This window comes from Kribbella sp. NPDC050241 (genome assembly GCF_044459685.1).
In the GTDB taxonomy this organism is placed as follows: domain Bacteria; phylum Actinomycetota; class Actinomycetes; order Propionibacteriales; family Kribbellaceae; genus Kribbella.
Genome location: NZ_JBITJE010000009.1, coordinates 1 through 55,412, shown reverse-complemented (window position 1 = coordinate 55,412; position 55,412 = coordinate 1). Strand labels below are relative to the sequence as shown.

55 protein-coding genes and 1 tRNA gene (1 of these 56 running past the window's edge) are annotated in these 55,412 nt (G+C 68.7%); 28 read left to right on the top strand and 28 right to left on the bottom strand.

The window, feature by feature from the left end:
* Nucleotides 1-261 carry the 5' portion of a hypothetical protein gene (locus ACIBG5_RS32960; protein WP_396395431.1) on the bottom strand. Its footprint begins 87 nt before the window's first position, so 261 of the gene's 348 nt are visible here — the first part of the coding sequence; it begins with the start codon at nucleotides 259-261; the stop codon falls past the left edge of the window.
* Between the two features lie 167 nt (nucleotides 262-428).
* Here ACIBG5_RS32960 and murI point away from each other — a divergent pair, with 167 nt between their 5' ends.
* From murI to ACIBG5_RS32935, 5 genes are all read left to right on the top strand, one after another.
* A complete protein-coding gene (gene murI / locus ACIBG5_RS32955; RefSeq protein ID WP_396395430.1) occupies nucleotides 429-1,232 on the top strand; it encodes a glutamate racemase in 804 nt (267 codons plus the stop codon).
* A gap of 131 nt (nucleotides 1,233-1,363) precedes the next feature.
* Complete coding sequence (locus ACIBG5_RS32950) at nucleotides 1,364-2,110, top strand: MBL fold metallo-hydrolase (protein ID WP_396395429.1); 747 nt, start codon at nucleotides 1,364-1,366, stop codon at nucleotides 2,108-2,110.
* Nucleotides 2,091-2,930 carry an alpha/beta fold hydrolase gene (locus tag ACIBG5_RS32945; protein WP_396395428.1) on the top strand — a complete coding sequence of 280 codons (840 nt, stop codon included), beginning with the start codon at nucleotides 2,091-2,093 and terminating at the stop codon, nucleotides 2,928-2,930. Before ACIBG5_RS32950 ends, ACIBG5_RS32945 begins: the two co-directional genes overlap by 20 nt.
* Before the next feature lie 54 nt (nucleotides 2,931-2,984).
* Entirely contained in the window at nucleotides 2,985-4,514 is a 1,530-nt protein-coding gene (locus tag ACIBG5_RS32940; RefSeq protein WP_396395427.1) for a DHA2 family efflux MFS transporter permease subunit, read from the top strand.
* A complete protein-coding gene (locus tag ACIBG5_RS32935) occupies nucleotides 4,511-5,110 on the top strand; it encodes a TetR family transcriptional regulator (protein WP_396395426.1) in 600 nt (199 codons plus the stop codon). The genes ACIBG5_RS32940 and ACIBG5_RS32935 overlap by 4 nt, the downstream gene beginning before the upstream one ends.
* Before the next feature lie 4 nt (nucleotides 5,111-5,114).
* On the opposite strand, the gene ACIBG5_RS32930 is transcribed toward ACIBG5_RS32935, so the two are convergent.
* Genes ACIBG5_RS32930 through ACIBG5_RS32910 form a run of 5 tightly spaced genes read right to left on the bottom strand, consistent with a single transcriptional unit; the run spans nucleotide 5,115 to nucleotide 8,900 of the window.
* Nucleotides 5,115-6,098: a DNA glycosylase AlkZ-like family protein gene (locus ACIBG5_RS32930; protein WP_396395425.1), complete on the bottom strand. Its 984-nt coding sequence runs from the start codon at nucleotides 6,096-6,098 to the stop codon at nucleotides 5,115-5,117.
* A gap of 8 nt (nucleotides 6,099-6,106) precedes the next feature.
* The gene (locus ACIBG5_RS32925) at nucleotides 6,107-6,694 is read right to left on the bottom strand and encodes a hypothetical protein (RefSeq protein WP_396395423.1); all 588 of its coding nucleotides are present in this window, start codon (nucleotides 6,692-6,694) and stop codon (nucleotides 6,107-6,109) included.
* 4 nt (nucleotides 6,695-6,698) lie between these two features.
* Nucleotides 6,699-7,304 (bottom strand): RdgB/HAM1 family non-canonical purine NTP pyrophosphatase, encoded by a 606-nt coding sequence (gene rdgB / locus ACIBG5_RS32920; protein WP_360453244.1) that lies wholly within the window; start codon nucleotides 7,302-7,304, stop codon nucleotides 6,699-6,701.
* A complete protein-coding gene (gene rph / locus ACIBG5_RS32915; RefSeq protein WP_396395422.1) occupies nucleotides 7,301-8,017 on the bottom strand; it encodes a ribonuclease PH in 717 nt (238 codons plus the stop codon). Before rph ends, rdgB begins: the two co-directional genes overlap by 4 nt.
* 10 nt (nucleotides 8,018-8,027) lie before the next feature.
* Nucleotides 8,028-8,900: an SGNH/GDSL hydrolase family protein gene (locus ACIBG5_RS32910; RefSeq protein ID WP_396395421.1), complete on the bottom strand. Its 873-nt coding sequence runs from the start codon at nucleotides 8,898-8,900 to the stop codon at nucleotides 8,028-8,030.
* Nucleotides 8,901-9,047: 147 nt separating this feature from the next.
* Between ACIBG5_RS32910 and ACIBG5_RS32905 the strand changes: the two genes are divergently transcribed.
* Nucleotides 9,048-10,220 carry a Gfo/Idh/MocA family protein gene (locus ACIBG5_RS32905; protein WP_396395420.1) on the top strand — a complete coding sequence of 391 codons (1,173 nt, stop codon included), beginning with the start codon at nucleotides 9,048-9,050 and terminating at the stop codon, nucleotides 10,218-10,220.
* Nucleotides 10,221-10,381: 161 nt separating this feature from the next.
* Nucleotides 10,382-11,230, top strand: coding sequence for an SAM hydroxide adenosyltransferase (locus ACIBG5_RS32900; protein WP_396395419.1), 849 nt, complete (start codon nucleotides 10,382-10,384; stop codon nucleotides 11,228-11,230).
* Between the two features lie 2 nt (nucleotides 11,231-11,232).
* On the opposite strand, the gene ACIBG5_RS32895 is transcribed toward ACIBG5_RS32900, so the two are convergent.
* The 3 genes from ACIBG5_RS32895 to bcp all read right to left on the bottom strand — a co-directional run bounded on the left by ACIBG5_RS32895 (nucleotide 11,233) and on the right by bcp (nucleotide 13,798).
* Nucleotides 11,233-11,313, bottom strand: a tRNA-Leu gene (locus ACIBG5_RS32895).
* A gap of 53 nt (nucleotides 11,314-11,366) precedes the next feature.
* Nucleotides 11,367-12,965, bottom strand: a complete 1,599-nt coding sequence (locus ACIBG5_RS32890) for a substrate-binding domain-containing protein (RefSeq protein ID WP_396395418.1) — start codon at nucleotides 12,963-12,965, stop codon at nucleotides 11,367-11,369.
* Between the two features lie 365 nt (nucleotides 12,966-13,330).
* Nucleotides 13,331-13,798: a thioredoxin-dependent thiol peroxidase gene (bcp, locus tag ACIBG5_RS32885; protein ID WP_131361816.1), complete on the bottom strand. Its 468-nt coding sequence runs from the start codon at nucleotides 13,796-13,798 to the stop codon at nucleotides 13,331-13,333.
* Nucleotides 13,799-13,900: 102 nt separating this feature from the next.
* On the opposite strand from bcp, the gene ACIBG5_RS32880 reads away from it, so the two are divergent.
* The 3 genes from ACIBG5_RS32880 (at nucleotide 13,901) to ACIBG5_RS32870 (ending at nucleotide 15,626) form a co-directional block, all read left to right on the top strand.
* Nucleotides 13,901-14,944, top strand: a complete 1,044-nt coding sequence (locus tag ACIBG5_RS32880; protein WP_396395417.1) for a glucose 1-dehydrogenase — start codon at nucleotides 13,901-13,903, stop codon at nucleotides 14,942-14,944.
* A gap of 77 nt (nucleotides 14,945-15,021) precedes the next feature.
* Nucleotides 15,022-15,291 (top strand): DUF3618 domain-containing protein, encoded by a 270-nt coding sequence (locus ACIBG5_RS32875; protein ID WP_396395416.1) that lies wholly within the window; start codon nucleotides 15,022-15,024, stop codon nucleotides 15,289-15,291.
* Nucleotides 15,292-15,332: 41 nt separating this feature from the next.
* Nucleotides 15,333-15,626, top strand: coding sequence for a co-chaperone GroES (locus ACIBG5_RS32870; RefSeq protein ID WP_360453437.1), 294 nt, complete (start codon nucleotides 15,333-15,335; stop codon nucleotides 15,624-15,626).
* Here the strand turns inward: ACIBG5_RS32870 and ACIBG5_RS32865 are convergent.
* Genes ACIBG5_RS32865 through ACIBG5_RS32855 form a run of 3 tightly spaced genes read right to left on the bottom strand, consistent with a single transcriptional unit; the run spans nucleotide 15,623 to nucleotide 18,224 of the window.
* Complete coding sequence (locus tag ACIBG5_RS32865) at nucleotides 15,623-16,732, bottom strand: amidohydrolase family protein (RefSeq protein WP_396395415.1); 1,110 nt, start codon at nucleotides 16,730-16,732, stop codon at nucleotides 15,623-15,625. The two genes, ACIBG5_RS32870 and ACIBG5_RS32865, sit on opposite strands and share 4 nt — an antisense overlap.
* Complete coding sequence (locus ACIBG5_RS32860; RefSeq protein ID WP_396395414.1) at nucleotides 16,719-17,798, bottom strand: FAD-dependent oxidoreductase; 1,080 nt, start codon at nucleotides 17,796-17,798, stop codon at nucleotides 16,719-16,721. The genes ACIBG5_RS32865 and ACIBG5_RS32860 overlap by 14 nt, the downstream gene beginning before the upstream one ends.
* Nucleotides 17,799-17,846: 48 nt before the next feature.
* On the bottom strand, nucleotides 17,847-18,224 hold the full coding sequence (locus ACIBG5_RS32855) for a DoxX family protein (RefSeq protein WP_396395413.1): 378 nt from the start codon (nucleotides 18,222-18,224) through the stop codon (nucleotides 17,847-17,849).
* A gap of 86 nt (nucleotides 18,225-18,310) precedes the next feature.
* Between ACIBG5_RS32855 and ACIBG5_RS32850 the strand changes: the two genes are divergently transcribed.
* The 9 genes from ACIBG5_RS32850 to ACIBG5_RS32810 all read left to right on the top strand — a co-directional run bounded on the left by ACIBG5_RS32850 (nucleotide 18,311) and on the right by ACIBG5_RS32810 (nucleotide 26,972).
* Complete coding sequence (locus ACIBG5_RS32850) at nucleotides 18,311-18,781, top strand: MarR family winged helix-turn-helix transcriptional regulator (RefSeq protein WP_396395412.1); 471 nt, start codon at nucleotides 18,311-18,313, stop codon at nucleotides 18,779-18,781.
* Between the two features lie 43 nt (nucleotides 18,782-18,824).
* A complete protein-coding gene (locus ACIBG5_RS32845) occupies nucleotides 18,825-19,433 on the top strand; it encodes a TetR/AcrR family transcriptional regulator (RefSeq protein WP_396395411.1) in 609 nt (202 codons plus the stop codon).
* Between the two features lie 6 nt (nucleotides 19,434-19,439).
* Nucleotides 19,440-20,339: an alpha/beta fold hydrolase gene (locus tag ACIBG5_RS32840; protein WP_396395410.1), complete on the top strand. Its 900-nt coding sequence runs from the start codon at nucleotides 19,440-19,442 to the stop codon at nucleotides 20,337-20,339.
* Complete coding sequence (gene dapC / locus ACIBG5_RS32835) at nucleotides 20,339-21,439, top strand: succinyldiaminopimelate transaminase (RefSeq protein WP_396395671.1); 1,101 nt, start codon at nucleotides 20,339-20,341, stop codon at nucleotides 21,437-21,439. The genes ACIBG5_RS32840 and dapC overlap by 1 nt, the downstream gene beginning before the upstream one ends.
* Before the next feature lie 69 nt (nucleotides 21,440-21,508).
* A complete protein-coding gene (locus ACIBG5_RS32830; protein WP_396395409.1) occupies nucleotides 21,509-22,885 on the top strand; it encodes a M15 family metallopeptidase in 1,377 nt (458 codons plus the stop codon).
* 149 nt (nucleotides 22,886-23,034) lie between these two features.
* Entirely contained in the window at nucleotides 23,035-23,682 is a 648-nt protein-coding gene (locus ACIBG5_RS32825) for a hypothetical protein (protein ID WP_396395408.1), read from the top strand.
* 61 nt (nucleotides 23,683-23,743) lie between these two features.
* The gene (locus ACIBG5_RS32820; protein ID WP_396395407.1) at nucleotides 23,744-24,898 is read left to right on the top strand and encodes an amino acid deaminase/aldolase; all 1,155 of its coding nucleotides are present in this window, start codon (nucleotides 23,744-23,746) and stop codon (nucleotides 24,896-24,898) included.
* Nucleotides 24,895-26,193: a D-arabinono-1,4-lactone oxidase gene (locus tag ACIBG5_RS32815; RefSeq protein WP_396395406.1), complete on the top strand. Its 1,299-nt coding sequence runs from the start codon at nucleotides 24,895-24,897 to the stop codon at nucleotides 26,191-26,193. The genes ACIBG5_RS32820 and ACIBG5_RS32815 overlap by 4 nt, the downstream gene beginning before the upstream one ends.
* Before the next feature lie 56 nt (nucleotides 26,194-26,249).
* Nucleotides 26,250-26,972, top strand: coding sequence for a PIG-L deacetylase family protein (locus tag ACIBG5_RS32810; protein WP_396395404.1), 723 nt, complete (start codon nucleotides 26,250-26,252; stop codon nucleotides 26,970-26,972).
* On the opposite strand, the gene ACIBG5_RS32805 is transcribed toward ACIBG5_RS32810, so the two are convergent.
* From ACIBG5_RS32805 to gndA, 5 genes are all read right to left on the bottom strand, one after another.
* Nucleotides 26,928-27,560 carry an endonuclease domain-containing protein gene (locus ACIBG5_RS32805; protein ID WP_396395403.1) on the bottom strand — a complete coding sequence of 211 codons (633 nt, stop codon included), beginning with the start codon at nucleotides 27,558-27,560 and terminating at the stop codon, nucleotides 26,928-26,930. The two genes, ACIBG5_RS32810 and ACIBG5_RS32805, sit on opposite strands and share 45 nt — an antisense overlap.
* A 481-nt stretch (nucleotides 27,561-28,041) precedes the next feature.
* On the bottom strand, nucleotides 28,042-28,452 hold the full coding sequence (locus tag ACIBG5_RS32800) for a hypothetical protein (protein WP_396395402.1): 411 nt from the start codon (nucleotides 28,450-28,452) through the stop codon (nucleotides 28,042-28,044).
* Between the two features lie 75 nt (nucleotides 28,453-28,527).
* Entirely contained in the window at nucleotides 28,528-29,064 is a 537-nt protein-coding gene (locus ACIBG5_RS32795) for a DUF6817 domain-containing protein (protein WP_396395401.1), read from the bottom strand.
* Between the two features lie 326 nt (nucleotides 29,065-29,390).
* Complete coding sequence (locus ACIBG5_RS32790) at nucleotides 29,391-29,822, bottom strand: DUF6319 family protein (protein ID WP_396395400.1); 432 nt, start codon at nucleotides 29,820-29,822, stop codon at nucleotides 29,391-29,393.
* Nucleotides 29,823-30,072: 250 nt separating this feature from the next.
* Nucleotides 30,073-31,512, bottom strand: a complete 1,440-nt coding sequence (gene gndA, locus ACIBG5_RS32785; RefSeq protein ID WP_396395399.1) for an NADP-dependent phosphogluconate dehydrogenase — start codon at nucleotides 31,510-31,512, stop codon at nucleotides 30,073-30,075.
* 179 nt (nucleotides 31,513-31,691) lie between these two features.
* Here gndA and ACIBG5_RS32780 point away from each other — a divergent pair, with 179 nt between their 5' ends.
* From ACIBG5_RS32780 to ACIBG5_RS32770, 3 genes are read left to right on the top strand one after another with little or no spacing between them, the layout of a single operon-like run.
* Nucleotides 31,692-34,808, top strand: a complete 3,117-nt coding sequence (locus tag ACIBG5_RS32780) for a DUF2961 domain-containing protein (protein ID WP_396395398.1) — start codon at nucleotides 31,692-31,694, stop codon at nucleotides 34,806-34,808.
* The gene (locus ACIBG5_RS32775; RefSeq protein WP_396395397.1) at nucleotides 34,805-36,451 is read left to right on the top strand and encodes a family 43 glycosylhydrolase; all 1,647 of its coding nucleotides are present in this window, start codon (nucleotides 34,805-34,807) and stop codon (nucleotides 36,449-36,451) included. The genes ACIBG5_RS32780 and ACIBG5_RS32775 overlap by 4 nt, the downstream gene beginning before the upstream one ends.
* Nucleotides 36,448-36,981, top strand: a complete 534-nt coding sequence (locus ACIBG5_RS32770) for an isochorismatase family protein (RefSeq protein WP_396395396.1) — start codon at nucleotides 36,448-36,450, stop codon at nucleotides 36,979-36,981. The genes ACIBG5_RS32775 and ACIBG5_RS32770 overlap by 4 nt, the downstream gene beginning before the upstream one ends.
* Here the strand turns inward: ACIBG5_RS32770 and ACIBG5_RS32765 are convergent.
* Together ACIBG5_RS32765 and ACIBG5_RS32760 are read right to left on the bottom strand one after the other, a co-directional pair.
* Nucleotides 36,968-37,324, bottom strand: a complete 357-nt coding sequence (locus ACIBG5_RS32765; protein ID WP_396395395.1) for a hypothetical protein — start codon at nucleotides 37,322-37,324, stop codon at nucleotides 36,968-36,970. The genes ACIBG5_RS32770 and ACIBG5_RS32765 overlap by 14 nt on opposite strands.
* A 41-nt stretch (nucleotides 37,325-37,365) precedes the next feature.
* Nucleotides 37,366-38,193 carry an NAD(P)H-binding protein gene (locus ACIBG5_RS32760; RefSeq protein WP_396395394.1) on the bottom strand — a complete coding sequence of 276 codons (828 nt, stop codon included), beginning with the start codon at nucleotides 38,191-38,193 and terminating at the stop codon, nucleotides 37,366-37,368.
* Between the two features lie 345 nt (nucleotides 38,194-38,538).
* Here ACIBG5_RS32760 and ACIBG5_RS32755 point away from each other — a divergent pair, with 345 nt between their 5' ends.
* Nucleotides 38,539-39,183, top strand: a complete 645-nt coding sequence (locus ACIBG5_RS32755; RefSeq protein ID WP_396395393.1) for a class I SAM-dependent methyltransferase — start codon at nucleotides 38,539-38,541, stop codon at nucleotides 39,181-39,183.
* Here the strand turns inward: ACIBG5_RS32755 and ACIBG5_RS32750 are convergent.
* Together ACIBG5_RS32750 and tyrS are read right to left on the bottom strand one after the other, a co-directional pair.
* Nucleotides 39,161-40,348, bottom strand: a complete 1,188-nt coding sequence (locus tag ACIBG5_RS32750; protein ID WP_396395391.1) for an aminoglycoside phosphotransferase family protein — start codon at nucleotides 40,346-40,348, stop codon at nucleotides 39,161-39,163. The two genes, ACIBG5_RS32755 and ACIBG5_RS32750, sit on opposite strands and share 23 nt — an antisense overlap.
* A 4-nt stretch (nucleotides 40,349-40,352) precedes the next feature.
* On the bottom strand, nucleotides 40,353-41,555 hold the full coding sequence (gene tyrS / locus ACIBG5_RS32745) for a tyrosine--tRNA ligase (RefSeq protein WP_396395390.1): 1,203 nt from the start codon (nucleotides 41,553-41,555) through the stop codon (nucleotides 40,353-40,355).
* 237 nt (nucleotides 41,556-41,792) lie between these two features.
* On the opposite strand from tyrS, the gene idi reads away from it, so the two are divergent.
* Nucleotides 41,793-42,350 (top strand): isopentenyl-diphosphate Delta-isomerase, encoded by a 558-nt coding sequence (gene idi / locus ACIBG5_RS32740; protein ID WP_396395389.1) that lies wholly within the window; start codon nucleotides 41,793-41,795, stop codon nucleotides 42,348-42,350.
* On the opposite strand, the gene ACIBG5_RS32735 is transcribed toward idi, so the two are convergent.
* Entirely contained in the window at nucleotides 42,345-43,226 is an 882-nt protein-coding gene (locus tag ACIBG5_RS32735) for an NAD(P)/FAD-dependent oxidoreductase (protein ID WP_396395388.1), read from the bottom strand. The two genes, idi and ACIBG5_RS32735, sit on opposite strands and share 6 nt — an antisense overlap.
* Before the next feature lie 103 nt (nucleotides 43,227-43,329).
* On the opposite strand from ACIBG5_RS32735, the gene ACIBG5_RS32730 reads away from it, so the two are divergent.
* Entirely contained in the window at nucleotides 43,330-44,232 is a 903-nt protein-coding gene (locus tag ACIBG5_RS32730; protein ID WP_396395387.1) for a GNAT family N-acetyltransferase, read from the top strand.
* Here the strand turns inward: ACIBG5_RS32730 and ACIBG5_RS32725 are convergent.
* The 6 genes from ACIBG5_RS32725 to ACIBG5_RS32700 all read right to left on the bottom strand — a co-directional run bounded on the left by ACIBG5_RS32725 (nucleotide 44,209) and on the right by ACIBG5_RS32700 (nucleotide 50,991).
* On the bottom strand, nucleotides 44,209-45,201 hold the full coding sequence (locus ACIBG5_RS32725) for a 2-dehydropantoate 2-reductase (RefSeq protein WP_396395386.1): 993 nt from the start codon (nucleotides 45,199-45,201) through the stop codon (nucleotides 44,209-44,211). The genes ACIBG5_RS32730 and ACIBG5_RS32725 overlap by 24 nt on opposite strands.
* A 112-nt stretch (nucleotides 45,202-45,313) precedes the next feature.
* A complete protein-coding gene (locus ACIBG5_RS32720) occupies nucleotides 45,314-46,273 on the bottom strand; it encodes an ABC transporter permease (protein WP_396395385.1) in 960 nt (319 codons plus the stop codon).
* A gap of 2 nt (nucleotides 46,274-46,275) precedes the next feature.
* A complete protein-coding gene (locus tag ACIBG5_RS32715; RefSeq protein ID WP_396395384.1) occupies nucleotides 46,276-47,202 on the bottom strand; it encodes an ABC transporter permease in 927 nt (308 codons plus the stop codon).
* The gene (locus ACIBG5_RS32710) at nucleotides 47,199-48,212 is read right to left on the bottom strand and encodes an ABC transporter ATP-binding protein (RefSeq protein WP_396395383.1); all 1,014 of its coding nucleotides are present in this window, start codon (nucleotides 48,210-48,212) and stop codon (nucleotides 47,199-47,201) included. Before ACIBG5_RS32710 ends, ACIBG5_RS32715 begins: the two co-directional genes overlap by 4 nt.
* Nucleotides 48,209-49,189, bottom strand: coding sequence for an ABC transporter ATP-binding protein (locus tag ACIBG5_RS32705; RefSeq protein ID WP_396395382.1), 981 nt, complete (start codon nucleotides 49,187-49,189; stop codon nucleotides 48,209-48,211). Before ACIBG5_RS32705 ends, ACIBG5_RS32710 begins: the two co-directional genes overlap by 4 nt.
* 5 nt (nucleotides 49,190-49,194) lie before the next feature.
* Nucleotides 49,195-50,991, bottom strand: a complete 1,797-nt coding sequence (locus tag ACIBG5_RS32700; protein WP_396395381.1) for an ABC transporter substrate-binding protein — start codon at nucleotides 50,989-50,991, stop codon at nucleotides 49,195-49,197.
* Nucleotides 50,992-51,157: 166 nt separating this feature from the next.
* Here ACIBG5_RS32700 and ACIBG5_RS32695 point away from each other — a divergent pair, with 166 nt between their 5' ends.
* The 3 genes from ACIBG5_RS32695 (at nucleotide 51,158) to ACIBG5_RS32685 (ending at nucleotide 55,029) form a co-directional block, all read left to right on the top strand.
* Nucleotides 51,158-51,841: a response regulator transcription factor gene (locus ACIBG5_RS32695; protein ID WP_131517438.1), complete on the top strand. Its 684-nt coding sequence runs from the start codon at nucleotides 51,158-51,160 to the stop codon at nucleotides 51,839-51,841.
* A gap of 71 nt (nucleotides 51,842-51,912) precedes the next feature.
* A complete protein-coding gene (locus ACIBG5_RS32690) occupies nucleotides 51,913-53,277 on the top strand; it encodes an ATP-binding protein (protein ID WP_396395379.1) in 1,365 nt (454 codons plus the stop codon).
* Between the two features lie 156 nt (nucleotides 53,278-53,433).
* Complete coding sequence (locus ACIBG5_RS32685) at nucleotides 53,434-55,029, top strand: ABC-F family ATP-binding cassette domain-containing protein (protein ID WP_396395377.1); 1,596 nt, start codon at nucleotides 53,434-53,436, stop codon at nucleotides 55,027-55,029.
* Nucleotides 55,030-55,412 lie beyond the last annotated feature (383 nt).

Here is a 55,412-nt window from a genome sequence, read left to right as displayed (position 1 = left end):
GAAGAGTGCGCCGCGGTGCCGTCCGGCGCCTTTGCAACGGTTGCATTTGGCGTTCGGGTGCAGCGACAGCGAGACGACGTACAAGGCGAACGCCGCCATGGCCAGCACCACCAGCATCCCGGTCGGCCCGAGGGCCGCCACGATGTCCGCGGTAGTGCTGTGCGTGTCCGCAGCCTGGCCCGCCGCCGTCGCGTCGTTGGGTTGCGGATTCGGTGCGGCGGTGGTGCCCAGCACCACCGCGATCTGGTGCGCCAGTGTCATGGCATCACGAAGGGCGGTCGAGCAAACATCGCTCCAGAGTGGCGCCCATCACGTGAAAAGGCAATTCCGCAGAGTAAAGATGTGGACAACTCCGGCGTGTCGGATCGCTCGGTTAGGTAAGGCTGGCTTCGGAACTGCCCGCGATCAGACCTGTATAAGCTCTGCCTGTGGCTGACGCACCGGTGGGGATCTTCGATTCAGGCTTCGGCGGACTCACCGTCGCCCGCGCGGTGCTCGATCAGTTGCCGCACGAGCCGATCCTGTACCTCGGCGACACCGCCCGGCAGCCGTACGGCCCGAAGCCGATCGCCGAGGTGCGCGAGTACGCGCTGGAGTGCCTCGACCATCTCGTGGAGGCCGGCGTGAAGATGCTCGTCATCGCCTGCAACTCGGCCAGTGCGGCGATGCTCCGCGACGCCCGCGAACGGTACGACGTACCGGTCGTCGAAGTGATCCTGCCGGCCGCGCGCCGGGCCGTGGCCGCGACCCGGAACCAGCGCGTCGGCGTGATCTGCACCCGGGCGACGGCGGCGTCGCTCGCCTACGAGGACGGGTTCACGGCCGCGCCGCAGGTGGAGCTGTTCACCCGTGCCTGCCCGGATTTCGTCGACTTCGTCGAGTCCGGCGTGACGTCCGGGCCCGAGCTTCTCGAGGCCGCGCACGAGTACCTCGATCCGCTGGTCGAGGCCGGCGTCGACACGCTGATCCTCGGCTGCACGCACTATCCGTTGCTCACGGGCGTCATCTCGTACGTGATGGGCGACAACGTCACGCTGGTGAGCAGCGCCGAGGAGTGCGCCAAGGACGTGTACGGCGTACTCACCAAGACCGGGCTGCTCCGCGCGGACAACCTGCCGGAGCCGCGGCACCGCTTCGTCACCACCGGCAGCCCGGACGAGTTCGCCGCCATCGGCTCTCGCTTCCTCGGGCCGGTGCTGTCCGCGGTCGACCAGTTCGCCTGGGTCCGCTAGCCGGTCTGTTGTCCAGGGCACCGGATCCCGTCGTGATGTGCGCGAAATCACCGCCAGGCAACCGGATCCGATGATCCGCGACGCGACCCGCGGTCCTGCGAAGCCGGCAACCCGCCGGTAATGTTCCGGCTATGAAGCTCACCGTGATCGGCTGCTCCGGGTCCGTACCCGGCCCGGACTCGGCCGCCTCGAGCTATCTGATCACCGCCGAGGGTTTCCACCTGATCCTCGACCTCGGCAGTGGCGCGCTCGGCTCGCTCCAGCGGCATGTCGCGGTCCCGGAGATCGGCGCGATAGGCCTGTCCCACCTGCATCCTGACCACTGCATGGACCTGTGCGGGTTGTACGTCGCGGCGAAATACGGACCGGGTACGCCGATCCCGCGGATCCCGGTCTACGGGCCGCCCGGGACCTCCGGCCGGATGGCGTCGGCCTACGACCTGCCGATCGATCCTGGGATGGAGGAGGAGATCGAATTCCACACCTGGCAGGCGGTTCAGCGGATCGGCCCGTTCACGGTGCGCACCGCGCGGATGGTGCACCCGGTGCCGGCGTACGCGATCCGGGTCGAGCACGGCGACAAGTCACTCGTCTACACCGGCGACACCGGGCCCAACGACGCGCTGATCGAGCTCGCCCGTGGTGCTGACGTCCTGCTGTCCGAGGCCGCCTTGCAGGACAACGATCCGCACAACCCGACCGACCTTCACCTGACGCCCGCCGACGCCGGCGAACACGCCAAGAAGGCCGGTGTCAAACGCCTGATCATCACCCACGTCCCACCTTGGTACAGCCGCGAGACCCAGGCCGAGGCCGCCGCCCGCACGTACCCAGGCCCGATCGAGATTGCGACCCCCCATGCCGTTTTCGACATCTGACGGCGTCCCGCTGTGGACGATCACCAGCGGTACCGCCAGCTCGTTGCCGCCTGTGGTCATCGTCCACGGTGGCCCAGGCTTGTGGGACGACTACGCCGTACTCGCGGAGATGCTGGACGATCTGACCGTCGTCCACCGGTTCGACCAGCGCGGCTGCGGGCGGTCGGGACCGTCGGAGCTGCAGTCGGTCCGGCGGACGGCGCAGGACATCGACGAACTTCGCGAGCACTGGGGGTATGACCGGATCGTCGTACTCGGGCATTCGTTCGGGGCAACGCTCGCGCTGGCCTACGCCGGGTGGTACGGCGACCGCGTCGCCGGAGTCGTGTACGTCGGCGGCGTCGGGATCGGCGACTGGCGTACGCCGGAACGGGAAGAGCGCGCGCGGCGGATGACCCCGGCCCAGGCCGAACGGCTGGACGAACTGGGGGAGAAACGCGACCGGACACCGGAGGAGGAGCTCGAGTTCCGCGTGCTGGCGTGGTTCCCCGATTATGCCGACCGGTCGATGGCGATGACGTGGGCGCGGAAGAGCGCGGCGGTGGATCTGCCGATCAACTTCGCCGCCAATCGAGAGCTCGGCCTGGACGTCAACCGTTGGCCCGAGGGCTACCTGGTCAGGCTCGCGGCCGGGCTGCGCGCGCCGGTCACGTTCGTCCACGGCGCCGGTGATCCCCGGTCGGCGGCCAATGTCCGTGACCTGGCGTCGCACACTCCGCGCCACACCTTCCACCTCGTCCCCGACGCCGGTCACTCCCCGTGGCTGGAGCAACCCGAGCTCTTCCGGAAGGTTCTGCGGGAGGCAGTGCAGGGTTGCTGAAACGAATTCTGAGATCTACTCTCAAATTAGAGTCGATCTCAGGAGGCGTGTGTGATGGGTGCTGTGAGCCGTGACTCGCGGCGGTGGTGGGCGTTGGGCGCCATGTCGGTCAGCCTGATCGTGGTCGGGCTGGATCTGACCGTGCTGAACGTCGCGCTGCCGACGCTGGCGACCGAGCTGGGGGCGTCGACCAGTCAGCTGCAGTGGTTCGCGAACTCGTACACCTTGGTGCTCGCGGCGCTGCTGCTGCCCGCCGGGCTGCTGGGTGACAGATTCGGCCAGAAGCATCTGCTGATCGGGGCCCTCGTGGTGTTCGGCGGGGCGTCGGCGGCCTGTGCATTCGCCTCGTCGGCGGGGCAGTTGATCGCGGCTCGCGCGGTGCTCGGGGTCGGGGCGGCCTTCCTGATCCCGCTGTCGATGTCCTTGCTCAACGTGCTGTTCGAGCCGGGGGAGCGGGTCCGGGCGATGACGATCTGGGTGATGGCCAACTCGCTCGGCATCCCGCTCGGGCCGGTGCTCGGCGGCTGGCTGCTGGACCACTACCGCTGGGGATCGGTCTTCCTGATCAACCTGCCGCTGGTCGCCGTCGGCCTGGTCGCGGTCGCTCTGCTGATCCCGGCGACGCGCGGTCACCGGTCCGGACGGATCGACGTACCCGGGATTCTGCTGTCGGGATTGGGGCTGGTGGCGGTGACGTACGGGTTCGTCGCGGCCGGCGAGCGCGGGTGGGGTGACGGGGTGACGCTGACCAGTCTGGCCGTTGGCGTCGTACTGCTGGCGGTGTTCTGGTCGTGGCAGCGGCGTACGGCGGATGCGCTGGTCGACCTGGCGTTGTTCCGGTCACCGCGATTCACCTGGGGCACGGTGCTCGCGACGCTGGCGTCGTTCGCGTTGATGGGTCTGCTGTTCGTGCTGCCGCAGCTCTTCCAGGCTGTGCAGGGCGCGGACGCGTTGAACACCGGCCTGCGGCTGCTGCCGATCATCGGTGGACTCCTGATCGGTGCCAAGGTCGCCGAGCGCCTCGCCGCCACCGCCGGGCCGCGGCTGACCGTCGCGTTCGGCTTCGTGCTGATGCTGGCCGGCTTGGTGATGGGCGCGTTCACCAGCGTCGACGCCGGCTACGGGTTCACAGCGATCTGGGTCAGCCTCGTCGGTGTGAGCATCGGATTCACGCTGCCGCCGGTGATGGACCTGGCGATCGGTGCGTTGACCGTCGAGCGCAGCGGATCCGGATCGGGCCTGATCCAGGCGCTCCGCCAGGTCGGCGGCACGATCGGTGTCGCGATCCTCGGTACGGTGCTCAACTCGGCGTACCGTGACCACCTGAACGTCGGCGGCCTGCCGCCCGCTGTCGCCGGCGCGGCCCGCGACAGCGCGTCAGGGGCGGTCGCGATCGCGGCCCACACCAACGCGCCGGCCCTGGCCGAATCGGCCCGTGAGGCGTTCGTCCACGGCATGAGCGCGACCCTGTGGACGTGCAGCGGGATCGCAGCTCTGGGCTTCGTGCTCGCGCTGGCCTTCCTGCCCGGCACCCGTGCGTCAGTCGAGCCGGAGCCCGCGGAAGTTGTCACAATCGAGGTATGACGACGGAGAAGCCGCCCGGGCTGCGCGAGCGCAAGAAGGCGAAGACCCGGGCGGCGATCCAGGAGCACGCGCTGCGGCTGTTCCGCGACCAGGGGTACGCCGAGACGACCGTGCAGGAGATCGCGGCCGCGGCGGAGGTGTCGCCGGCCACCTTCTTCCGGTACTTCGCGACCAAGGAGGACACCGTCGTCTTCGACCGGCTCGACCCGGTGATGATCGACGTGTTCCGCGCGCAGCCGGCCGAGCTGAACCCGACCGACGCGCTGCGTGCGACGCTCAAGGACAGCATGCGGACGCTGACCGAGGCGGAGTGGGAGTTGGAGTCCCAGCGCCAGCAGCTCGTCCTCAACGCCCCCGAGCTGCGTGCGCGGATGCTCGACCAGCTGTACGCCGGCATCGACCTGCTGGCCGCCCTGGCGGCCGAGCGGGTCGGCCGCTCCGCCGACGACTTCGCCATCCGGGCCTGGGCCGGCGCGGTCGTCGGCGTGGTGATGGCGACGTACCAGATCACCGGCCACGCCAACATGCAGGACTACTTCGAGATCATCGACCGCGCGTTCGCCCACCTCCAGGCCGGCCTTCCGCTCGGCAAGTAGTTGCCTACGGCTCCATTTCGGTGATGGTGAGGGTCATCGTCGCGCCCGGGATCGGCATCGACAGTGCCTCGGCCTCGATCGCGGCCCGGTCCTGATCGGACAGCGGGCCGGCGGTGCGGAGGTCGACCTTCCCGCCCTTGCGTCCCCAGGCGCCGCGGATCTCGCCGTTCAGCATGAGTCCGTGCGGGTGGTACCAGTCGTGCAGGTGGATCCGCGGCTTCTGCCCCGGTGCGGCGAACAGTCCGTGCCGGTCCTGCCCGAACAGCCTCAGATCCGAAGCCACCAGGAACCGTGCGCCGGTCGGTGCCGGCGCTGACCGGACGACCTGCTCGTCCGCCGCGAGGATCCACCCCTCGCGACCTTCCAACTCAACCGGGAGAAGCTCACCGTCCAGCAGCTTCCAGACTTCTCTCGCATCAGGTCTCGACAGCCCGGACCACCAACTGAAGGCCTCCACGGTGGTCGGCCCGAACGCCTCCACGTGTCGCCGGCACAGCTCCAGATGCGCGTCCTGGAAGTCGATCTCCGGCGCCGGAACCTCACGCACGTAGAGCGCACTGGTCGTCCACCGCAACGCCAGCCGCCCACTCCAGCAGGCACTCCGCAGCTCATTGCCCCGGCCGCCGCGATGCTCGGCGCCGCCCAGTTCCCGGCAGATCCGGTCGGCCTGACGTGCGATCTCCCGCTGGTTCTCCTCACCAAGCGGCATCCGCCCGACCGTGAACACCCCGAAGTCCCGCTCCGGCAACACATACACCGCCGCCCGCGGACTGTACGTCTGCACCAACCCCGGCGCCTCCCACGCCGACGGCTCACACCCCTCCACCCGCGCGTGCAACCCGATCAACGCATCCCGAGGAGCCGTATCCTGCAACCCGAACCGAGCCGCCCCCACATACTCCCCAGCCCCCAACCGCTCACCCAGCCGGTTGACGTCCAGCCGATACCGCACAGCCTCCGCATAGCTGACCGGCACTGCGTGACTCATACCTCGGGTCAGTCCAGGGCGTTCAGGTACGCCGTGCCGCGGGGGCTCAGTTCGTAGCCGACTTCGAGGCTGTGGGTGAGGCCCAGGTTCTTGAGTTTGCGGACATCGAGTTTGAAGGGGGCCGTCTCGCGATTGAGGGAGGCGGCCAGGTCGGCGGCTCGGGTGGCGGGCTTGGACTGGATCAGCCGCAGCGTCTGGGTGGTCCACGCGCCGTGGTGGCTGAGCTCGTCGAAGCGGGCCAGCCGGTTCGTGAGATCGGCGAGGTCGTCGGCGGTCAGCTCGGACTGGGCCGCGAGCTCCTCGCGCGGGTCCGGCCCCTCGACCAGGTGGAACTTGATCAGGAACGTCGGCCAGTCCTCGTTACCGCGCAGCCGCCGGCGGACGTCCTTCGCGTTGCGCCGGTCCGCGTCCGCCACGTCGGCGTCGCTGTCGGCGATCAGCTCCGGGTTCACCTGGCGGACGCTGTCGATCTCGATCCGGCCGGCGTTGGTGCGGTAGATCCGCCCCTCCACCACCCGGGGCTCGGCCCACCGCCGGTACGCCGCGGTGATCTTCCCGTCCGCGACCCCGTCCCGGTCCGATCCGGCGAACAACATGGTCCTACCCTCCCAACGCCTTCGCGACGATCGGGGCCAAGGCACGCAACGCCTTGCCCCGATGGCTGATCGCGTCCTTCTCCTCGATCGACAGTTCCGCCGTCGTCCGGTCGTACCCCTCGGCCTGGAACAGAACGTCGTACCCGAAGCCGCCGGTGCCGCGCAGCTCGCGGATGACCGACCCGCGCATCTCACCGAGCACCAGCTCGTCCGCCTCGTCCGGCCGGACGAACGCGACCGCGGCGATGAACGACGCGCCACGCCGCTCGTCCGGGACGTCCTCCAGTTGGCCGAGCAGCAGCAGGTTGTTCGCGTGGTTGTCCTTGGCCGGTCCCGACCAGCGCGCCGACAGTACGCCGGGCATGCCGTTCAGTGCGTCGACGCAGATGCCGCTGTCGTCCGCGATCGACGGCAGCCCGGTCGCGGCCAGCGCGGCGTGCGCCTTCAGCAGCGCGTTGCCCTCGAACGTCGGCTCGGTCTCGGCCGGCTCGTCGTACGCCGGTACGTCGCCCAGCCCGAGCACCTCGATCCCGGGCACGATCGGGGTCAGGATGCGACGCAGTTCCTCGAGCTTCTTCTTGTTGTTAGAGGCCAACAGCACCTTCGTCACGCGAGTGCCTCCAGCTGCAGCTTGGTCAGCTCCGCGCATCCCGCCGTACCGAGCTCCAGCAGGCTGTCCAGCTCGGCGCGGTCGAACGGCGCACCCTCGGCCGTGCCCTGCACCTCGATGAACTTGCCGTCGCCGGTCAGCACCAGGTTCATGTCCGTCTCGGCCCGGACGTCCTCCTCGTAGCAGAGGTCGAGCATCGGAGCGCCGTCGATGATGCCGACCGAGACCGCGGACACCGAACCGGTCAGCGGCTCGCTCTTCAGCAGCTTGCGCTCGCGCAGGTACGACACCGCGTCCGCGAGGGCGACGTACGCGCCGGTGATCGCCGCGGTCCGGGTGCCGCCGTCGGCCTGCAGTACGTCGCAGTCGAGCAGGATCGTGTTCTCGCCGAGCGCCTTGTAGTCGATCACGGCCCGCAGCGAACGCCCGATCAGGCGGGAGATCTCGTGGGTCCGGCCGCCGATCCTGCCCTTGACCGACTCGCGGTCCGAGCGGGTGTTGGTCGCCCGCGGCAGCATCGCGTACTCCGCGCTGACCCAGCCGAGACCAGAACCCTTGCGCCAGCGCGGCACACCCTCGGTCACACTCGCAGCACACAGCACCCGGGTCCGGCCGAACTCGACCAGCACGGAGCCCTCGGCGTGGTCGAGCCACTTCCGGGTCAGGGTGACGGGCCGTAGTTGATCCGGGGTACGTCCATCGATACGCGCCATGCGTCCGACCCTATGCCTCCAGGCGCTGGACCTCCGCATTGGACGGGCGCAGGGCACTGGACGAACCGGACGGACGCAGGCCACTGGACGGGCGAACCTGGGTGACGGCCATCCGGGCAGCCCACGGCACCAGGTCGTTGGCCCGGCGGCCGAGCCACGGAACGCCTTCCTTGACCATCCAGAGCGTGTCCGCCCACCGGCTCGGTGCGACCCCGGCACAGTCCAGATCCGGTGGTACGTCGATCGGCAGCCCGCGCCGAGCCAGCTCGTCGGCGAACGCCCGGGCCAGCCGCCGGTGACCGCGCTCGCCCGGGTGCAGCCGGTCGATGCTCCAGAAGTCCCGGCGGTACACCTCCGGGTAGTCGGCCATGTCCAGCCGGATCCCGCCGAACTTCGCGTGCAGGTCGTCGTACACCTGGTTGACCTGCTCGATCCGCTGCCACAGTGGGCGGCGCAGCCACGCCGGCAGACCGAACACCTGGCCGTGGTCGTGGAACCTGACCGTGAGCAGCAGTGCGCCACGGGCGGTGAGTTGCTCGGCGCAGTGATCCAGGCAGGCACGGATCCGGCCGGAGTCGAAGTTGGATCGCAGAGTGTCATTGACCCCGACGATGAGCGAGGCGATGTCGATCGGACTGGTCGTTACGGCTTCGGGCAGCTGCTCGGTCGCGACCAGGTGCACGGTGGCCCCGCTGGTCGCGAAGTTGGAGAACGTCACACGGTGGGAACTGGCCAGGGAGTCGGCAAGCAACGAGGCCCAGCCTCGCCACCCTTCACCCGGGCGCGCACCGGCACCGGACAGGTCGGTCGTACTGCTGCCGTTCATCGGGTCCCCGACACCTACGGTGGTCGAGTCCCCCAGTGCCACGTAGTGGAGGCTCACATTCCGCCATGGTGACGGCACGGAGCGAGACTTCGGTGTTTCCTGGATGACCAACGCGTCAATTCCAGCTGGAGGACGGGTGATTGAAGGACGCAACTGCTCGGAGTTACTGTGCTTCAAACAACTATGTGCAGGAGCTGCTTGCTGATGACTGATCTTCGGTTTGGCTTGGTGGGACTCGGGGCCCGTAGCCGGCTCGCGCAGTACGCGCACACCCCGGGCGAGGGTTCGGCGATCGTGGCAGTGGCCGATCCGGCCGCCGCGCAGCGAGACATCGCACTGGAGCGGTTCGCCGGCGCGACGGCGTACGCGGACCACCACGAGCTGCTCGACCAGAAGCTCGACGGCGTCTTCCTGACGACGCCCGACGACCTGCACGAGGGTCCGGCGATCGACTTCCTGCGGGCCGGCGTCTCGGTGTTCGTGGAGAAGCCGCTGGCCATCACGACCGAGGGCTGCGACCGGGTCCTGCAGGCGGCGTACGAGAGCGGCGCGCGGCTGTACGTCGGGCACAACATGCGGCACATGCCCGTCGTACTGACGATGCGGGAACTGATCCAGTCCGGCGCGATCGGTGACGTGAAGGCGATCTGGTGCCGGCACTTCGTCGGCCACGGCGGTGACTTCTACTTCAAGGACTGGCACGCGGACCGCCGTCGTTCCACCGGCCTGCTGCTGCAGAAGGGTGCCCACGACATCGACGTGATGCACTGGCTGGCCGGCGGCTACACCACGCGCGTGAACGCGATGGGTGCGCTGACCGTGTATGGCGGTATTGAGGACCGGCAGGACCGATCGGAGCAGCGATTCGGCGACTTCGTCAGCGACGACAACTGGCCGCCGCTGGAGCAGAAGGGCCTGGCGCCGGTGATGGACGTCGAGGACCTCTCCATGGTCAACCTGGCGCTCGACAACGGGGTCCTGATGACCTACGAGCAGTGCCACTTCACGCCGGACTATTGGCGCAACTACACCGTGATCGGTACGCACGGCCGGCTGGAGAACTTCGGTGACACCTACGGCGGCGTGGTGAAGGTCTGGAACAGCCGCCGGTCCGGGTACCGCGAGGACGCCGACCAGGTCGTCGAGATCCCGGGCAGCTCGGACCACCACGGTGGCGCCGATCCCCTGCTGGTGGGCGAGTTCATCCGCTTCGTCCGCGACGGCGGCGAGACGCTCACGTCACCGGTCGCCGCGCGGGCCGCGGTCGCTGCCGGGTACGCCGCCACCACGTCACTGCGTTCGGACGGCACCCCGATCGACGTCCCGCCGCTGGACCCGACCCTGGTCAGGTATTTCGACAACGGCCAAACGCGGTGAGCTAAGATCCTGGTCGTGACCTGGTACGCCGCACTGCGAATGCTGAGCCCTCGATGCGGAGGACTCTAGCGGCGTAGGCGCATGTGCTTGCAGCGAGAGGCCCCCTGTGTCGGGGGCCTCTCTCTTTTTCCCAGCTGCCTGCACATCCTTGGAGAGATTCGATGTACCCGATCACCTATGTCACCGACTGTTTCGGCGGCAACGCCCGCGCCAGACTCAGCACCCGGATCGGCGCCCTGTTCGGCCAGTCGCCGACGATCGTGGCCGCCGACGGGCCCGATCCGGAGTCGTTCGCCGCACTCACCCTGCTCGACTGCCTGAGATCGACCGAGTCCTTGGGGGAGGACGGCCATCCGACCATCACGCTGGTCAACATCGCGCCCCGCGACGGCGAGTGGCCCAACGGCGCCCCGTTCTGCTTCTTCACCTACGGCCGGCATCTGGTCGCGAGCACGTTCGACGCGCGCACCCTGTCCTTGGTACGCCGTGAGCTCGGCATCGATCGGGTCGCCGTGACGGACATCCGCGAGGTCGTCGAGGCGGCGCGCGACTGGGCCGAGTTCAGTGCCGAGGAGCTCGAGAGGATCGCCGACACCCAGTTCCGCAGCCTGTGGTACCTGCCGCTGCTCGCCAAGTGGCTCACCGACGGCCACGCCGTCCCGTCGACACCGACCGCCGTACCCGTGCTGGACGACGCCGAGCCGACCGTGAGCGTCGTCGACAACTTCGGCAACTGCAAGCTCGACTGCGGCGCCGCCGCGATCGGGTTCTCCATCGGGGCGTCCATCCCGGTCGCCGGCCGGACTCAGGACGGCTCGATCACCCTGACCGAGGTCGGCTGCTACCGCCACCTGACCGACGTACCTCTCGGCGCCGCGGGTCTGATCCTCGGCAGCTCGGGCACGGACTTCGTCGAACTCGTCATCCGTGGCGGCTCGGCGGCGTCCGCCTTCAACCTCCGCCCGGGCGACTCACCACTGCGCAGTACGCCGGCCGAGTACGCCGCCTGAAGTGCCAGAGGCGGGACTCGAACCCGCACGCCCGGGGGCACCGGCACCTAAAGCCGGCGTGTCTGCCGTTCCACCACTCTGGCTGGGGCGCAGCGCTGCTCCCCTCGGAAAGACATCCTAGGGGAGCAGCGTCCGGTCAGCGGCTTTGCAGGGCGTCGATGAACACCGTGCGCAGGTCGCCGGGGTTGCGGGCGACGTACGACTGGCCGCCGGTGGCCTGGGCGAGTTTGCGGAGCTCCTCGGCGTCCGCGTCCGGGCCCATACCGAGTGCGATGATGCGGACCGGGCGGGCCGGGTCGCGGAGGCCTTCCAGGGTCTGGATGGTCTTCTCCAGGGTCGGGCTGCCCGGGTCGTCGTTCTTGCCGTCGGTGAACAGCAGGATCGAGTTGACCGCGCTCGAGTCGTACTGGTTCCGGACCGCGCGGACCGCCGCGATCGCGGTGTCGTACAGACCAGTGCCGCCGTTGGCGACCGCGTGCTGGATCTTCAGGTTGGCCAGGATCTTGCCCCGCTGGCCGGACGACAGCGGCGCGATCGGGACGAGTTCCTTGTAGTCGCCGCCGTCCGAGCCGATCCGGGTCGAGAACGTCCACAGCCCCAGCGAGGCGCTGTCTGGGAACAGCGACAGACCGCCGCTCGCCGCCTCGATGGTCAGCTGCATCCGGGACTTGCCGCCGACCTGCTCCGCCATCGAGCCGGAGACGTCGATGACCGCCAGCGAGTGGGTGGACAGCGACAGCCGGGTCCAGTTCTGCAGCGCCTTCTCGATCGCCTCGCCGGTCGGCTTGGTCAGCTGGGTCAGGTCGCCGACCCCGCGGCCACCGCTGAGCGGGCTGAACAGTGCGTCCCGGAAACCGGCCTGGTCGCGGGCCTGGCTCGACGCGTCGGACAGCAGCTCCGCCGCGAGCGCCTTGCCGGCGTCGGTGATCGTCTCGGCGTCGTCCTTGGCGGTGACCACCATCGGGTAGTCCAGCGCCAGCGTGCCGGTGGCCGGCATGATCGCCTTCAGCTGGGCGTCCGGGTGCTCCTCCTGGTACTTCACGAAGCTCTGCTCCGACGCCGGTACGACGACCTTGCTGCCGTCCTGGTCCGCCCGGCCGAACAGTGCGTTCACGTCGGAGTACGGCTTGGCCATCGAACCGAGTCGTTGCGCGAGCGGCACGATCACCTGCGACACCTGGGTGTCGGAGGCGGAGGTCTTCTGCCGCTCGGACTGCACTGCGAGCAGCGCGAGCGCACCGGGCGACGTGTTCAGCGGGTCCAGCAGGGCCGGATCCGAGGCGCCGAGGGCGCGCAGCCAGGACGAGGTGTCGGCGAAGTTGGCGCCCCGCCCGACCAGCACCAGCGGCGAGGTCGCGACGGACGGTACGGCGATGCTCGGGACGCTCTGGCCGTCGTCGGCCTGGGCCACCCACAGAGACGAGTCCGGCACCCACAGGTCGGGCCGGTTGTCGCTGCCGCTGGCGATGTCCCGGGCCACCTTGGCCGAGGGAGCCCCGCTGATGGTGAACTGCAGACACGGAGTTCCGTCGTCGCCCCCCTTGCCGGCCAGCGACTTGGCCGCGGCCTCCAGCGAGGGCTGCATCTCGGGTGTGGTGCTCAACGAGACCTGCGTCGGGTCGTCACACGACTGCCCGCCGAGGAACCCGTCGGCGCCGGACTGCGATCCGAAGGAGCGGACCACAAAGACGGCGCCCAACGACACCACCAATAGCCCGACCGCAGTGATGTACACCGAACGACGGTTGTTGTTACTTCGCGTCACCGCAGAGGAATGTTTTCCCATCGCGGCAGGTCCCTCCCTCCCAGAGGCTGACTGCGCGCGCAGATTACCCGCTTTCGGCTGGTCAGGGCCAAGGTCGGAGTACTTCTTGACACACCCGGGGGTAGACCGCAACCGAACGCCGGTGGTCCTGGGAGTACCGCTCTTTCGCAAGAACACTCAAAAAGTCACCGACGGTAGTCCCATCACTCCGATCCGGTGAGATCGGGGTGTGATCCAAATCACACCGGAGACTTTCCTCAAACGACCGTTCCATGGACCATCGCCGTGAAACGGTCGAAGGTTTCCCTGCGCGGAGTGGTCTGGACCGGCCCGAATCAGAGGCCGAGATCGCGGCGGAGCTTGGCGACGTGACCGGTGGCCTTGACGTTGTACTGCGCCACGGAGACCTTGCCCTCGGGGTCCACCACGAAGGTGGAGCGGATCACGCCGGTGACCTTCTTGCCGTACATGGTCTTCTCGCCGAAGGCGCCGTACGCGGTCAGCACCTGCTTGTCCGGGTCGCTCAGCAGCGGGAACGTCACGCCGTCGCGCTCGCGGAACTTGGCCAGCTTCGCGGGCTTGTCCGGTGAGATGCCGAGTACGGCGTACCCCGCGGCCTGCAGCGAGTCCAGCGAGTCGCGGAAGTCGCAGGCCTGCTTGGTGCAGCCGGGCGTCATCGCGGCCGGGTAGAAGTAGACGATCACGTTCTTCCCGCGCAGGTCCTTCAGTGCGACCTCGTTGCCATCGGCATCGGGCAGGGTGAAGTCAGGTGCGACATCGCCGACGGACAGACGTTCGGACATCAGGCCCTCCAGGGGAACGGGGTGAACTGCTCGCAATCGTACGTGGGCGGGGAGCCTGAGTGGCGACTTGCGCGGGCAGGGGCCGCAGGGTGGAGTTGGCGCATGCGGGCCATGACAGTCATACCGGGGAAAGCCGACTCTGCGAAGCTCGGAGAGGTCGCGGACCCGCCCACCTCCGACGGTTCCGTGCTGGTCGAGGGGTTGCTGACCGGCATCTGCGGGACGGACATCGAGCTGGTCTCCGGAGCGTTCGGTAGCGGGCGGCCGGGCTCGGATCACCTGGTGATCGGACATGAATCGCTGGGGCGGGTGCTGGAGGCTCCGGCGGGTTCTGGCTTCGCCACAGGCGATCTGGTGGCCGGTGTGGTCCGCCGCCCGGACCCGGAGCCCTGTGCGGCGTGCGAACGCGGTGAGTGGGACTTCTGCCGCAACGGCTTGTACACCGAGCGCGGCATCAAGGAGATGGACGGGTACGGCGCCGAGCGGTGGCGGGTCGACCCGTTCTTCGCCGTACCGATCCCGGCAGAGCTCGGGCGCCTCGGCGTACTCGTGGAGCCGGCCAGTGTGATCACCAAGGCCTGGGAGCAGGTCGATCTGGCCGGCCGGCGGTCCTGGTTCGGGCCGCAGCACGTGCTCGTCACCGGGGCTGGGCCGATCGGACTGCTGTCCGCCCTGATCGCGACACAGCGCGGGTACGACGTCCATGTCCTGGACCGGGTGCCGGACGGGCCGAAGCCGGAGCTGGTGCGAGCGCTCGGTGGCACCTATCTGACCGACCTCGCCGAGCTGAGCGTCGTACCGGATGTGGTGATCGAGGCGACCGGGGCCGGGCAGGTGGTGTTCGACTGCGCGAAGCTGCTCGCGCCGGCCGGGGTGATGTGCCTGATCGGGATCTCGCCCGGTCCCGCGTCGATCGACGTACAGCTGGATGCCCTGATCCGGCAGTTGGTGGTCCGCAATGCCGCGCTGGTGGGTTCGGTGAACGCGGGCAAGCGGCACTACGCCGATGCCGTCGACGTGCTGCTCGCCGCGGACCGGACCTGGCTGGAGCGGCTGATCACCCGGACCGTGCCGCTGTCCGACTGGCCGAGCGCGCTGGTCCGCGAACCGGATGACATCAAGGTGGTCGTGGACTTGCAGGCCTGACCTGCGAGGATGGGATGTACGCAGGGCAGGCCCGGCCATCCCGGGGCTGGCCCGTCGAATGAAGGGAGCGCCGACAGGTGTCGGACACGAAGGCGAAGGCTCGGACTGCCGAGCAGATCGAGGCGGACATCGCCGCCACTCGGGCACGGCTGGCCTCCACGGTGGACGAGCTGGTCGACCGGGCGCACCCGAAAAACCTGGCCAAGCGCCAGGTCGAGCACGCGAAGGCGCAGGTCTTCGACGAGCGTGGCCAGTTGCGGACCCAGAAGATCGTCGCGGTCGGTGGTGCCGCGGTCGGCGTACTCGCCGTCCTGCTGCTGATCCGGCGGCTGGTGGGTCGCCGGTGACTCCTCGCAAGAAGCTCTCCGACGACAAGCTGCCTATCCGGATGCTGCACGACCGCGTCCTGGTCTCCCTCGAGCAGGAGGGCGAGCGCAAGTCGTCGGCCGGCATCCTGATCCCGGCCACCGCGCAGATGGGCCGCCGGCTCGCCTGGGCGAAGGTGGTCGCCATCGGGGCCAATGTCCGCACCGTCGAGGTCGCCGACCGGGTCCTGTTCGACCCGGAGGACCGAGCCGAGGTCGAGGTCCGCGGTGACGACTACATCCTGCTCCGCGAGCGCGATCTGCACGCGGTCGCGGCCGGCCGTCTGGAGGACGGCCAGACCGGCCTCTATCTCTAAGGCAGCCGGTAGAGCCGCCGGGCGTTGTCACGGCCCCACAGAGCGGCTACGCGTACGGCGTCCTCGGCGGACCAGTCGTCCTGCTCGACGAAGCCGCTGAGCACTGACGTGACGGCCCGCCGCCACAGGACAGCGCCGAGGTAGTGCAGCTCTGCCGGGCCGAACGCGTCCGAGGAGTAGAGCAGCTTGCCGAACGGCGCCAGCTCCAGACCTTCCGCGACCACGGCCGCCGCCCGCGCGCCGACGTACATGGTGGTCAGGCCCAGGTCGAAGTACACGTGGGGGAAGACGTGTGCGAGGTATCCGGCCTCGCGGTGGAACGGATAGCAGTGCAGCAGGGCGACCTGCGTGCCGAGTGGCTCCACCTGGCGCAACCACTCGGTCAGCAGCAGTGGGTCGGCGGTCCGCAGGCTCAGGTCGGTGTCGCCGAAGCCGACGTGGAGCTGCAGCGGTAGGCCGCGGCGTGCACCGATCCACAGCAGCCAGCGCAGAAGCACTGGGTCAGTGACGCGGTCAGCGCCGGCGGCGTACCAGCGGTCGAGTGCGGCCAACACCTCTTTGGTGTTTGGCTCGGCCGGGTCGAAGTCGAACCCATGCCGATACGCGACGATGCTCTTCAGCCCGACAGCACCGGCAGTCCGTTTCTCCAGCCGCCGTAGAAACGCATCCGGTACGGCGGCAGCGGTGGACTCGTGCGCGGCGACGTACTCGAGCTCGGACTCCAGCCGGACCACCTCATGTGCACGCGAGCCGCTTGACGCCGCCAACTCGTCCACACCGGTCACCGCGTCGGCTTGGTAGCCCGTGTCGACGAGGTAGTCGCTGACACCTGCGGCGTTGAGGAGCAGAGAGTTCGGGTCCTGCTGCGCGCGGGCCGCGAGGTAGTCGTCGGGTGTGGCGTGCGGCTCCAGTCCGAGCAGCGGAGCGCAGTACCGGCGGATCGCCAGGCCCAGTTGGGAATCGAACGTCGACAGCCACGCCGGGACCGGCCGGTCCGACTCGGTGATCAGCTGCTCGAAGGCGGTCCGGTCGAGCGGGCCTTTGACCGCGCCGTGGACATGGTGGTCCACCAGCGACAGCTCGGCGATGTGGTCAGCGAGGGACATTGTGGCTCGCCATCCGGAATCGCGACGGTACGGCGGCCGCACCGGTGACCAGGCCACGCACGAACTCACCGACCAGCGGTACGAACTTGAAGCCCTGCCCGCTGAACCCGACGGCGACCGTGATCGGTCCGGCCCGGTCGATGACGAAGGTGTCCGACGGGGTGTTGTCGTAGAGGCAGCTGATCGTCGTGGACCGTGCTGTGTCGAGTCCCGGGTACCACTGCTCGACGTGGCGGATCAGCTTGGCGTCCCGCCCCGGTTCCGGCGCGAAGTCCCGCGTGTCGGGGTCGACTTCCGGACCGGAGCCGTGCAGTCCGACCTTCACTCCGGTTCCGGGCTCGAACAACCCGTAGCTGTTGCCGTTGTGGTTCAGGAAGCTCGGCCAGTCCAGGCCATCCGATGTCGGTGCGAAGAACCGCGGCTGCTCCTGCGTACAGATGATCGGTGGCAGCGGCGCGAGTCCTGTCAGCAACCTCGGAGCCCACGGACCGGCCGTCACCACGACGTGCTGCGCCCGCACCGCCCCACCTGGTACGTCGAGCTCCACGAAGCCGTCGTGGACGCGCAGAGCGTGCACCGGCGACTGCACGCGGAACTCTGCGCCGTGCCGGCTTGCGACCGTCTGCAGTGCCTTGACGGTGCGGTCGGCGTACAGGCGTCCGGAGCCCGGCTGATGGAGGACCGGTGTCTCGAAGCGGAACCCCGGCCACCGTTCGGTCGCCGCCTCGGCCGTCAGCACCTCGCCGGTTGCCGCATGCAACGACCGGAACGCCTCGACGGTCGTGTCGTTCACGCCGAAGTCGATCCCACCGGTGACCTCGAACAGCGTCTCGCCGGACTCCGCCTCCAACTCATGCCAGAGCGGCCGCGCCTGCTCGGTCAGCCGCGCGAGGTCGGCGTTGTCGGCAGCCGGCCGGAACAGCCGCGTGCCACCGTGCGATCCACCGCGGTCGTGCCCGAGCGTGAACTGCTCCAGTACGACGACTTCCCGCCCGTCAGCCGCCAACGCGCGAGCCGCCGCCGACCCCATCGCCCCGGCCCCCACCACTGCCACGTCGTACGTCATTGCCCACCCCTCCAACCGGCGTCCTTCGTCCGGTTGGGTCCTATCTTCCTAGAAGCTGTTGGGGCCGAAGCGGAAGACGGCGAGCAGGACGGCCAGGATCAGCACGACCGCGTTGAGCGGGAGCACCTTCCACTCCTTGCGGCGGGCGTGGGTGACGATCGCGCCGGCCATGATCACGGCCAGCCCGACCGCGGCCAGCGGGACCAGGATCGGTGCGATGTCGAGGGCACCGGGCAGGATCAGGCCGAGTGCTCCGAGCACCTCGGCGGTGCCGATGAGCTTCACCGTGCCGGCCGAGAAGTCCTCGACCCACTGCATGTTCGGGTTCGCGAGCAGCTTGCGGCGCGACTGGCTCAATTTGGTCGCGCCGGCGGCCAGGAAGAAGGCGGCCAGGACCCCCGCGACGATCCACAGAAAGACGTTCATGTCCCACTCTCAGTGATGAGTTGACGTTTCAACCTAAAGCTAGCGCGGGTGACTTGAAGCGTCAACTAAGGCCGTAGACTGGTGTCATGGGGAGTGAGACGCGGTGGCTGGAGGCCGACGAGCTGGCGGCGTGGAAGTCGCTGTCCACGCTGCTGTTCACATTGCCGGGCGTGCTCGACTATCAGCTCCAGCGGGACTCGGCACTGAGCCATTTCGAGTACCTCGTACTCGCCGGGTTGTCGGAGTCGCCGGAGCGCTCGCTGCGGATGAGTGATCTGGCCGGGTTCGCCAACGGATCGCTATCCCGGCTGTCGCATGTGGTGAAGCGCCTGCAGCAGCGGGGCTTCGTGACCCGTCGACCGGCCGAGGACGACGGCCGGATCACGGTGGCGACCATCACCGACGCCGGCTACGACGTCCTCGTCGCGGCGGCTCCCGGTCATGTCGCGACGGTCCGCGAGTACGTCGTCGACACGCTCACGCCGGCCCAGCTCGCCGAGCTCAAGACGATCGCCGACCAGATCCTCGCGAAGGTGGACCCGGACAAGGCCTGCTGAAAACCCCTTGCCGGGAAGTGAACGGTCGTGCTTTTATCGTCGAGTGGGCAAGGGTGAGGAGACCCGCGCCGCGGTGCTGGACGAGGCTGCGCGTGTGGTCAGTGCAAGCGGCTTGAGCGGTCTGACGATCGGCCTGCTGGCCGATCGGATGCAGCTGTCCAAGAGCGGCCTGTTCGCCCACTTCCGGTCCAAGGAGCAGTTGCAGGTCGCGGTCGTCGAACGAGCAGTGGAGCTGTACGCCGAGCGCGTCGTCCGGCCGGCGCTCAAGGCTCCGCGCGGTGAGCCGCGGCTGCGGGCGTTGTTCGACCGCAAGCTCCGCTGGGACGACGGTGATCTCGCCCTGCCGGGCGGCTGCTTCTTCGCCAGCGTCTCCGCCGAGCTGGACGACGCACCGGCCGGCCCGGTCCGCGATCTGGTGGTCAGCGCCGAGCGCGATCATGCCGAGCTGATCGCGAACGTCTTCCGGACCGGCATCACCGAGGGACACTTCCGCGAGGATGCGGACCCCGAGCAGTACGCGTACGACATCAGAGGTGTGCTGCTGTCGTACCACCACGCCAGCCGGCTCCTGGCCGACCCCAAGGCCGAGGACCGAGCGCGCACCGCCTTCGAGGCGCTCCTCCGGGCCGCCCGATCCGACCGTGTGGAGTGACTTGTCGTGGCCAAGAAAAGCACGAACGTTCGGTTGCTGAATCTCGTCTTCGGGCTGTCCGAGCGCCTCGCACCACCGGTCGGCACGGCCTTGCTCAACCGGCTGTGGTTCCGCATCCCCGCCGTACCGGAGAAGGCGCGGCGGCCGCGGGGTGAGCTGCCCACACCAACGCCGTTCGAGGTTGGGACGCTGCGCGGACTGTCGTACGGCGAAGGTCCGGCGGTCTATCTCGTCCACGGTTGGGGTGGGTGGGGGTTGCAGTTGGCGGCGTACATCCAGCCGCTGGTCGACCAGGGCTTTCGAGTCGTCACGTACGACGCTCCGAGCCACGGCGATTCGGCTCCCGGGCCAGAAGGCAGCTCCGCGTCGACCCTCCTCGAGATCGCCGACGCGCTCACCGCGGTGGTTGCCGCGCAGGGACCGGCGTACGGCGTGATCGCGCACTCGGCCGGTGCGACGGCCACTGCTCTCGCGCTGCGGGACGGGCTGGACGTCGAGCGGCTCGTCTTCGTGGCGGCAGCGACCGACTTCGCCGTGACACTTGATCAAATGCAGGCGGTCCTCGGCTTCGGGCCGCGGATCCGGCGTGGGTTCGAGCGCAGGTTCGAGGCGCGCTTCGGTCCGATGAGCTCGTTCCGGACGGGCGCGATCGTCGCCGAGATCGCCGCCGGCCGGGCGCTGCCGCCGTTGCTCCTGATCCACGATCGCTCCGACGCGGAGACGTCGTACCAGGGCAGCGCCGACTTGGTCGGGGACTGGCCGGGCGCGCGGCTGGAGACCTCCGAGGGACTCGGGCACCGGCGGGTGCTGCGGGACCCGGACCTGGTGAAGCAGGCGGTCGGCTTTCTCGCGGAGCGGGCGCCCGGCGGCGGCGCGGGCTCTGGGCGAGAGATGATGTGGGAGTGATCTTCGAGACCTCCAGCCGGCTGCCAGACTTCCCATGGGACAAGCTCGCCCCCTACAAGCAGAAGGCGGCCGAGCATCCCGACGGCATCGTCGACCTGTCCATCGGCAGCCCGGTGGACCCGGTACCGGACCTGGTGAAGAAGGCGCTCGCGGACGCGGCCGACGCACCGTCGTACCCGACCACCATCGGTACGTCGGCCGCGCGGCAGGCTGCCGTGGACTGGATGGCACGGCGTCTCGATGTCACTGGAGTGGACCCGCAGACCGGCGTACTGCCCGTGATCGGCACCAAGGAGCTGATCATGCTGCTGCCGACGCTGCTCGGCATCGGCGCCGGTGACACCGTCCTCATCCCGGACCTCGCCTACCCGACGTACGAGGCCGGCGCTGCGCTCGCCCGTGCGACCAGCGTGCCGGTCAGCGATCCGACGACGTACGACGGGCCGGTGCGGGTTGCGTACTTGAACTCGCCGAGGAACCCGACCGGTGAGATCACCTCCGCGGACGACCTGCGCCGTGCCGTCGAGTGGGCGCGGGCGAACGACGTACTGCTGGTCAGCGACGAGTGCTACCTCGAGTTCGGCTGGGACGCGCGGCCGCTGTCCGTGCTGCACCCGGACGTGTGTGGTGGCAGCTTCGACAACCTGCTCGCGGTGCACTCGCTGTCCAAGCGGTCCAACCTGGCCGGGTACCGCGCTGGCTTCGTGGCCGGCGACGAGACGGTGGTGACCGAGCTACTTGCCGTACGCAAGCACGCCGGGCTGATGGTGCCGTCACCGATCCAGGCCGCGATGGCTGCTGCCTTCGCCGACGACGCGCATGTGGAGGAGCAGCGGGCTCGGTACCTGCGCCGCCGGTCCGTGCTGCGGGACGCGCTGACCGACGCGGGCTGGGCCATCACCCTGTCCAACGGTGGGCTGTACCTGTGGGCCGAGCACCCGTCGTACGACGCCTACGGCTCCGTCGGAGCGCTCGCGGACCGCGGCATTCTGGTCGCTCCAGGAGCCTTCTACGGTACGGCGGGGGAGCGGCACGTGCGGGTCGCCCTGACCGGCACGGACGAGCGAATCGACGCCGCAGTGAAGAGACTGCAGGACTAACAGAACTTTCACGTCTTGTGCGACGTCCTCTTCAGTGGGTAGATAAATCCCTGGGGAGGGGACGTGCACATGAGCATGTGGCGATCTGTCGGGGTGGCGGGGACTGCTGTGGTGCTGGTGCTGGGGTTGCTCCCGGCCGGAGCGCAGGCAGCCGACGAGCCGACGCCTGAGGTGACGGGAACGACTCCTGCGGTCACGCCGCCGGCTGAGACACCACCTCCACCACCGACCGCTGCGGTGGAGGAGCCGACGCCGACTCCCACTCCCGCGGTGGAGGAGCCGACGCCGACGCCGACTCCCACTCCCGCGGCGGTGCCGGAGTGGTCGATCACGCTGAACCAGCCGGTTGCCTCGTGGGAGGACCGGCCCGTCGTGTTCACCGGCGCGATCAGCAAGCCGATCACCGGTTCCTACATCACACTGTGGCAGCGCGTCTCGACCACGTGGGTCCTCCGTGGCGCGACCCGGACCACGACTGGCGGGGTCTACAAGTTCAGCTTCGTCTCGCCGTACCCCGGGACCTGGGCGTTCCGCACCATCATCGGAGCGAAGGACACGACGTCGCTGGCGATCTCGGCGGCCCGGACTGTGCCGATCCAGGACCGCAAGATCGTGGTCAACACCCCGGCCCCTTGGTACGCGACGCTGACCGGTGCGTCCGTCAGCGGGCGAACCTGGCCGCCCGAGCCGGGCAAGGAGCTCGCACTGCAGCAGTACGTCGGTGGCAGGTGGCTCGCACTGGGCATCACCACGATGGACAAGTGGGGCAAGTACCTCTTCCGCGTGCCGGACAACGTGCCGTCGACCCGGACCGTCCGGGTGCTGAGCCGGTGGGTCAGCCAGCCGGCGATGGAGTACTCCGCCTCGGTCAAGATCGTGGTCAAGGCGCACATGAACCCCAAGGTGTACGCCGTCTCGGCCGCGATGGTGCCGTACACGTACCGGGCCGGCTGTCCGGTCCGGCCGTCGTCGCTGCGGCTGCTGCAGCTGAACTACTGGGGTTTCGACCACACGGTGCACCGCGGTGAGCTGATCGTCCGGGATGCCGCCGTACAGAAGATGATCACAGCGTGGACGGCGACGTTCGCGGCCAAGTTCCCGATCCGGCAGATGCGGCGGGTGGACCGGTTCGGCGGCAGCGACATCAGGTCGATGGAGGCCGACAACACCTCGGCGTTCAACTGCCGCCGCGTCACCGGCAACCCGTATGCGTTGTCGCCGCACTCCTATGGCTGGGCGATCGACATCAACACCGTCGAGAACCCCTATCTGGCGGCGAACAACGTCTGGTACCCGTCGAACGGGAGCGCGTACCGGAACCGGTCGGTGTCGCGGCCGGGCATGCTCTTCGCCAGCAACACTCCTACCAAGGCGCTGATCGGGCAGGGGTACTTCTGGGGTGCGCGCTGGAGCAAGCCCGACTACCAGCACTTCGAGCCGAAGTGAGAGCACTCACTGGTGCTGCGGTGCTCGCTGGTGCTGCGGTGCTTGCTGTGGTGCTGGTGGGCTGCAGTGCTGACCCGCCGCAGCCTCAGGCTGCTGGGACGCCCCAGCCCACCAGCACGCCTATCCCGACGCCAGGTGGCACCGTGCCGGTGCCTACGAACACCCTGAGCACGGTCAAGCCGACGGATGCCGCCGTACCGCCGGAGCTGCCGGAGGAGGCGACCGCACCGCCGCCCGCCTCGGCTGGTCCGCTCAGTGCTCGCAACCTCCCGGCGCCCGCCAAGCTCGGGGCTGGTTGGAAGACATACGTCGACGCGGGTGGTGCTGAGGCGGGGTTCCTGGGCAACAAGACCTGGACCCGGCAGCGCGAGCCACACCAGGCGGCGTTCGAGGCGCTCCCGGTTGGCTGTGCTGGTCAGCTGCCGTCCGGGTCGCTTCCGGTGCCGCAATACGCGCTCCAAGCGACGTACCGCACCGCCGCTGGCCTCCCTGCAACGGCGCTGCTCCTTCGCTTCACCGGTGCTGAGGAGGCTGCCGCCTACTACCAGGGCTACCACTCCCGCATGACCGCGTGCGGCACCGGCGGCGACCTCTCCGTCACCCAGCTCTGGACCGAGGACGCCGCCACAGCAGCCACCCGCCAGTACGCCGGAGCCGAGTCCTACACCGACATCGCAGTAGTCCAAGGCCGCACAGTCGCCCTCCTGGCCGCCACCGCCACCACCCCACCCCCCACCCAATCGACCTGGTCCCACACAGCCACCCCCGCCCTCCAATCCACAATCGACACGCCCTGACCCACCCACCGTTCGCAGAAGTTGTATTACCTTTCAGTATTTGTTGTCTTACACTCGCGGTATGGGTGACTTCGACCGGTACGCCCGCCTGACCGCGGGTCTCGACGCGCCGTTCGCGGTGGTCGACCTCGCCGCGTTCCGCCGGAACGCGGACGACCTGGTCCGCCGCGCCGCGGGTATACCGATCCGGATCGCATCCAAGTCGGTCCGCTGCCGCGCGCTGATCTCCGCCGCGCTCGAGCGCCCCGGCTTCCACGGCGTGATGAGCTACGCCCTCCCGGAAGCGCTCTGGCTGGCGCACAACGGCATGGACGACATCCTGATCGGCTACCCGACCGTGCATCGCACAGCTCTGCGCGCCCTGTCCGAAGACCCCGAGGCCGCCGCCCGGATCACGCTGATGATCGACTCACCCGAGCACCTCGCCTTCATCAAGTCCGTCGTGACCGGCAACGCCCGCATGCAGGTCTGCCTCGACGTCGACGCCTCCTTGCGGATGTTCGGCCAGCACCTCGGCGTCCGCCGTTCGCCCCTCCGCACGCCCGTCGACGTCGCCACCCTCGCCCGCGCGGTCGCCGCGGACGACACCTTCGAACTGACCGGCGTCATGTTCTACGAGGCGCAGATCGCCGGCCTCCCCGACACCTCCCCGGCCGTCCGCTGGGTCAAGCGCCGCTCGGCCGCCGAGCTCGCCGACCGCCGCGGCGCCGTCGTCGACGCCGTCAAGCAGATCGCTCCGCTGCGCCTGGTCAACAGTGGCGGCACCGGCAGCGTCGAGATCAGCAGCGCCGATCCCGTCGTCACCGAGGTCACCGCCGGTTCAGGCCTCTACGGCCCGACGCTCTTCGACAAGTACGACGTCTTCAAGCCCGAGCACGCGGTCGCCTACGCCCTGGACGTCGTACGTCGTCCTGCCCCGCGATTCGCCACGCTCTTCGGCGGCGGGTACGTCGCGTCCGGGCCGGCCAAGAAGTCGAGGCTGCCATCGCCGACCTGGCCGGCCGGGCTGAAGCTGCTGGGCACAGAAGGTGCCGGAGAAGTGCAGACTCCGGTCCTTGGCAGGTCCGCCGAAGGGTTGCATCTTGGAGACCGGGTCTGGATGCGCTATGCGAAGGCGGGCGAAATGCTGGAGCGGTTCGAGGTCGTTCACGCGATCGACGGCGACGAGTTGAGTGAGCTCGTCACGTACCGGGGCGAGGGGAAGAACTTCGGATGAGCACCTGGCGGAACTGGGCCGGCACCGAGTCGGCCACCGGTGTGGAGATCCTTCGGCCGTCCTCCACCGACGAGCTCGCCGCGATGGTGAAGGCTGCCGCCGAGCAGGGCAAGAAGCTCAAGGCCGTCGGCGCGGGCCACTCGTTCACGGGCTGCTCCGTGCCCGAGCAGGTGATGGTCCGGATGGACAGGCTGTCCTCGATCGTCAACGCAGACAAGGAATCCGGGCGCGTGACCGTCGGTGCCGGCACCGGCCTGCGCAAGCTGAACGCCGGCCTCGCCGCCTTCGACCTCGCGATGGCGAACCTCGGTGACATCGACAAGCAGACCATCTCCGGCGCCATCTCCACCGGCACCCACGGCACCGGCGCGCGCCTCGGCGGCCTCGCCACCCAGGTCGTCGCGCTCGACCTGGTCACCGCGGACGGGTCGGTGCTGCACTGTTCGGCCGACGAGAACCCGGACGTCTTCGCCGCGGCCCGCGTCTCCGTCGGCGCGCTCGGGGTGATCAGCTCGCTCACGCTGCAGACCGTTCCGGCGTTCCTGCTGCGAGCCCAGGAGATGCCGCTGCCGCTCACGGAGGTTCTCGACGGGTTCGATGAGCTTGCCGATGGCAACGATCACTTCGAGTTCTACTGGTTCCCGCACACCGACCTCGCGTTGACCAAGCGGAACAACCGGGTCGCCGCCGGCGTCGGAGCGTCCCCGGTCGGCCGGGTCCGCGGCTGGATCGACGACGAACTCCTGTCCAACAAGGTCTTCGAATTCACCAACCGCGTCGCGGTCAGGCAACCCGGCCTGGTTCCCCGGATCAACCGGATCGCGTCCCGCGCGTTGTCGGCCCGCGAGTACGTCGACGCGTCGTACACAGTGTTCTGTTCCGAGCGCAACGTGATCTTCCGCGAGTCGGAGTACGCCGTACCTCGGGAGAACGTGGTCGACGTGATCCGCCGGCTTCGCGAGTGGATCGATGCCTCGGGTGCGCGCATCCCGTTCCCGATCGAGGTCCGCGTCGCCGCAGCGGACGACATCTGGCTGTCGACCGCCCAGGGCCGCGACACGGCGTACGTCGCCATTCACCAATACCACCGCCTCGCACACACCGCCTACTTCGACGCGTTCGAGCGGATCGTCTCCGACTACAACGCCCGCCCGCACTGGGGCAAGCTCCACACCCTCACCGCTGCGGATCTCCGCACGCGCTACCCGCACTTCGAGGACTACCTCGCCGTCCGCGCTCGTCTGGACCCGACCCACACCTTCACCAATCCGTACACCCGCCAGATCTTCGGCTGACCGGCTCGCGCGCCGGGATGGTGTTCGAGGTGACGCGGCGCGGGTAGCCTGCGGGCATGACTGACGTGGAGGGGCTGCAGCCGGTCGACGAGGACTGGCACAAGGCGTTGGCAGTGATCGCTCACCCGGACGACATGGAGTTCGGGTCGGCGGCTGCTGTGGCGCGATGGACGGCGCAGGGGAAGGAGGTCGTGTACTGCCTCCTGACGTCCGGGGAAGCGGGCATCGACGGAGTCCCGCCGGAGAAGTCGGGGCCGCTGCGCGAGGCCGAACAAATCGAGTCGTCGCGGATCGTCGGGGTCTCGGAGGTCGAGTTCCTCGGCCAGCCGGACGGGACGATCGAGTACGGCGTCCCGCTCCGCCGCGTGATCGCAGAGGTGATCCGGCGGCATCAGCCGGAGATCGTGATCACGAACAACTTCCACGACACGTGGGGCGGCGACGGCAACCTCAATCAGGCCGATCACATCAACACCGGTCGCGCCACGATCGACGCAGTCCGCGACGCCGCCAACCGCTGGATCTTTCCCGACGTGGGTGAGCGCTGGGGCGGCGTACGGCAGGTCTGGGTCGCGGGCTCACCCAACGCCAAGCACGCCGTCGACACTACCGACACGTTCGACATCGGCGTCCAGTCGCTGAACGCGCACAGGGTCTACATCGACGGCCTGAACTGGCCGCACTTCGACCCGACCGAATTCCTCGAAGGCGTCTCCCGCCCCGCCGGCACCCTCCTAGGCACCCGCTACGCCACCCGCTTCGAAGTCATCACACCCTGACGTCTCCACCGAGTCGTGGATTCGGGTGCGCATCGGTCCACGATTTCCTCCGATATCCACGACTCGATGTCCACGTGCACGGAGGTCTTGGGAAATGCGAGCCACGACGGTGCCGGGGGCGTGGAGGAGGTCGTGGGCTGTGATGACGCGCACCGGCCAGCCCTCGCGTTCGAGATTCTCCCGGCGGCGGATGTCGCGCCGCCATTGCCCGATGTCCTGCGCATGATGGCGGCCGTCGTACTCGATCGCGATCTTGAGCTCCGGGTAACAGAGGTCGGGCTGGGCCAACCAGCCTCCGTCGGAGTCGAGGACGACCCGCCCGACCTCGGGCTCAGGCAGCCCGTCGAGCACGAGCAACAGCCGGAGCCGAGACTCCATCGGTGAGTCGACGCCCGGCCGAACCAGAGTCGCAGCCCGCCGCGCCAATCGGATGCCGCGAAGGCCGACCGCCGCGGTCGCCGACTCGATCAGGCGTGCGGGGTCGACATCCGTACGGCGTACCAGTGCATCGCCGGCCGCGACGAGCTCGGTCAGGTCGCAGTACGACGCGACGTCGAGGAACGTGCGCTCCGGTGGTGTCACTGGCACACCGAGCGCGGGCACTCCCTCCAGATTGCGGACCTCATGAACCCGAAGGCCGCGAACTCGTGGCACCACCCGATGGGGATCGCGCCGGACACTCAGATGCAGTTCGCCCGAGGTCGGTCCCGTCCCACACCACAGCCCCAGCGCTGTGTGATGACTGATCACCCCACCGGGCGCGAGTAGCAGAGCCGCCGCGGCACGCACACGTGGCGTCAGGAGAACCTCGGCCGGCGCATAGACCGATCCCACGACCCTACGAAAGCGGCTGCTGCGCAGTATCCCGGGCGACATTCCCGCCCTCCGCGCCTGCGCCGCCGTGAAAATCTCTCCGAGCATCCCTCCACTCTCTCCGACCCCGCGCCCCGCCCGCGCCGCCTATCCACAGGCGGTCGCGCGGTGGCGGTCGTCGGCACGCCGAGTCGTGGAATTGTGTGCGCGGAGTCCCCGATCAGGGACCCGGATCCACGACTCGAGCGCCCGGGTGTCAGCTCTTGGGGAGGTCGAGGTGGATGGAGAGGTGCGGGGGGTTGGGCTTGGGGTGGCGGGGTTCGCGGTCGCCGCTGGGGTCTGGGCCGGGTGGGTTGCCGGGGCCGGACCAGGAGCGCACGAGGGTGCGGCCTTTGCGGGAGAGGCGGTGAAGGTCGATCTGCTCGACCTGGTGTGCCGGGATGCCCAGCTGAGCCAGGCTGCGGTTGGCCATCGCGCAGGCAGAGTCGTGCTTGCGCGTCGAGAGCTTGTGCTGGAGGACGATCGCGATCGTCCCGTCGGGCAGGTCCTCGACCCGGCATAGGCGCATGCCGGCGTCCAGTGCGTACGACTTGAACGCGAGGTCGATGTAGTCGGCGTTGGACAGTCGATTGGTCTTTGCGCGAGCAACCACTTCATACCTGGCCATGTACCGATCATGCGTCGGCGCGCAGGCGTTTTCCAGGTACTCCGGCCGCCGGCAACGGCAAGGTGGCCCGGTTGGTCAGACCTGGACGACCCGGTTGGCCTCGGTGAGGACAGCGGGGGAGGCCAGCGACTGCCATCGCGGGAGTTGTTCCTGGAGGAACTGGTGGAGTTTCGGGGCCAGGTCCGGAGCGTGGTCGAGGACGTCGAGTTCGTTGACGATGGTCAGATCGACGAAGTCCCGGAGATCCGCGGTGGAGAGCTCCTCCGACGTACCAGTGAAGCGGTCGGTGACGGTGCGGTGCTCGGCCAGGTCGCGCCAGGTGGTTTCGCGGTCGCACGCGCCGTAGCGGTACACGATCTGCTCGGCTTCGGGGCCGATGACGGCCTCCAGGACCGGGCGTTCGTTCTGCCAGTCGAACAGGTGGGTGGGGAAACCGTCGGTCCCGTAGGCGGCGTGGGCGAGGCCGGCCAGAACGAGCGTGTCGGAGGCGCCGAGGGTGGTGAGGCGCTTGGCGACGCGGTGGAGGTGGACGTACAGGCTCCCGCCAGCGTGCTCGAGCTGGTCCGCGCCGCGGACCAGCAGCAGCGATCCCATGTCCTGAAAAGCGCTCATCTGACCCCTTCACTTCGGGAGCGGCCAGGGCCCAGGAGGATCGGCCCAGGGAATTACGGTAAGGCCTCGATCACGACCGCGCCCAGAGGTGCGGCGCGCCGGGTTCGTCACATTTTGTTGCGGGGTCTGCGAGCTGGTGCCGCTACCGCGGCCGCCGCGATGTCTGCGGGTAGCTGCCGTTTGGTACTTCCCACCCTTGTGTGGGGAGGCGCCTACATGTCCGTTGCCGGACGGGTGGAAAGCACCAAACGTCAGCAGTTGTCGTTCAAGCGGTTGTTCTCGGCTGGGATCCGGCGGTGGTCGCCGCCGCAGTCAGCCGACGGGGGTCAGTCCGCGAGGTCGGCGAGGGCTTTGCGGGCGGCTTCCAGTTCGGCTTCGAGGGCGGCGACCTTGGCGGCCTGCTGTTCGCGCGCGGCCTCGATGACCTCGTCGATCGGGGTCGAGAGGTCCTCGTGCAGTTCCTTGGCGGCGCGGGAGACCGCGGCGGCCGCGACGGCGAGGTTGCGGGCCAGGTAGGTGCTGCCCTGCTTGAGCTCGGCGTGCCACTCGCCGTCGGCCGTACCGGTGACGGTCAGCGTCAGCTCGAGGGTCTTCGTCTTCTTGCTCGCGGTCTTCTTCGCCGGAGCCTTCTTCGGCTTGTCCGCTGCAGGCGCGTCGGGCGCCGGAGCGTTGTCCGGGGTGGCGTCCGTCGGGGTGAGGGTGTCGGGAGTGTCGGCGACGTCCGACGGCGCTTCTACTGCCAGAGTGTCTACAGTCATCGTTGCGGCGATCTCCTTGTGAACATCGCCCGCCGTGAGCGGGCTGGCGCTGGGCGTCTATTAGAACATACGTTCGAGCCGCAAGCCAATCCGCGAAGAAAGTACAAGTACAAGGGAAAGAACCCGCCCCCTAGCTTCGCTCGGGGGCGGGGAGAACCGAGGCGGCCAGCCGCCGTACGGGCGCTGGCCGCCGAGCTCAGGACCGCGCCCCGACGGGTCGCCGGACCGCGTGGGCGGTCGGCGTGATGGGTCAGGACTGGGTTTCGGAGCGGTTGCCGGACCATTCGAGGTGGTAGGTGCCTTCTCGGTCTACTCGTTTGTAGGTGTGGGCTCCGAAGAGGTCGCGGAGGCCCTGGATCAGTGCTGCCGGCAACCGTTCTGCGCGGAGGCCGTCGTAGTAGGACAGGGCCGCGGAGAAGCCGGGTGCGGGTACGCCGACCTGGGCCGCCGTCGCCACGACCCGGCGCCAGGACTCCTGTCCGTTGGCGACGGCTTCCTTGAAGTAGTCGTCCACCAACAGTGAGGGCAGCGCAGGGTTCCGGTCGTACGCCTCCTTGATGCGGTCCAGGAAGCGCGCCCGGATGATGCAGCCGCCGCGCCAGATCGTCGCCATCGCACCGAGGTCGATGTCCCAGTCGTACTGCTCGCTGGCGGCCCGGATCGCGTCGAACCCCTGGGCGTAGGCCACGAGCTTCGACGAGTACAGCGCATGCCGTACGTCGTCGATGAACGCATCCCGATCGACATCGGCCTTCTCCGAAGCCGGCCCCGGCAGTACGCCGGCCGCCGCGGACCGCCGTACGACGTCACCGGACAGCGACCGCGCGAACACGGCCTCGGCCATGCCGCTCACCGGGATGCCCAGGTCGAGCGCGGACTGCACGGTCCACCGGCCGGTGCCCTTCTGCTCGGCCTGGTCCAGGACGACGTCCACGAACGCACCGCCGGTGGTCGGGTCGGTCTGGCTGAGTACGTCGGCGGTGATCTCGATCAGGAACGACTCGAGGTCACCGGTGTTCCAGTCCCGGAACACGTCGGCCAGTTCCGTCGGTGACAGTCCGAGGACGTGCCGGAGCAGGTCGTACGCCTCCGCGATCAGCTGCATGTCGGCGTACTCGATGCCGTTGTGCAGCATCTTCACGAAGTGGCCGGCACCGTCCGGGCCGACGTGTACGCAGCAGGGCTGGTCGCCGACCTGGGCCGCGATCTTGGTCAGCATCGGCTCGAGTGCGGCGTACGACTCGACCGAGCCGCCCGGCATGATGCTCGGGCCGTTCAGTGCGCCCTCTTCGCCGCCGGACACGCCGCTGCCGACGAAGTGCAGCCCCTGGGCCTGCAGGGCGTCCTGCCGGCGACGGGTGTCGAGGAAGTGCGCGTTGCCGGCGTCGACGACGATGTCGCCCTCCTCCAGCAGCGGGACGAGCTCGTCGATGACCGCGTCGGTGGCCGGACCGGCCTGGACCATGATGATGATCTTGCGCGGCCGCTCCAGCGACGCGACCAGCGCGGGCAGGTCGTCCGCGGGCACGAACTCGCCCTCGTGACCGAACTCCTGGATCAGGGCGTCGGTGCGGCCCTTCGACCGGTTGTGGACGGCGACGCGGAACCCGTTGCGCGCGAGGTTCCGGGCCAGGTTGCGGCCCATCACGGCGAGGCCGGTGACGGCGATCTGGGCTGGAGCTGAACTCATCGAATCTCCCGCAGGTCAAGGTGTGTGCGGACCCAGTCTGGCGCGCCCGGCAAGCCTGTTCGTCGGCGGGCCCGATCGGTGGACGGGGCAATTCGACGTGGCCGAGCCCTTCTCAACCGCCGTGCATCGATGGTAAATATCTGAGAAATCGATTTCCGACACCGCCGGAAGGCCGCCCAATGTTCCGTCGTGTTGCCGCGCTCGCTGTCAGCGCCTTGCTCGCTCTCTCCGCCGTGAACGCCTCGACGGCATCAGGTACGACGTACGCCGGGAACGACAACGGACCGGTCGGATGGCAGGTGTATCGCGACCTGGACCGGCTCCCCGAACTGCAGACCGGTGTCCGGACCAAACAGTTCTCCAGCTTCGGCCGGGACGGTACGAACAACGACGGGTTCGACGGCAGGTACTCCTGTCTGCGCACCACCGCCGACGGCTGCGTGATCGCCGAGGACAGCGGTCCCGGTGAGGTCGCGTCGATCTGGTTCACCCGTGATGAGGGCAATGTCAGCAAGACCGGAACGATCACCGTCGAGCTCGACGGCAAGCAGGTGCTGCACGCGTCCCTGCAGGACGTGGTCGACGGCAAGCTCGGCGCGCCGTTCACGTTCCCGCTGGTCGCGAACGGGGTCGAGACCAGCGGTGGCGTCTACATCCGGGTGCCGATGCCGTACCGCTCCTCGATGCGGATCACCACCCAGACCAACCCGTTCTTCTACCACGTCGACTACCGCCAGTTCCCCGACGCGAACGGCGTCAGCACGTTCGACCCGAGCGACAAGGCCGAGGATGTCGTCGCCCTGCTGAAGGCGGCCGGCACGAAGGACCCGAAGCCGGCCCAGCCGAACAGCAAGACCACCGCGACCCCGGTGAAGCTTGCCCCCGGCAAACGAATCACGCTGGCCGACGTCCAGGATCCGGGCGAGGTCAGCGCGCTCCGGCTCAAGCTGCCCGAGATCGAAGGGCTGGACCTGCAGTCCTTCGCGGACGACGGGCGCGCGTTCGTCGGCGGCAGCAAGTTCACGATGAAGCTCGACCCTGCGAACACCGGCGTGAAGCTGATCCGCCGGATGGATCTGCGGATCGGCAACCAGCGCGCGAAGTGGGCGGATCAGACCGTCGACCTCCCGGCCGAACTTACTGCCGGTAAGTCCGAGATCACCATCACCAACCAGTTCGTCTCGTCCGACCTCGACTTCAACGAGTTCACCTACTGGGCCGACTCGATCGTCGGCGGTACGGCGAAGCGCACGGACACCCTCGACGTCGGTCCGGACCACGTCGCGGACGAGCAGGCGCACGGCTACGAGATCACCCAGCAGAACTGGAGCGGCTCGCACGCGATGGCGTACGCCGCCACCGAGGAGGACGCGGCCCGGGTGAAGCCGTCGGACTCGCTCCTGGCCGGCGTCCGCGTCCAGGTGACGATCGACGGCGAGAAGCGGGTCGACGCCCCGATCGGTGAGTTCTTCGGCTCGGGTCTCGGCGAGAACCCGGTCCGCTCGCTGTTCTTCGGGATGGACCCCGAGGGCTGGTACTCGTCCTGGTGGCCGATGCCGTACGCCGCCCGCGCCACGGTCAGCCTGGTCAACACCTCGGCGTACCCGCTGAACGGTCAGGCCGAAGTTACTTCGAGTAAGGACGCTCGTAAGGCGGTCGACCTGGCGACGGGCAAGGCCGGCTACTTCAGCGCGATCTCGCAGCGCGGCGAGACCACGCAGGGCAGTGACTGGAACTTCGCCGACGTCACCGGTCGCGGCAAGTTCGTCGGCGTCTCCCAGACCATGGAGGGATTACTTGCCGACGGCAACACCCGCGGCTATCTCGAGGGCGACGAGCGGGTGTACGTCGACGGCGAGCGCACCCCGGCGATTCACGGCACCGGAACCGAGGACTACTACGAGTCAGGCTGGTACTTCAACGCCGGCACGTACTCGACGCCGTTCCACGGCAACTCCGCCCACGAGGTGCGGGCCGGCTTCTGCGCCAACGAGTGCGACGGCGCCTGGCGGCTGCACATCACCGACTCCGTCGACTTTCAGAACCAGCTCGACTTCGGCATCGAGCACGGCCAGCAGGACGACCACCCGGCGATCTACGGCTCGACCGCATTCCTCTACACCGCCGCGAAGTTCGGCGCCCGCGAGACCGACCGCATCGACACCGGCTCCGCGACCAGCCGCGAGCAGCACGGGTACGCCGACACCAACCCCCAGACGTACGACGTCAGCTCGGTGTACGAAGGCGATCACGACGACACAATCCTGACCGACCAGGTCCGGGCCACCACCCAGCCCATCCGCTTCAGCGTCAAGACCGACCCGGTCAACCGGGGCGTGACGCTGCGCCGAACGAGCGACCAGAACGTCGCCGCCCAGTCAGCCCAGGTGTTCGTCGACGGCAAGGACGCCGGCACCTGGCTGCAGCCGCTCGGCAACGATCACCAGCGCTGGCTGGACGACAACTTCCAGTTGCCTGCGGCCCTCACCTTCGGCCGGACCAAGCTCGACATCGAGCTGAAGCCCGCCGGCCCAAGCTGGACCGCAGCGTCGTACGTCGTCCAATCGCTGGTCCTTCCGTACGACGACAAGACCGGTCCGGCGCAACCGACGGGACTCACAGCCACCGGCCGGGCCGACAACGCGATCAGCCTGACCTGGTCGGACGCGAGTGACGACAGCGGAATCGCGCACTACAACATCTACGGTGCGAAGGCGGGAGGTGCCGAGAAGCTGATCGGCACCAGTCCGCTGCCAGGGTTCGTGCACCGCAATCTCGGGCTGAACGAGACCTGGTCCTACCGGGTCGCCGCGGTCGACCTCGCCGGTCATCAGAGCGGCAAGTCCGCCGCCGCACAGGGATCCACAGGCAACACGATGCGACTCGAGGCGGAGGCGATGTTGCCGCCGGTGTCGTCAACGGTGCCGGTCGACCCGCAGGGCAACTGCTGCGGCGTGAGCTGGTCGGGCGGATCGCAGGCATGGATCCACGCCACCAAGGCCGGCGACAAGATCGTGCTGGGCTTCAGCGTCCCCACGACCGGCTCGTTCAACCTCTCGACGGTGCTGACCAAGGCGGGCGACTACGGCATCGCCGACGTACAGGTCGACGGCGGCACAGCTGTGAGTTTCGACGGCTACGCCCCCTCCGGAGTCAGCACGCAGCAGCTCGACCTCGGAGCGGCGCAACTTACTGCCGGTAACCACCAACTCGTCATCACCTTGACCGGCAAAAACCCAGCCGCCACCGGGTTCCTCGTCGGAGTCGACCTGCTCGACCTGGAGCTCAACTCATGATGCGCAAACTCATCGCCGCACTGGTCGGCCTCTCTGTCCTCACTGTGCCGTTGCCCTCCGCCGCATCGCCCGAGCGCGTGCGCATCACGCCGTACGAGAAGGTCGACGAGGTCGTAGCCGCCGGCGAATTCGCCAAGGTCTACGACCCGAGCGTGGGCGAGGCCGAGCCGTGGTACTACAACGACCACACCCTGGTGCAGGACCGCGCGACCGGCACGTGGCATGTGTACGCGATCACGCACGCAGAGCCGGCCAACCCGCTCGACGAGAAGAGCTTCGGCCACGCAACAGCGCCGACCCCGAACGGTCCGTGGACGAAGCAACCGCCGGCACTGATCGCCGACCCGGCTGCGGGAGAGAGCCACATCTGGGCGCCGTACGTCATGTACCACGAGGGCACCTACTACATGTTCTATGCCGCCGGTACGCCGGACCACACGGCGTACCGGATGCATCTGGCGACGTCGACCGATCTCGTGCACTGGACCCGCGATGCGGCCAACCCGCTGTTCACCGATGGCTTCGATGGACGTGACCCGATGGTGCGCAAGGTCGGCGACCAGTGGGTGATGTACTACACCGCCAACTCGACGCCGGCCGGCGGGAACCACATCGTTGCCTACCGCACCAGTACCGACCTCAAGCACTGGAGCGACCGCCAGACAGCGTTCCAGCACCCGTCGACCGGGACGTTCGGTGGCCCGACCGAGTCGCCGTTCGTCGTCCAGCGCGGAACGGATTGGTACCTGTTCGTCTGCTGTGACGGTGGCTACGAGTCGACAAAGGTCTACAAGAGCGAGGATCCGCTGCACTTCACCGTCGATCAGCTCGCCGGCACGATCCCGGCGCACGCGGCCGAGGTCGTGCAGGACGGCCAGGACTGGTACGTCACCGGAGCAGGCTGGGGGAAGGGCGGCCTGTTCATCGCGCCGCTCGACTTCGCCGAGCTGCAGGTGACAAAGGGCCGCGTGGTGACCACCAACCACTACCGGGCGACCATCGAGACCAGCCCGCGAGCAGCACTCACTGGTCTGGACGTCGACCCAACCGGGCGCCGTAACTACCGTCCAGCGCTGGACTCGACCGGCCGCTCAACAGCGCCCTATCTGGCGGTCGGGAACTTCGGCGCCACCGACCTCAGCGGCCCGGCTGCCCACGTGGATGCACGCCGCACGTCGTTGACGCTACGCGGCATCCCCTTCGGGGATGAGCCGGTCGCCGCGGACTGGACGTTCGACTTCGGCCCGACCACGTTCGACACCCGGCTCGCCTGGACGGTCAAGGCACCAACGAACGCACCCGTCTGGGAGGTCGCGCTGAACGTCGACTCCGCATTGCCCGACCAAGGCGACCCCGGCGGCTTCGGCCGCGACGGCGACGTCGCAGGACTGCCTCGATGGTCGATGGCGACAGGTCCCGGCCTCAGCGTGGTGACGGCGTATCGGCCGGGCTCGGCCTGGTCCGAGGACAACCACTGGTACGACCCGTCGAACGGCGCGGTCGCCTGGCAACCGCTCTGGCAACCGGGCGGACGCGCGCTCCCACCAGGGAAGTACGACGGCGGCTGCTGGCGTCTCGGTTTCTCCGGCACCGAGCGGGACGTGGCCTTCGCGGATTCCCTGGCCGCTAGTGTCGGTACGTGACCACGCTCAGCCTTTATCCCCGCAGTACTGCCCTCGTCCTGATCGATCTGATGCCGCGGATCATCGCGCTCGACACAGCACCGCTGGCCGGACCGATGGTGCTCGAGCGATGCGTGGCGCTGGCGAAGGCGACGCGGTCGGTGGGCGGGCTGGTGGTCAACGTCCGGGTCGAGCGGCCGGGGCTGGACGCACAGCCGGACGGGAGTGGGCTCGCACCAGATCTCGACCCGCAGCCGGGTGACCTCGAGATCGTGAAGCGAACGATCGGAGCGTTCGGCCGGACGAGTCTGGACGACGAACTGCGATCGCGCGGGATCGAGACCGTGGCGCTGGCCGGGATCGCGACCAACTTCGGCGTCGAGTCCACCGGCCGGGCCGCGGACGATCTCGGCTACAACACCGTGTACCTCACCGACGCGATGACCGGCCTCGACCAGCAGGCCCACGACTTCGCGGTGTCCTATGTCTTCCCGCGCCTGGGCACTGTCTGTACCGGCACCGAGTACGTCGCAGCCCTCAGCCCCGCCTAGTGCCTGGATCGAGATAGTGCAGGCGGCGCCAGATCGCCTCGGAGACCTCGGGGAGCAGGTCGTTCGCGTGCTGGTTGAGCTGCCAGTGCATGTTCGAGGCGCGGTCGACGGCCACGGCGCATTCGGCCAGCCAGCGTTCGGCGCTCTGCTCGGCGGCTCGCGGCAGGGCGCCGTACATCGCGGCGAGGCCCAGGATCACGCTGTCGCCGAGGACCCGGTTGGTCAGATCGTGGCCGGTCATGGCGTGGTACTGCGCGATGAACGGCGCGAGCACGGCCAGTGCCCGCGTGCGCGGATGACGGGACAGCCAGAACTGCCGCACCCGGTCCAGCAACTGGTTCACCGCGAGACCTCCTCACCGCGACGCTACCCGCTCCAATGTTCCTACGCGAACAGCCCTGCGTTCTCGCGAACCCAGTCCTGCAACGTGCGCGGCGCCCGCCCGGTCACCTGCCGGACCGTGTCGTTGACCGTCGTCTCGTCAATGATCCCGTCCCCGAAGAAGCCTTCGATCGCCTCGGCGTACGGCGCTGGCATCGAGGCCTGCAGCTCGTCATGCGTCTCCGCCCGGCTCATCGGGTACGCCGTCAACTCCCGGCCGATCGCCTCGGCCAGGATCTCCACCTGCTGCGGTGGAGTGAGGGCGACCGGACCGGTGAGGCGCAGGATCGCCCCAGCCTGGTCGTCGGCAGTGAACGCACGGACGGCCACATCCGCGATGTCCCGCGGGTGGATCGTCGCGATCGGTACGTCGGGGAACTGAACCTGCACCACATCACCCGCGCGGATCTGATCAAGCCAGCGGAGCGTGTTGGACATGAACGAGTTCGGTCGCAGGAGCGTCCACTCCAGCCCGGACGCCCTCACCGCTTCCTCGGCCGCCTGGTGATATCCGGCGATCGCGTTCGACGTATCGCTGCCGGCCAGCGAACTGCTCGACAGCAGCACGACCTTCCGCACTCCCGCCCGGACCGCGTTCGCGAGCAATTCCTCGACCCGGTCGTAACCGCTGAGCAGGAAAATCCCTGACACCCCGTCCAGCGCGTCGGCGAACGAGTCCGGCTTGTTCAGATCGCCGTACACGGGCTTGATCCCGCTCGGCAGTGGTGTGTCGGAGCGGATCAGCGCCCGGCCCGCGATCCCCTCGGCCGCCAACGATTGCACGACCGCGCCGCCCGCGTTTCCGGTCGCACCCGTAATCAGGATCGTCATGCTCCCACCCCTTCGCTCGGCTTCGATGAGTCAGCGTTCCATATCCCGCACGCCATCGGCGAAAGCGTGTTTGTCCGTACATTACGGCTGTAATCCGCAGGCTCTCGTGCAGGCGGTGCACGTGCCGCCTCCGGTCGTCGTCGTACCTCCTCCGCTGACCACGACCACGCCGCCGCTGGTGACGCCGCCACGCCGCCCGACACCGACAAGCCGCCCGCCATGCCGCCCGACACCTCGGTCGGCCCCCGGACGCCGGAGTCGCCCGCCGGAACGCCCTGATCCTGGTTGCCCTTTGAACCGGATTGCCCGCTGATCCGTACAGCAGGGCAACGAAAGGGGATCAGGATGAGCGGCACCGACCTCGCATACGGCACCGGGCTGACTGAGAACAGTCTGTATCGGTACGACGACTGGCTGCTCCGGGCAGCCGCCATCCGGGACGGTGATCGCGTCCTCGACATCGGCTGTGGAACCGGCGGTACGACGCGCGCCGCCGCCTGGCTCGCGGGTTCCGGCGACGCCGTCGGCGTGGACGTCTCGGAGCAGGTGCTTGCGGAGGCGGCCCGTCGTGCGGAGGAGACCGGCGCGGTCACCGCGACCTTCGTGCCGGCCGACGCACAGGTGCATGCCTTCGAGACCGAGACCTTCGATGTCCTCCTCAGCCGCACCGGCTGCACGGACTTCGCCGACCCGATCGCGGCCTTCACCAATCTCGCGCGAGCGCTGCGTCCGGGCGGGCGCGTCGCACTCCTGGTCTGGCAAGCGCCCAGCCGGAACCCGTGGTACGCCGAACTCACCACCGGCACCACGCCGCGGCTCGACGTACCCGGTCCGTTCGCGTTCGCCGACCCTGCACGGGTCGCGCACATCCTCACCACCGCGGGCTTCCGGATGCCCGAATGCGAGCCCCTGCAGGAACTCATCCAGGTGGGTCCGGGCGTCGACTACCCGTCGGCTGCGTGGCTCGTCACCACCCGCAAGCCCGCATAGCCTCGACCGCGGCCTGGAGTTCGGTGCGCGGGTCGTCCGCGTGGTAAAGGCGTTCGTCCGGCTCGATGTTGTCGAGGAACCGCTGGTACATGACCGCCCCGACCAGACGTCCGAGCACCGTCATCGGCTGCAGTGCCCGGAACGGTTCGCTGTTCGGGATCCGGCGCTTCCAGGCCGCCGACCAGACCTCGACCGCGTGATCGCCCTGTGCCTGCGGCATCCATCCGCGCAGCCGTTGGATGTCGGTGGCCGGATGGCCGACGAAGCTGTCCGCCCAGTCGACGATCGCCCGGTTGGTGCCGTCCGAACGCCAGTTGCCCGGATGGAAGTCGCCGTGTACGAGCGTGATCGGAAGACCCGACGCATCCAATTCGGACAGGATGCCGGGCAGCTTGGTCAGCAGCTCCTCAACCGCGAGCGCGTCATCACCGGGCAGCGCGACGATGGTCAGCAGCCGGGACACTTCATCCGCCAGGTGCTCCGGTCGCAGTACCGGCGCGTCGAGCTCGTCCACCTCCGCCGCAAGCTCGGCTTGTACGGCGACCCACCGGCTGACCACGTCCTCGATCGTCGGCGGATCCGGCTGCCAGCAGTCGACCCCGGGCGCGTGGGCGAGCAGTGACCAGCGGTTGCCGGCCGACGTACCGAGCACGGTGGGTGCGAGCTGAGCGTCGTACCGGCGGATGTGATCAATGATATCGGCGTCGATACTGCAGAACCGGCTCGTCGCCTTCGCCCAGGCACCCGGGAAGCGGATCAGACAGGACAGGTTCCACGTCTTCACCTGAACCGGATCGAGCGGGCCGATGATGCCTCGCGCCCACTCGATCAGCCGGCCCGGTCCGTCCACCTCGGCCCACGTCGCCCGCAGCGGATCGGGTGCGACGATCGCGTCCCATCCGTCGTACGGCGTCTCGTCCAGTACCCCGGCACGCGGTTCGCCCAGCGCCTGCACGTGATAGACGACCCGGCCACCGCGACCGACCACCGCCTCGTCCGCGTGCACGAGCCGCAGCACCATGGTCCGGACGCCGAGCAACTGGTCGAGCTGCCGGGTCACGCCCTCGACTTCGGACCACCACGCCGGCTCCACCTCGAACGCCGGCACCCGGCCCGCGTAGCGCTGCCCGACGCTGACCAATGCCTCGACCGTCTTCGTCTCCACGTGATCAGTGTCGTCTGACCCGGTGCCATGTGCGTGCGCCGGATTTGATCACCACGCCGGTGCCCAGGTCGACGGCCTCCGCCGGGTCGTCCGCCCGGGTGCCGTCGATGGTGACGGCCCCCTGCCGGATCAGCCGCCGGAGCTCGGAGTTGCTGTCGTCGGGCCGGATCGCGCGCAGGAGATCGAGCGCAGTCGTCACAGAGCTGTCGACGACGATCTCCGGAATGTCCTCGGGCTGATTGCGGTCGGAGAAGGTCCGTCGGAACGCCTCCAGTTCGGCCTTCGCCGTGCCGGCGCCGTGGTAGCGCGTCACCACGGCAGCGGCCAGGCGGAGCTTGGCGTCGCGCGCCTGCGGACCGCCGTGTGCGGCTGCGGCGCCGAGTGCGGCGACCGTGTCCATCGGGAGTTCGGTGTAGACGCGGGCGTACGGCTCGACCAGGTCGTCCGGGATGCTCATCAGCTTGCCGAACTTCTCCCGCGGCGGGTCCGTCAGCCCGACGTAGTTGTTCAGCGACTTCGACTGCTTCGCCCGTCCGTCGAGGCCCGGCGTGATCGTGGTCGTGATCACCGCTTGCGGCGGCGCGCCCAAGCGCTGCTGGAAGTGCCGGCCGAGCTGCTCGTTGAACAGTTGGTCCGTGCCGACGATGGTCAGATCGCTCTGCATCGCGAAACTGTCGTAGCCCTGCAGTACCGGGTACACCAGCTCGTGGACCGCGATCTCGCGCCCGGCCGTGACCCGCTCCCGGAACATGTCCCGCGCCATCAGCTGTGCATGCGTGACCTGCGCGAACAGACCGAGCAGCTCCGCCACCCGCATCCCGTCGTACCACTCGGAGTTCCGCCGTACTTCGAACACCGCGGGATCCGTGCGCAGTACCAGTGACACCTGCTCGAGGAACGACGTCGCATTCGCCTCGATCTCCTCCGGCGTCAGCACCGGCCGGGTCTCGGACCGCCCGGTCGGGTCGCCGACGCGGGTGGTCAGGTCGCCGAGCAGGAACACGACCTGGTGGCCGAGGTCCTGCAGTTGCCGCATCATCCACAGGTTGACGGCGTGGCCGAGATGCAGATCCGGTGCGGTGCAGTCGACGCCGTACTTGATCCGCAACGGCCGCCCGGACGTCAGTCGTTCACGCAGGTCGGCCTCGCCGACGATGGAGTCGGTGGTACGGCGTAATCGGTCGATCACCGCGGTCGGGTCGTTCATGGGGGTCCTCTCAGCAGGTCTGGAGGCACCCTCGCCACGACAGCGCCTCCGGCAACGGAAAGAGGCAGGAACCCGGTCGGTTCCTGCCTCGGAGGCTCTGGGTGGAGCGAGTTGTGGGGACTACCGAATGCCGGCCCCTCCCAGAGCCGGTCGATATGCCACGCGTCGCTTGATCACGGCGTCAGAGTAGCACCGGCGCATTGGGCCCGCAGGCGGGTATCCGCCTACCCTCGGGGGGTGACGGAGGAGCGAGTGGTGCTGCTGGACGACGCCGGCCGGGCGATCGGGACCGAGGCCAAGGCAACGGTGCACCACTCCGCGACCCCGCTGCACCTGGCGTTCTCGAGCTACGTGGTCGATGACGCGGGCCGGGTGCTGCTGACCCAGCGCGCCCTGACCAAGCCGACCTGGCCGGGGGTCTGGACCAACAGTTGCTGTGGGCATCCACTTCCCGGTGAGCCGGTCCCCGATGCGGTACGGCGCCGGCTCGCCGACGAGCTGGGGATCGTGGCGGACGGCGTCGAGCTGGTGCTGCCCGAGTTCCGCTACCGCGCCGAGATGCCGACCGGCGTGGTGGAGAACGAGATGTGCCCGGTGTACCGGGTCCGGTGGTCCGGCGACCCCACGCCCGATCCCACGGAGGTGGCGTCGTACCGATGGGTCGAATGGTCCGACATGCGCGACGTACCGGGCCTGTCGCCGTGGTGCCTGCTGCAGTTGGACGAGCTCAGTGGGGCGCCAGGGGAGTGGACCGTCGGGGATCCTGCGCTCCTGCCGCCTGCTGCGCGGTCATGAGCTGAGGTCGCGGTCGAGCAAGTCCGCGTGCAGGGCAACCGCGGCGGTGCTCGCGTGCCCGGCAGCGCCGATCGCGAAGAGGGCGGGGACGGCCGTCGTACCGACCGCGTAGACACCAGGGATGCTGGTCCTTCCGGAGCTGTCGACGGCGACCGCGCCATCCACTACGTCGCAGCCGAGGTTCGCCGCGAGATCACTCTGCTGATGCTGCCGGACGACCACGAACACAGCCCGAGGAAGCAACGTGTCACCGCCCTTCAGCAGCACGCGTACGTCGTTCTCCGCTGGCTGAACGGCCTCGACTCGCTCGGTGCGAATCGTCACGCCGGCCTTGTCGAGCTTGGTCAGGTGATCGAAGCTGAGTTCGTCGCCGTCGGTGCACAGGACGACGTCGTTGCTCCACCTGCTGAGCAACAGCGCCCGGGCAACCGAGCGGTCCGGCAGCCCGCGCATCCCGAGCTGCACGAGCGGCTCGTCACGCACCTCCCAGCCATGACAGTGCGGACAGGCAACAACCGACCGACCCCACGACTCCCACACACCCGGCACATCCGGCAGCTCGTCCCGGAGCCCGGTCGCCAGTACCACGGATCGCACCCGCTCACCCTCGACGACGAAACCGTCGCCGTCAGCGGTCAGGTCCTCGACCCGCGTGTCCCGCACCTCGACGCCGTACTCCCGGAGTTGCCGGCGCCCCAGCGCGAGCAACTCGCCCGGTGCGGTGTCCTCGACTCCGAGGAAGTTGTGGACGTGCTCGGCCGTCCGGTTCCGCGCCTTCCCGTCGTCGAACAGCACCACTCGCCGCCGCGCCCGTCCCAAGGTCAGAGCCGCCTGCAGGCCCGCCACACTTCCACCGATCACCGCTGCGTCGATCACAGCGCCATCTTGCCGCTGCTTCCACAATTCGAGAAGAACTGGCTCAAATAACGAGACGATGAAATCGAGTGCGCACCAGGTCCGGGTAGGGCAAGGTGGGGGCATGGGTGAGATCGTGTTCCGGCCGGTCGAGTCGGAGCGGGACTACGAGGACTGGCGTGCGGTGCGGCTCGCGGTGCAGCCGTACGAGCGCTGTCCGAGTGTGGCCGAGCTGCAGAAGTTGGCGAAGCCAGGACGGCTCCTGGTGCTGGCGGTGATGGACGGTGCGGTCGTCGGCAGTGGGATGTCGGATCACTCCAGCGAGGCGGCTCGTGCGGCCGTCAAGCCGCGGGTCCGCCCTGAGGCACGACGGCGAGGTGCCGGCACCGAGTTGCTGCGTGCGCTGACCGAGCATGCCGTTGCCCAGGGTTACCAGGTCGCGGGCTGCTCGGTCGACGACGAGGACTCGCTCGCGTTCGCCGACCACTTCGGTTTCACCGAGGCGAACCGCCAGGTCGAGCAGCTCCGCCGGATCGGAACCGAGCCGTGGCCGGAGCAGCCGACGGCGTACCGGATCGTGACCGTGGCCGAGCGGCCCGAGCTCTGGGCGAAGGCTTACGAGCAGGTGGCGGTGCCGACCCTTCCCGACCTGGATGTGCCGGCACCGATGGACGTCTCGGCCGAGGAGTGGGAGATCGAGTGGATCAACGACCCGGCGGCGATGTTCCTGGCCGTCGTCGGTGACGACGTGATCGGTGTCGCCGGGTTGATGCTCGACACCGACCAACCGGAGCGGGCTGAGGTCGCCTACACCGCCGTCCATCCGGACTGGCGCGGCAAGAGCGTCGCCGCGACCTTGAAGCGAACGAGTATGGCCTGGGCGGCCGAGCACGGGATCACCGAGATCTACACCTGGACCCAGCGCGGCAACGAGAACATGCGCCGGCTGAACGAGCACCTCGGGTTCACCTACGGCATCGTGAGCGTCGATGTCCGGGCGAAGCTACCGCTGCAGTTCGCGGAGTAGCTCGGGGCCGGGCCAGGGGTGGTGGTTGGTCTCGGCCTTGTGGATCAGCTCGATCAGCTTGGCGTTGACCGGAGCTCTGCGGCCGAGGGACTCCGCCAGGCGGACGACCTCGCCGTTCAGGTAGTCGATCTCGGTCGGGCGGCCGGCTTTGAGGTCTTCCCACATGGAGGTCCGGGCGAGCGGGTCGATCGCGAGGACCGAGCCGGCCAAGCGGCGGAACAGGAAGTCGGGCAGGCGGAGGACGGCCGGGAAGCGGCGCATCGGCACCGCCAGGATCCGGGCCGGTTCGATGCCGTGCGCAGCGAGAAGGGCGAGTGACTCGGCCTGAGCCGCGGCGAGGCAGCGGCGGTACGCGCGCTGGGACAGCTCGTCGCGCAGCGGGAGGTCCGAGAGCGCGTTGATCGGGTTGTTGAGGTTGAGCAGGAGCTTCGACCACTGCACCGGCAGGATGTCGTCATGCTGCTTCAGCGGCAGCCCCGCTCGGGCGAAGTCCTCGACGTACGGCGCCAGGCCCGGATGGCTTTGGACATCGAGCGCACCGGCGGTGCCCTGGTGGAAGATTCCCTCGCCACGGTTCAGCACGTTGAACGGAACCATCCCGGGCACCACGACCTGGTCCGGCAGCCGCTCCCGCAGGACGTCACCGTTGCGGAGGCCGTTCTGGAAGCTGACCACGATCGCGCCCGGCTTGAGCACATCGGCCAGCTCGGCGGCTGCGGTCCCGGTCGCCGCCGACTTGACCGTCAGCAGGACCAGATCCGCCGCTCCCGCCGCCGCGGGCGAGGTCTCGTAGCGAACATCGGCAACCCGGAGATCAGCACCGAGGTAGTCGGTCAGTCGTAGCCCGTGGGCCGCGACCTCGGCAGCCATCCGCGGCCGCCCGACGAAGACCACGTCGGCCCCACCCGCGAGCAGCCGTCCGCCCACGTAGCAGCCGATCCCGCCGGCGCCGTACACCACGATCGACACGGCACCACCGTACCGAAGGACAGGAGGTAGTCAGTGCTGACCGGCGCGGCTCCGCTTGGCCCACCCCTGAAAGGCCAACCAACCGGCCACTACCTCCTGTCCTTCGGTACATCTAGTGGAGTCGAACCCGCGGATCCAGGAAGGCGTAGGCAATGTCGACCAGGATGTTCGCGACCACGACGGCGGCGGAGGCGAACAGGACGATCCCGATGATGACCGGGAGATCCTGCTGGTTGATCGCCGTCACCGCGGTCTGCCCGAGACCGGGCAGGCTGAACACGGTCTCGATGACGACGACACCGCCGATCAGCTGACCCAGATCGATGCCGAACTGCGTGACCACCGGAGTCAGCGCGCTGCGCAGACCGTGCCGGACGATCACCCGGCTCTCCCGGATGCCCTTCGAGCGAGCGGTCCGGATGTAGTCCTCGCCGAGGACGTCGAGCATCGAGCCGCGGGTCAACCGGGTGTAGGTGGCCGCCAGCAACAAAGCCAGAGCTACCCACGGCAGCAACAAGTGCTGGAACCAGGCGCCGGCCCCGGCGCTCAGTGGGGAGTACCCACCTGCCGGGAACCAGTGGAATCCGGCCAGCGTCAGCCGGAAGTACAGGAAGTACAGCAGCAGCAACCCGAGCAGGAACGACGGGAACGAGTAGAAGAACAACGAGAACAGCGTCAGTCCGCGATCGGCCAGCGACCGTGGATGCACCGCGGAGATCACCCCGTTGAAGATGCCCAGCAGCAACCACAGTACGGCGGCTCCGAGTGCCAGCGAGACCGTGATCGGCAACGCGGTCCCGATGATCGTGGTCACCGGCACCTGGTGGTAGTAGTCGTATCCGAGGTTGCCGTGCAGCGCGTTCTCGACGAAGTGCAGGTACTGCTTCCACACCGGCAGGTCCAGCCCCAGCCGGTGCTTGATCAGGTCAACGGTCTCCGGCGTCGCCTGCCGGCCGGCCAGCGTCTGCGCGACGTTGCTCGGGGCAACGAAGAACAGGGCGAACACGGCCACCGTGATGAGCCAGAGGACCAGGAGTCCATGACCCAGCCGGCGGAGGAGGAAAACAGCCATCACTAGGTCCGATCTGCGCGGGGGTCGAAGGCGTCCCGGACCCCGTCACCGAACAGGTTGAACGCGAGCGTCGTGATCAGCAGCGCCAGGCCGGGGAAGAGGATGAACCACCATGCGGTCGTGTAGTAGTTCTGCGAGGCGCTGATCATTCCGCCCCAGTCGGCCGTTGGCGGCGGCAGTCCGAGCCCGAGGAACGACAACGTCGCCTGGGTCACGATCACCACCGGGATCAGCAGCGTGGTGTAGACGATCACCGGCGCCAGCACGTTCGGCAGTACGTCGACGAACATGATCCGCCCGTCGCCCGCCCCCAGCGACCGGGCCGCCTCGACGAACTCGCGTTCGCGCAGCGACAGCACCTGCCCACGCACGATCCTGGCCACCGACGCCCAGCTGAAGAACCCGATCACCAGCACGGTCACGGTCAGGCTCGGCCCGGTGACCGAGACCAGCGCGATCGCCACCAGCAGGAACGGCACGGACAGTACGACGTCGATCAGCCGCGCGAGCACCGTGTCGACGACCCCGCCGAGGAACCCGGCCGCGAGCCCGAGTACCACGCCGATCGCGACGGTGATCGCGGTCGCGATGACGCCGACCAGCAGCGAGACGCGAGCGCCGTACGCGATCCGGACCAGGATGTCCCGGCCGAGGTCGTCGGTGCCGAGCCAGAACGTCCCGTTCGGCCCGCGCGGCAACCCGTCCGGGGTCAGCCCGATGTCGCGGTACTGCTCGTTCGGCGGATGACCGGTGATCGCGGCGAAGACCGGCGCGAGGATCGCCATCAGCACGATCAGCACGATCACGACCAGCGAGATCATCGCGACCTTGTCCTTGCGCAGCCGTCGCAACGCCAGCACGAACGGACTGCGGCCCTCGATCGCCTTGGGCTCGTCAAGGACATCGACCATCTCGATGGCGGCGGTCATGATGCCTTCAGGTCCGGTACGGCGGTCGACAGGTCTTCGCCGATCGTCAGCGGATGGAAGCAGGCGGTCCGGTGGTCGTGCTGGTCGTCGAGGACGGAGATCAGCGGCGGCTCGCCCGCGGCGCAGTCGGCTCGCGCCTTCGGGCACCGCGTGTGGAACCTGCACCCCTCCGGCGGGTTCGTCGCGGCGGGGATGTCGCCACCGAGGATGATCTGCTCACGGCTGTCGGCCGTGTCCGGATCCGCCACCGGCAACGCCGACAACAGCGCCCGCGTGTACGGGTGACGCGTCTGCCCGAACAACTCGTGCGTCGGCGCCAGCTCGACGATCTTGCCCAGGTACATCACCGCGATCCGGTCACTCACGTGCCGGACCACGGACAAGTCGTGCGAGATGAACACATAGGTCAGGTCGAACTCCTTCTGCAGATCGGCCAGCAGGTTGATGATCTGCGCCTGGATCGACACGTCCAGCGCCGACACCGGCTCGTCGCAGATCACCAGCTTCGGCCGCAGCGCCAGCGCTCGGGCGACCCCGATCCGTTGCCGTTGGCCACCGGAGAACTCGGCCGGGAACCGGTTGTAGTGCTCGGGGTTCAGCCCGACCAGCTCCATCAGTTCCTGGACCTTCTTCTTCCGTTCCGGCCCGGACGCGATGCCGTGGATGGCGAACGGGTCACCGATGATCGAGCCGACCCGGCGGCGCGGGTTCAGCGAGCCGTACGGGTCCTGGAAGATCACCTGCACCTCGCGCCGCACCGGTCGCATCGCCCGCCGCGACAGCGTGCTGATCTCCTTCCCGTCGAACCAGACCGAGCCCGACGTCACGTCGTACAGGTGGGCCATGCAGCGGGCCAGTGTCGACTTGCCGCAGCCGGTCTCGCCGACCAGCCCGAGCGTCTCGCCCTTGCGCACCTCGAGAGAGACCCCGTCGACCGCATGGACCACCTCCTTCGAGTGGGTCGGGAACTCCTTACGGACGTCGTCGACTTTCAGCAGTACGTCGTTCATGACGCGATCGCCTCGCTCACGGTGTGGGGCAGCCAGCAGGCCGACTGATGTCGCGGGTCGGCGCCGACGTCGGTGAGCGGCGGCGCCTCGGTGCGGCACTTGTCGAACACGTGCGGGCAGCGGGCGGCGAACGGGCAGCCCGCGGGCAGACTGATCAGGCTCGGCGGACTGCCGGCGATCGGGGTCAACCGGTCGCCGCTGCGGGCCGGCAGCGATGCCAGCAGGCCTTGGGTGTACGGGTGGTGGTTGCGGTAGAAGATGTCGCGGCGCGGCGCCCGTTCCATCACCGCGCCGGCGTACATGACGACCACCTCGTCGGCCATCTCCGCCACCACGCCGAGGTCGTGGGTGATCAGGATGATCGCCGTACCGAACTGCTCCTGCAGGCGGCGCATCACGTTCAGCACCTGGGCCTGCACGGTCACGTCGAGCGCGGTCGTCGGCTCGTCCGCGATCAGCAGCGCCGGGTCGAGCGCCATCGCCATCGCGATCATCACCCGCTGCCGCATCCCGCCGGAGAACTGGTGCGGGTAGTCGTCGATCCGCTCCGACGCCCGCGGGATGCCGACCAGGGTGAGCAGCTCGGCGGCCCGTTGCCGGGCCGCCTGCTTGCTGATCACGGTGTCGTGCGCCCGGATCATCTCGACGATCTGCCAGCCGATCCGGTAGTGCGGGTGCAGGCTGGACAGCGGGTCCTGGAAGATCATCCCGATCTGTGCCCCGCGCAACCTGCGCAGGGTCGACTGGTCCGCGCTGATGAGGTCCGTCCCGTCGAAGAACGCCGTACCGGACACCTGGGCGCCGCGGGTCAGACCGGTGATGGTCTGGGTGGCGACGCTCTTGCCCGACCCGGACTCGCCGACCACCGCCAGCGTCTGTCCGGCCTCGACGTCGAACGACAGGCCCCGGACGGCGCGGACGGTGCCGTCCGGGGTGTCGAAGGAGACCCGAAGATCCCTTACTTCAAGCAGGGCCATGAGGTTCAGCCGCCCTGCTTGTCCTTGGACAGCCACACGTTCGTCGGGTCGTAGTTCTGCATCGACGGGACGTAGACGGCGTTGTGGACCTGCGTGGCGTGGTAGTTCGCCTGCTTGTTGTTGGTGAGCGGGTAGAACGCGGCCTGGTCCATCACCCGGGCGTCGGCCTTGGCCCACAGCTCGGCGGCCGCGTCCGTCGTCGGTGCCGCGATCGCCTGCTGGATCAGGTCGTTGGTCTCCGGGTCGTTGTAGAGGCCGAAGTTGCTGCCCACCGGCGGGAACGACGGCTCACCGGAGAACAACGGGTTGAAGAACGACAGTGCCGCGTTGCCGTACCAGTCGGCGCCCCAACCGGCCAGCGACAGGTCCCAGACACCGCGCCGGGCGACATCCGGCACCTGCAGGTACTTCACGTAGAAGTCCGCGTTCGGCGACGGTACGCCGGTGACGGTGATGCCGGCCTTGGACAGGTCCTGCTGGATCGTCTGGAAGCCCTTGCTGCTGCCCTCGGTCGCGTTGCGGTAGAGGAACTTCAGCGTCAGATGCGGATACCCGGCCTCGGTGAGCAGTTGCTTGGCCTTCTCCGGGTCGTACGGGTACGGGTCGATCTGCTTCGAGCCGGTGATGACGTCCGGCAGTACGTGCGTGAGCGGCGGGTTCAGCGTCTTGCCGCCGAGCACCTGCAGGACATGGTCCCGGTTGATCGCGTAGCTGATCGCCTGCCGGACCTTCGGGTTCTCCAGCGCCTTGTTGTTGTTCGGCGAGACCGTGTTGTAGACGACGTACGGGTTCGAGCTCGCGGTGTCGCCGATCGTCAGGTTCGGGTCCTTCTTGGCCTGCAGCGCGGGCAGTTGCGACGGCGGCGGTGCGACGTCGAACTCCATGTCGGCGGTCGGCGTACCGGTCTGCAACTGCTGCTGGATCGAGTCCTGGGTGACGGTCTCGTTCACCACGATCTTGTCGACGTACGCCTTGCGGACCGGGTCGGTGGCCGCGTCCCAGGCGGGGTTGCGCGAGTAGTTGATCGACTTGGTCGGAACCCAGGAGTCGACCTTGTACGGACCGTCGGACGGGAAGTGGTTGCCGAGCTCGGTGCTGGCCGGGAGGTACTTCAGCGACTCCACCGGGGCCGGCGAGAAGGCCGGCAGCGTCAGCATGTCGACGAAGTACGTCGCCGGCTGGGTCAGGTGGAAGACGACGGTGGTGTCGTCCTTCGCGACCACACCGGGCAGCGCCGTCTTGTCGATGTATTCCTGGATCCCGGCGACCGTCTTCGGCGCCTTGGCGAAGCCGGCGGCGAACGCCTGGTAGCCGTCGATCAGGTTGGCGAAGTCCGGGATGCCGCCGAACGGCTGTACCGGGTTCGCGGTCCGCTTGACGCCGCGGACCACGTCGGCGGCCGTCACCTGGCGCGCCGGGGAGGTGCCCCATTTCGCGCCGGGCCGGATCTTGATCGTGTACGTCTTGCCGTCCGCGCTCAGCCCGCCGTTCGCGGCGGTCGGGATGTCGGTGGCGAGGTCCGCGACCGGTGCGGTGTTCTTGCCACCTGGCTCCGCGGGGTACGTGAACAGCTGCCGGCTCCACATTCGCAGGTTCAGGTAGCCGACCGAGTAGTAGCTGATGTTCGGATCCATGTAGTCGACGTCGCCTGCCCCGAGCATGTTCAGGGTGCCACCGCTGACCGGTGTGGCTGCGTCACCTCCGGATCCGGACGGTGATCCGCCACCGTTGCTGCATGCGGCGAGCGCGACGAGCGCTGCCACGGCGGCAAGGGATACTGCCGCCAGCCGTCTTCTGGCCATTGGTCCTCCTCCGGACTCGATAGCGCCGAAGCTAGGACCGTGGCGCGGACCCCGGAGGCTGGGTTACCGAAGCGTCAAGAGGTTGTCACCCGGGGCCCGCACGAACATGACGGATTCATGACAGCCGTAACCGGCGCGCGCTCCGGTGGTGCGGGACACTGGGTCCGTGCCACACAGCCTGCTGCTGGTCGACGACGAGCCGCGCATCCGCCGGGTGCTGCGGCTTGCCCTGGAAGACGAGGGGTACCAGGTCGCCGAGGCGGCCAACGGGTACGACGCTCTGGCCGCGCTGCGCCGGGAACCACCGGACGTGGTGCTGCTGGATCTGATGCTGCCGGACCGGGACGGATTCACGGTCTGCCGCGAGATCCGCCGCGCCAGCGACGTGCCGGTCATCATGGTGACCGCGCGCACCGACAGTCACGACGTGGTCGCCGGGCTGGAGGCCGGTGCCGACGACTATGTGACGAAACCGCTCGTTGCCAAGGAGTTGTCGGCCCGGATCCGGGCGCTGCTGCGCCGAGTGGAGCCGGCCAACGCCCGGCAGCCCGACGTACTCGTGGTCGGTGACCTCACGATCGACGTCCCCGGGGCCGAGGTGACCCGCGGCGATTCGGTGCTGCCGCTGACCCGGACCGAGTTCAAGCTGCTCGCCGAACTGGCCGGGGCAGAGGGCAAGGTGCTGAGCCGTGAGCAACTGCTGTCCAAGGTGTGGGGCTACGGGTACTTCGGTGACAGCCGGATCGTCGACGTACACATCCGCCGGCTGCGGCTCAAGATCGAGCACGACCCGGCCAGTCCGAAGCATCTCGTCACCGCCCGCGGCCTGGGCTATCGACTGGTGAGTTGACGTTGCGGCGACGGCGACTGGGGCGGCGATGGGGCCGGACGGGTCTCAGGCCTGGCCTGCGCGGGCGCGTGATGGTGGCCTACGGCCTGCTCGCGCTCGGACTGTCGTCTGTGCTGGCGCTGGTGACCTGGGGTGTCGTCTCCGACTACCTCACCGAGCAGCGCGAGTCCTCGGCGATGGTCGAGACGGCCGACAACGCAGCGGCCTTCCACTACGGGCTGTTCGGCGCGCCACAGCCGTGCCGGCCGGTGCGTGAGCAGGCCGAGTGCGGCAGCCTGACGCCGAACCCGGATGTCAGCGTGACGAATCTGCTGACCAGCCTGCCATCCACGGATGCCGCAGCTTCGATGGTCTACTACGACGACACCTGGTACTCCCTGACCGGGAAGCCGTCGGATCTGCCGATCGACCTGGTCACCACGGTCCGGAACGGTACGGCGGCGAGCCGCCGGCTCACCGTGGGCGGGCAGCACGTGCTGGCGGTCGGCGTACCGATGAAGGTGCCGGGTACGGCGTTCTTCGAGTGGCACCCGCTGGCGAGTCTCGACGGGACGCTGCGGACGTTGAAGATCACGCTCGTCGCGGCGGCGATCGTGACCGCGATGATCGGCCTGGCGGTCGGGCGGCTGGCGAGCACGCTGGCGCTGCGGCCGCTGGCGGCGCTGACCAAGGTGGCGGATGCGGTGGCGCGCGGGCGGCTGGAGGCGGAGAACGACCGCGACCTGGGCGGGCTGGCGCGATCGTTCAACCAGACCGCCGCGGATCTGGAACGGCGGGTGGCGGCGGACGCGCGGTTCGCGGGTGATGTGAGCCATGAGTTGCGTACGCCGTTGATGACGATGCTCAACTCGATGCAGTTGATCCAGAACCATCGGGCAGAACTGCCTTCGGCGGTGCGTGAGCCGGTCGAGTTGCTCGGTGACGACCTGGACCGGTTCCGGCGGCTGGTGATCGATCTGCTGGAGATCTCGCGGGACGACGGTGGTGATCAGGGCAGTCGGGAGATTGTGCGGATCGCCGACCTTGTCCGGGCTGCGGCGGATGCGACGGCCGGGCGTGAGGTGACCACGGTGGCTCCGGACGCCGAGGGGCTGACGCTGCAGGCGGACAAGCGCCGGCTCGAGCGGGTGATCGCGAACCTGGTCGAGAACGCCGAGGACCACGCCGGCGGCTGCAAGGGTGTCGGCGTCGAGGCCGGTGGACTCGGCGTGATCATCACCGTCGACGACGCCGGTCCCGGGATCGCGCCCGAGGACCGCGAACGCATCTTCCAGCGCTTCGGCCGCGGCGAGACCAGCGGCCGGGGCCGCGGCGTAGGCCTCGGCCTGGCCATCGTCGCCCGCCACGTCCAATGGCACCAAGGCACCATCCAGGTCACCACCCACCCCTCCGGCGGCGCCCGCTTCGTAGTAGAACTCCCCGCCAAATCCACCTGACCCACCAGGCCTCCGCCCCCTCTGCGCGGTTAATCGGATGACGTGGCTGGGGGTGGTGGGTATTTTGGGTTTATGGCTACTTGCCTCTGTGTCTAGCTGCGGGACCCGCTTCCGTACCTGAAGTGCGTCCCTTGGCTATCACGGAGAGTAACCATCATGATCACCGTCAACGGTGTAGACATTCGCGTCGGCGCCCACCTGCTGCTGTCCGACCTGTCGTTCCACGTCAGTCCCGGCGACCGAGTCGGGCTCGTCGGCCGTAACGGCGCCGGCAAGACCACCTTGCTGAAGACGCTGGCCGGCGAAGACCGCCCGGCCACCGGAACCATCAGCGTGTCCGGCTCCATCGGCTACCTGCCGCAGGACCCGCGCGCCGCCGACCCCGCCGTCACGGTCACGGACCGGATCCTGTCCGCCCGCGGCCTGGACGTCGCCGTCCGCAAGCTACGCGACGCCGAGGCCGCGATGAGCACTGCCACCGGCGATGCGCAGGAGCGCGCGATGGCGTACGCGCGGGCCGAGGCGCAGTTCCAGGCCGGCGGCGGGTACGCGGCCGAGGCGGAGGCGGCGCGGCTGGCGGCCGGCGTCGGCCTGCCGAACCGCGCCCTCGAGCAGCCCGTCGGTGAACTGTCCGGCGGTCAGCGCCGTCGCGTCGAGCTGGCCCGGATCCTGTTCGCGCAGCACGACACGCTGCTGCTCGACGAGCCGACCAACCACCTCGACGCCGACTCGGTGCTGTGGCTGCGCTCGTTCCTACTGTCGTACCCGGGCGGCCTGATCGTCATCAGCCACGACCGCGAGTTGCTCAAGGCAACCGTCAACCGGGTCTTCCACCTGGATCCGCTGCGGGTCACGATCGACATCCACAACACCGGCTGGACGAAGTACCTCGAACAACTGGAGACCGACGAGCGTCGCCGCACCCGGGAGCGCAACACGGCCGAACGCAAGGCCGCGGTCCTGCACACCCAGGCGCAGAAGATGCAAGCCAGCGCGACGAAAGCCGTTGCCGCGCGCAACATGGCGCGGCGGGCGGACAAGCTGCTCTCGGACCTCGAGCCGGTACGCCGGGCCGCGCGAGTAGCCCGCATCCGGCTGCCCGCTCCGGCGCCGTCGGGGAAGACACCGCTGGCCGCGGTCGGCCTCAAGAAGGCGTACGGCGGACTCCAGGTGCTGAACGGCGTCGACCTCGCCATCGACCGGGGGAGCCGGGTCGTCGTTCTCGGACTGAACGGCGCGGGCAAGACCACCCTGCTCCGGCTGCTCGCGGGCCGGGAAGAGCCGGACGAGGGCCGGGTCGTGCCCGGTCACGGGCTGCGGCTCGGGTACTTCGCCCAGGAGCACGACACCCTGGACCTGGCCGGCACAGTTCGGCAGAACCTTGCGTCGGTCGCGCCCGGGCTAACCGACGGCGAGGTCCGGAACGTGCTCGGTTCGTTCCTGTTCAGCGGAGACGACGCGGACAAGCCGGCCCACGTGCTGTCGGGCGGGGAGAAGACCCGCCTGGCGCTCGCCGGGCTGGTCCACTCCGGTGCCAACGTGCTGCTGCTGGACGAGCCGACCAACAACCTGGACCCGGCCTCCCGGGACGAGGTCCTGGGCGCGGTCGGCAGCTACCCGGGCGCGATCGTCATGGTCACCCACGACGAGGGCGCAATCGAGGCCCTGCAGCCGGACCGCGTGCTGATCCTCCCGGACGCCAGCGAGGACCTCTGGTCCAACGACTACCTAGACCTGGTCTCACTGGCGTGACCCCACCACCCCACCCCGCCCCGTCTGATGGGCTGACCCAGCCGTCGGTGGGTTGGCCAACCGCGTGCCGTTGGCCAACCCACCATCTCGTGGGTCAACCCATCAGACGAGGGCTGGGCGGGGTCAACCTGGCCCGACCCCCGCCCCGTCTGATGGTCTGACTCAGCCGTCGGTGGGTTGGCCAACCGCGTGCCGTTGGCCAACCCACCATCTCGTGGGTCAACCCATCAGACGAGGGCTGGGCGGGGTCAACCTGGCCCGACCCCCGCCCCGTCTGATGGTCTGACTCAGCCGTCGGTGGGTTGGCCAACCGCGTGCCGTTGGCCAACCCACCGTCTCGTGGGTCAACCCATCGGACGGGGGCTGGGCGGGGTCAACCTGGC

What these genes read in the sequence shown, in the direction of transcription:
- ACIBG5_RS32900 (WP_396395419.1), top strand. Translation starts at nt 10,382, where the DNA reads ATGTACCCGATCACCTATGTCACCGACTGTTTCGGCGGCAACGCCCGC.
- ACIBG5_RS32830 (WP_396395409.1), top strand. Translation starts at nt 21,509, where the DNA reads ATGAGCATGTGGCGATCTGTCGGGGTGGCGGGGACTGCTGTGGTGCTG.
- ACIBG5_RS32790 (WP_396395400.1), bottom strand. Translation starts at nt 29,822, where the DNA reads ATGACTGTAGACACTCTGGCAGTAGAAGCGCCGTCGGACGTCGCCGAC.
- gndA (WP_396395399.1), bottom strand. Translation starts at nt 31,512, where the DNA reads ATGAGTTCAGCTCCAGCCCAGATCGCCGTCACCGGCCTCGCCGTGATG.
- ACIBG5_RS32870 (WP_360453437.1), top strand. Translation starts at nt 15,333, where the DNA reads ATGCTGCACGACCGCGTCCTGGTCTCCCTCGAGCAGGAGGGCGAGCGC.
- ACIBG5_RS32775 (WP_396395397.1), top strand. Translation starts at nt 34,805, where the DNA reads ATGATGCGCAAACTCATCGCCGCACTGGTCGGCCTCTCTGTCCTCACT.
- ACIBG5_RS32730 (WP_396395387.1), top strand. Translation starts at nt 43,330, where the DNA reads ATGGGTGAGATCGTGTTCCGGCCGGTCGAGTCGGAGCGGGACTACGAG.
- ACIBG5_RS32780 (WP_396395398.1), top strand. Translation starts at nt 31,692, where the DNA reads ATGTTCCGTCGTGTTGCCGCGCTCGCTGTCAGCGCCTTGCTCGCTCTC.
- ACIBG5_RS32935 (WP_396395426.1), top strand. Translation starts at nt 4,511, where the DNA reads ATGACGACGGAGAAGCCGCCCGGGCTGCGCGAGCGCAAGAAGGCGAAG.
- ACIBG5_RS32700 (WP_396395381.1), bottom strand. Translation starts at nt 50,991, where the DNA reads ATGGCCAGAAGACGGCTGGCGGCAGTATCCCTTGCCGCCGTGGCAGCG.
- rph (WP_396395422.1), bottom strand. Translation starts at nt 8,017, where the DNA reads ATGGCGCGTATCGATGGACGTACCCCGGATCAACTACGGCCCGTCACC.
- ACIBG5_RS32755 (WP_396395393.1), top strand. Translation starts at nt 38,539, where the DNA reads ATGAGCGGCACCGACCTCGCATACGGCACCGGGCTGACTGAGAACAGT.
- ACIBG5_RS32810 (WP_396395404.1), top strand. Translation starts at nt 26,250, where the DNA reads ATGACTGACGTGGAGGGGCTGCAGCCGGTCGACGAGGACTGGCACAAG.
- ACIBG5_RS32850 (WP_396395412.1), top strand. Translation starts at nt 18,311, where the DNA reads ATGGGGAGTGAGACGCGGTGGCTGGAGGCCGACGAGCTGGCGGCGTGG.
- ACIBG5_RS32855 (WP_396395413.1), bottom strand. Translation starts at nt 18,224, where the DNA reads ATGAACGTCTTTCTGTGGATCGTCGCGGGGGTCCTGGCCGCCTTCTTC.
- ACIBG5_RS32940 (WP_396395427.1), top strand. Translation starts at nt 2,985, where the DNA reads ATGGGTGCTGTGAGCCGTGACTCGCGGCGGTGGTGGGCGTTGGGCGCC.
- ACIBG5_RS32950 (WP_396395429.1), top strand. Translation starts at nt 1,364, where the DNA reads ATGAAGCTCACCGTGATCGGCTGCTCCGGGTCCGTACCCGGCCCGGAC.
- tyrS (WP_396395390.1), bottom strand. Translation starts at nt 41,555, where the DNA reads ATGAACGACCCGACCGCGGTGATCGACCGATTACGCCGTACCACCGAC.
- ACIBG5_RS32760 (WP_396395394.1), bottom strand. Translation starts at nt 38,193, where the DNA reads ATGACGATCCTGATTACGGGTGCGACCGGAAACGCGGGCGGCGCGGTC.
- ACIBG5_RS32925 (WP_396395423.1), bottom strand. Translation starts at nt 6,694, where the DNA reads ATGTTGTTCGCCGGATCGGACCGGGACGGGGTCGCGGACGGGAAGATC.
- ACIBG5_RS32930 (WP_396395425.1), bottom strand. Translation starts at nt 6,098, where the DNA reads ATGAGTCACGCAGTGCCGGTCAGCTATGCGGAGGCTGTGCGGTATCGG.
- ACIBG5_RS32685 (WP_396395377.1), top strand. Translation starts at nt 53,434, where the DNA reads ATGATCACCGTCAACGGTGTAGACATTCGCGTCGGCGCCCACCTGCTG.
- ACIBG5_RS32720 (WP_396395385.1), bottom strand. Translation starts at nt 46,273, where the DNA reads ATGGCTGTTTTCCTCCTCCGCCGGCTGGGTCATGGACTCCTGGTCCTC.
- ACIBG5_RS32880 (WP_396395417.1), top strand. Translation starts at nt 13,901, where the DNA reads ATGCGGGCCATGACAGTCATACCGGGGAAAGCCGACTCTGCGAAGCTC.
- ACIBG5_RS32715 (WP_396395384.1), bottom strand. Translation starts at nt 47,202, where the DNA reads ATGACCGCCGCCATCGAGATGGTCGATGTCCTTGACGAGCCCAAGGCG.
- bcp (WP_131361816.1), bottom strand. Translation starts at nt 13,798, where the DNA reads ATGTCCGAACGTCTGTCCGTCGGCGATGTCGCACCTGACTTCACCCTG.
- ACIBG5_RS32860 (WP_396395414.1), bottom strand. Translation starts at nt 17,798, where the DNA reads ATGACGTACGACGTGGCAGTGGTGGGGGCCGGGGCGATGGGGTCGGCG.
- ACIBG5_RS32820 (WP_396395407.1), top strand. Translation starts at nt 23,744, where the DNA reads ATGGGTGACTTCGACCGGTACGCCCGCCTGACCGCGGGTCTCGACGCG.
- ACIBG5_RS32800 (WP_396395402.1), bottom strand. Translation starts at nt 28,452, where the DNA reads ATGGCCAGGTATGAAGTGGTTGCTCGCGCAAAGACCAATCGACTGTCC.
- ACIBG5_RS32905 (WP_396395420.1), top strand. Translation starts at nt 9,048, where the DNA reads ATGACTGATCTTCGGTTTGGCTTGGTGGGACTCGGGGCCCGTAGCCGG.
- ACIBG5_RS32710 (WP_396395383.1), bottom strand. Translation starts at nt 48,212, where the DNA reads ATGAACGACGTACTGCTGAAAGTCGACGACGTCCGTAAGGAGTTCCCG.
- ACIBG5_RS32795 (WP_396395401.1), bottom strand. Translation starts at nt 29,064, where the DNA reads ATGAGCGCTTTTCAGGACATGGGATCGCTGCTGCTGGTCCGCGGCGCG.
- ACIBG5_RS32945 (WP_396395428.1), top strand. Translation starts at nt 2,091, where the DNA reads ATGCCGTTTTCGACATCTGACGGCGTCCCGCTGTGGACGATCACCAGC.
- ACIBG5_RS32705 (WP_396395382.1), bottom strand. Translation starts at nt 49,189, where the DNA reads ATGGCCCTGCTTGAAGTAAGGGATCTTCGGGTCTCCTTCGACACCCCG.
- ACIBG5_RS32815 (WP_396395406.1), top strand. Translation starts at nt 24,895, where the DNA reads ATGAGCACCTGGCGGAACTGGGCCGGCACCGAGTCGGCCACCGGTGTG.
- ACIBG5_RS32690 (WP_396395379.1), top strand. Translation starts at nt 51,913, where the DNA reads ATGGTGGCCTACGGCCTGCTCGCGCTCGGACTGTCGTCTGTGCTGGCG.
- ACIBG5_RS32865 (WP_396395415.1), bottom strand. Translation starts at nt 16,732, where the DNA reads ATGTCCCTCGCTGACCACATCGCCGAGCTGTCGCTGGTGGACCACCAT.